Genomic DNA, 55734 nt, shown 5'->3' with positions numbered 1-55734 from the left:
CCCGTGCCACCACCCCGTCGGCGGTACCGAAGGGCGCCAGCGTCAACAGCTCCCCGTGCGCGACGGCCGCCAGCACGAAGGCCGGCACATTGGTTCCGCCGGTGACCAACTCGGCCAGCATCTCCAGCCGCGGTCCCACCTCGGGCGCCGACCGCGGCCGTCCCAGGTGCTCGTCGTCGACCAGATCCGCGGCGGCCAGCGCGTGCAGCCGCGCCAGCGCCTGCAGCGGTGCGCGTTGCCAGACACCGGTCAGCGCGGTGGCCCCACCCTCCAGGGCTTCGGACACCCGCAACGCACCGGCCAGCACCGGGTCGGGTTGGCCGTCCTCGGACAGGTTCAGGGATCCACCGTCGAGCACCGAGGACGCCCGCGCCGCCCGCAGCGAGGCTTCGGCCGCGGTGGCCGGCCAGCCGCGCAGGTTGGTGCGGTGCCGGTGGGCCCGACCGAGCTCCTCGCGGGCCTCCTCTCCGGCGGCCGCGACCCCCTCGAGGGCAACCAGCGGGGCGAGTGGATCGGTCATTTCGACCACGCTAGTCGACCGCTGGGCTCGCAATCTCCGACGCTCGGCGCAGCACGCGCGCCGCCCGCAGGGCTTTCTGTGACGACCCAACGCCGGTGCAACCCCCGGTGACTAGAGTCACAGCCATGAGCAACTCCGCGTACCCGCCGCCCGCCGACTTCGCGGCCAACGCCAACGCCACCGCCGCCCTTTACGAGGATGCCGAGCGCGATCGGCTGGCCTTCTGGGCCGAGCAGGCCAACCGGCTGTCCTGGCAGACCCCGTTCGTCGAGGTGCTGGACTGGTCGAACGCGCCGTTCGCGAAGTGGTTTGTCGGCGGCAAGCTCAATGTCGCCTACAACTGCGTGGACCGCCACGTCGAGGCCGGCAACGGCGACCGGGTAGCCATCCACTGGGAGGGTGAGCCGGTCGGCGATGCCCGCTCCATCACCTACGCCCAGCTCCAGGACGAGGTGAACCAGGCCGCCAACACCCTGGCCGAACTCGGTCTGCAAGCCGGCGACCGGGTCGCCATCTACATGCCGATGGTGCCGGAGGCGATCGTTGCCATGCTGGCCTGCGCGCGCCTGGGTGCCATGCACAGCGTCGTCTTCGCCGGCTTCTCGGCGAGTGCGCTCAAGGCACGTATCGAGGATGCTTCGGCCAAGATCGTCATCACCTCCGACGGCCAGTTCCGCCGCGGTAAGGCCGCCCCGCTGAAGGCCGGTGTCGACGAGGCCCTCGACGGCCTCGGCGATGCCAGCCCGGTGCAGCACGTTCTGGTGGTGCGCCGCACCGGAATCGAGGTGCCCTGGACCGACGGCCGCGATCTGTGGTGGGACCAGACCGTGCCCAAGGCCTCCACCGAGCACACGCCGGAGGCCTTCGATTCCGAGCAGCCGCTGTTCCTGCTCTACACCTCGGGCACCACCGGCAAGCCCAAGGGCATCGTGCACACCTCCGGTGGCTACCTGACCCAGGCCTCCTACACCCATCACAACGTCTTCGACCTGAAACCGGAGACCGATGTCTATTGGTGCACAGCCGATATCGGCTGGGTGACCGGACACACCTACATCGTCTACGGCCCGCTGTCCAACGGTGCCACCCAGGTGGTCTACGAGGGCACCCCGGCCAGCCCGGATGAGCACCGCCACTTCCAGATCATCGAAAAGTACGGTGTCACCATCTATTACACCGCGCCGACGGTGGTCCGCACGTTCATGAAGTGGGGCCGCGAGCTGGCCTTCGAACACGACCTGTCCAGCATCCGGCTGCTCGGCTCGGTCGGCGAGCCGATCAACCCGGAGGCCTGGCGCTGGTACCGCCTGGTGTTCGGCGCCGACACCGCCCCGATCGTGGACACCTGGTGGCAGACCGAGACCGGCGCGGTGATGATCTCACCCCTGCCGGGCGTGACCTCCTGCAAGCCCGGTTCGGCGATGACCCCGCTGCCCGGCATCTCGGCCAAGATCGTCGACGACGAGGGCAAGGATCTGCAGCCCGCCGCCGACGGCGACGAGCCGACCACCGGCTACCTCGTGTTGGACAAGCCCTGGCCGGCGATGCTGCGCGGCATCTGGGGCGACGACGAGCGGTTCAAGGAGACCTACTGGTCCCGGTTCGCCGAGCAGGGCTGGTACTTCGCCGGCGACGGCGCCCGTTACGGCAGTGACGGCGAGATCTGGGTGCTCGGCCGCATCGACGACGTGATGAACGTGTCCGGGCACCGGATCTCCACCGCCGAGGTCGAATCCGCTCTCGTCGGGCACGCCGGGGTGGCCGAGGCCGCCGTCGTCGGCGCCACCGACGAGCAGACCGGCCAGGGCATCTGCGCCTTCGTCATCCTGAAGAGCCACGCTGCCGAGATGAGCCACGAGCAGATGGTCGACGAGCTGCGCGCCGAGGTGTCCAAGGAGATCTCCCCGATCGCCAAACCCCGTGAGATCCATGTGGTTCCGGAGCTGCCCAAGACCCGCAGCGGCAAGATCATGCGACGGCTACTGCGCGATGTGGCCGAGGGCCGCGAACTCGGTGACACCTCAACCCTGGTCGACCCCAGCGTGTTCGAGGCGATCCGCGCCAGCAAGTAGCCGAAACCGGAACTAGGCCACCGGCACGAATCCCGTGCCGGGCCGGTTCTTGGCGGTGATGTCGGCCAGCACCGAGTTGATCGACATGGTGACCGCCGGCGTGTGCAGCGGAACGTACTTGACCACACAGGTCGGCAGTTCCTCGGTGAAGGCGCCGTGGATCATGCCGACGAGCCGGTTGTTCACGGTCACCGGGGCACCCGAGTCGCCGGGCTGCCCGCACACCTGATTGAGGATGGTGCCCGGGTCCTGTCCCGGTCCCCAGGTGACGCCGCAGGAGTATCCGGTGGTGCGGCCGAGCTTGCAGGCGACCTGACCGAACGACGGGTCCGGGGCGAGCCCGTCGATGCGGAACCCCTTGACGGTGTTCACCGGGCGCACCCGCTGCGCATCGAATTCGATGACGGCGTAGTCGAGGCTGTCGTTACCGGCGACCATGACGCCCAGGGTCCCGGCCGACGGCACCCCCTCGGCGGCGACCACGGCTCCGGGCCCTCCGCAGTGCGCCGAGGTGAAGCCGATGAGCTTGCCGCGGGCGTCGTGCCCGATCGCGGTCAGCGTGCAGAAGGCGTGACCGTCGATCACGATCCCGGATCCCCCACCGAGTTCCACCGGCCCGTCGGCCTGCGCCGCCGGAGCGGCCAGCAGGGCTGCACCGGCCAGCAGTGAAAACAAACGCGCCACGTACTGCCAGCGGTGCCTCAAGATCTCCCCGTTCAGTCGGTTCCGGCCATTCTATGTCGGCTGTAACGGACGACCCGGGGTCGGCAACTTTCCCCGTCGCTTCGCTCGCCCCAGGATCATGGCAACATAGCCCGCATGAGTAATGGGGACCGCAAGAACGGCGTACCAGCCACCGTGACGTCGATTCCGCTCGTCGATCCACACGCTCCCAAGGTCGACCCGTCCATCGGCGACCTGGTCAAGGACGCCACCGCACAGGTCTCGACGCTGGTGCGCGCCGAGGTGGAATTGGCCAAGGCCGAGATCACCCGCGACGTCAAGAAGGGCCTGACCGGCAGCATCTTCTTCATCGCGGCGCTGGTGGTGCTGTTCTACTCCACCTTCTTCCTGTTCTTCTTCATCGCCGAACTGCTCGATACCTGGCTGTGGCGCTGGGCGGCGTTCCTGATCGTGTTCGGCATCATGGTGCTGACCACGATCGCGTTGGCCCTCTTCGGTTATCTCAAGGTGCGCCGGATCCGCGGCCCGCGGCAGACCATCGAGTCGGTGAAGGAGACCAAGGAGGCGCTGACCCCGGGCCACGACCGGCCCGCGGAGGCACCGCGTCCCGCACTGACCACCGACCCGTCGGGCTGGTAGCCGACGCGTCATGCACGCCCGTCCGGATCCGTCGGTTGTGCGCATAGACGGACCGTGGCGGCACCTGCAGGTCCACGCCAACGGCATCCGCTTCCATGTGGTCGAATCCGCCGTGGCGGGCGACGCCCCGGCGCCCGACCGTCCCCTGGTGATCCTGCTGCACGGCTTCGGATCCTTCTGGTGGTCGTGGCGCCACCAGCTGCGCGGGCTGAGCGACGCGACGACAGGAGAGATCAGACCCCGGGTGGTGGCCGTCGACCTGCGCGGCTACGGCGGCAGCGACAAACCCCCACGCGGCTACGACGGGTGGACGCTGGCCGGTGACACCGCCGGCCTGGTGCGGGCTTTGGGCCACAGTTCGGCGACCCTGGTCGGCCACGCCGACGGTGGTCTGGTGTGCTGGGCCACCGCCCTGCTGCACCCGCGGGCCGTCGACGCCGTCGCGTTGGTGAGCTCACCGCATCCCGCCGCGCTGCGCGAATCGGTTCTCGCCGACTCCGCTCAGCGCCGGGCGCTGCTGCCCTGGCTGCTGCGTTACCAACTGCCCATCTGGCCGGAACGCAAACTGATGCGGCACAACGCGATCGAGGTCGAACGCGTGGTGCGCAGCCGCGCCGGGGACGCCTGGAAGGGCACCGAGGATTTCGCGGCGACGATCCGCCACCTGCGGGAGGCGATCCAGATCCCGGGTGCGGCGCACTCGACTCTGGAGTACCAACGCTGGGCGGTGCGCAGCCAGTTACGCGCCGAAGGGCGCCGCTTCATGCACTCGATGAAGAGACCGCTCACCGTTCCGCTGCTGCACCTACGCGGCCTGAGCGACCCCTACGTGCTGGCCGACCCGGTGCGCCGCACGCAGCTCATCGTGCCCAGCGGTCGATTCGTATCCATCGAGGGCGCCGGTCATTTCGCGCACGAGGAGACCCCGGGGCGGGTCAACGACGAGCTGACCGGGTTCCTCGGCGAGCTCTATTCCGGCTGACCGATGCAGGTGCCGGTCGGCACCGGCGTGGTGTTGCCGACCTTGAGCCGCTGCGGCAACACTTCCTGGGCGGTCAGCACGAACCCGGTGTCCGCGTCGTCGACGGCGGCACCGAACACCACGCCGAGCACCTTGCCGTCCTTGTCGATCATCGGACCGCCGGAATTGCCTTGTTTGACAGTCCCTCTGATGGTGTAGACGGTGCGGTTGACGGTCGTGGAGTTGTAGATGTCGGGACCGTTGAGCTCGATGGTCTCGCGCACCCGGGCCGGTGTCGCGGTGAAATCCCCGCCGCCCGGGTAGCCCATCACGATCGCATCGGTGGTCGGCTTGGCCTCGTAATCATCGAAAAGCAATGGCACCGAGGGCAGGTCCGGGACGGCCAGGATCGAGATGTCCTGGTTCGGATCGTAGGACACCACGCTGGCCTCATAGGACTCGCCGTTGACCTCGACGGTGACCGTCTCCGCCCCCGCCACCACGTGTGCGTTGGACATCACCCGGTTCGGTGCGATGACGAAACCGCTGCCCTCCAGCACCTTCTGGCAGCTCGGCGCAACCCCGCGGATCTTCACGACGCTGCCGCGGGTCGCCTCCACCACCGGCGACGCCGCCAGGCCCGCATCGGGTGCGTCCACCGCGACGACCGGAGTGCGGCTGAAGGGCTCCAGCACCGCGGGCAGCCCGGAGGTGTCCAGCAGGTTCGCCAGCCGGGTCGGCACCTTCTTCAGCCATTCCGGCGCGACCGCGTCGACCTCGCTGAGCACCTTCGATCCGCGGACCGCACCGGCCAGGGTCGGCTGGCTGGTCAGCGGGGTGGCCAGCAGCCAGGCCGCCACCAGCACCGTGACCAGTTGCAGCGCCGAACCGATCAGGGAGTCCACCGCCCGCAGCGCCGGATTGCGGATGGCGCTGCGCACCGCGCGCCCCAGCACGACACCGGCGATCTCGCCGATCACCACCAGAGCCAGGATGAGGAACAGCGTCGCGAACAGTTTGGTGCGGGGGCCGTCGATGCCGCCGACCACGTGCGGGGCCAACAGCACACCGGCGACCGCGCCGAGCACCACACCGACGAAGGACAGCAGCGAGCCGAGCGCACCCGAGCGCCATCCGGAGACCGCGGCCACGAAGGCGACGGCGAGGATGGCGAGGTCGAGCCACTGGGACGATGTCATTGTTGGGCCTCACCGTACTGGCTGGCGCCGCCAACCAGCGCCATTGCCTCGTCCAACTCGCGCACGTCGTCGGTATCCCAAGGTTGCGCCCACCCGGCGACGTCCAGCATCGCCGAGATCACCTGCCCGGTGAACCCCCACACCAGCATCTGGTTGAGCAGGAACGCCGGGCCGGCGAACCGGCTGGTGTTCGCCTCGCGGTACACCATCAACCGGTTTTCCGGATTGATGAAGGCGCGCAGCGGAACCCGCGCAACGATGGCCGCCTCGGCCGGGTCGACGACGCGGACCGGTCCGGGATCGGGCGAGTAGGCCAACACCGGCACCACATGAAATCCGGTCGGCGGGATGAACATCCGGTCCAGCACCGCCAGCGGTGCCAGCCGGTCGGTGTCCACGCCGGTCTCCTCACGGGCCTCGCGCAGGGCGGTGGACACCGGGCCGTCGTCCTCCGGATCCGACACCCCACCCGGGAATGCCGCCTGGCCCGAGTGGTTTCGCAGCGTGGACGCACGCACCGTGACAAGCAGGTCGGTCTCCGGTGGCGGACCGCCCGCGGGGGCATCGGCGGGGCCGGAGAACAACACCAGCACCGCGGCGTCGCGTTTGGTGCCCGCTCGGGTGGCGGATTCGTTGGCGGCGCTGATCGATGCCAGCACGTCGGCGGGCACCCGGCGGCGGTAGGCGTCCGGCACCGAGGTCACGTTGTCGACCAGGGGACGCAGCCAGGCAGGCGCAGCCTCCGGCGTGAGCAAGTTACCCAACCGGCACTCCTATCGAAGAATTCACCGCCGCAGCGATCTCGTCGGCGTCGGTGAACGGTCGCGGCAGGATTTCGGCCACGCTACCGTCCGCTGCCAGAACGACCGTCGCAGGCATCACGTTCGGAACCTTGAGTGCGGCGGCGACCAGGCGGCGCCCGTCCTGCAGGGTGGGCAGTCGCACGCCCAGCTCGGCGAGCCGCAGCAGGCCCGCCGTTTCGTTCTCGTCCTGGTGCACGGTCAGCACGGTGACCCGGTCGCCCATCCGCCGCTGGTACTCGGCCAGCGCCGGGAGTTCGTCCGCGCACGGTCCGCACCAGTAGGCCCACAGGTTGAGCACCACCGGACGTCCGGCCAGCGCCGGCGCCAGATCCACCGTGGTGCCATCCCCCGCGCATTCCAGGCTGATCCCGCGCAACGACTGCGGGCCGGGCGCCGCGCCGGCCGCCGGGCAGGGCGCCAGGTCGGCGCGCGCGCGGGGTTCGGCGAGGGCCTGTGGGGTGTCGGCGTCCCGGTGGTCCCGGGCGGCCGGCGCCCGGGCATCGTCTGATTGCGGGGTGCCGGTGTCGAGCTCACGCCACAACGCGTAGCCGAGCGCCACCAGGATGATCAGTACTGCCGCGGTCCAGCGGGCCGAACGGCTCACAGCCCGGCCAGCGCCAGCAGGTGCTCGGTCTCCGGACCTTTCACCAGGGCTGCCGCGGTCAGTTTGTCGGTGGGACCCGCCCCGAAGGACGGGCAGTCCTTGGCCAGCACGCACACCCCGCAGGCCGGGCGGCGGGCGTGGCAGACGCGGCGGCCGTGGAAGATCACGCGATGACTCAGCAGGGTCCATTCGCGGCGTTCGATCAGCTCGCCGACGATGTGCTCGACCTTCACCGGATCCTCTTCATCGGTCCACTGCCAGCGCCGGACCAGCCGGCCGAAGTGGGTGTCGACGGTGATGCCGGGGATGCCGAACGCGTTACCCAACACCACGTTGGCGGTCTTGCGGCCGATCCCGGGCAGCGTCACCAGGTCCTCGAGCTTGGCGGGCACCTCACCGTCGAATCGGGCCTCCAACTGCTGGCCCAAGTTGATCAGCGAGTTGGCCTTGTTTCGGTAGAAGCCGGTGGGCCGGATCAGCTCCTCGAGTTCGGTGCGGTCGGCCTGGGCGTAGGCCAGCGCGGTGGGGTACTTCCGAAACAGTGCCGGGGTGGTCAGGTTGACCCGCTTGTCCGTGCACTGGGCCGACAGGATGGTCGCCACCGTCAGCTCCAGCGGGGTGGTGAAGTCCAGTTCGCAGTAGACGTGCGGAAAGGCCTTCGCCAGGGTGCGATTCATCCGCCGGGCGCGCCGGACCAGCCCCAGCCTGGTCTCGGTCTTCGCGCTCACCCGGATCAGCGTACTGAAATGCTTGCCCGGACCCGGTGCCGACCGGTGACAAAACGTGATCCCGTTGAGACCTTGCCCGTGTTTACTTTGCGGTGTGTCTTGGTTGCTGGTCGCCTTCATTCCCGGGTTGCTGATGTTGGCGACCCTCGGGCTCGAGCGCCTGGAAGCCGGTCTGGAGAGGGAGGACACCACTACCCTGCGCCGGAACGTCGGGACCGATTTGCTGGAACGCAGGCGTCCGGCTCCCCGCGATCAGTTCGCGTCGACCGGCCCACCGACCCGGCCGACGGCGTCTCTGGGGAGCAATCCGCAGTTTCCGGCGACCCGCCAACCCAATCGTGTGTAGCGTTGGCTCGTCGCGAGCGGCTTCTGCCGACCGCGTCGAAGCGGCCAACCTCTAGAATGATTTCGCTAACCAGCTGTGCTGTTGGCCACGACATGTCAAAACGAGCGTGTCATATCACCGAAGAGCTTAAAGAGGGGCAACGTGGACGAGATCCTGGCCAGGGCCGGAATCTTCCAAGGGGTAGAACCCACCGCGGTCGCTGCGCTGACCAAACAGCTGCAGCCCGTCGATTTTCCGCGCGGGCACACGGTGTTCGCCGAGGGCGAGCCCGGTGATCGGCTCTACATCATCACGTCCGGCAAGGTGAAGATCGGCCGACGTTCCCCGGACGGCCGGGAAAACCTGTTGACGATCATGGGGCCGTCGGACATGTTCGGCGAGCTGTCGATCTTCGACCCGGGACCGCGGACGTCCAGCGCCACCACCATCACCGAGGTGCGCGCCGTGTCGATGGACCGTGAGGCACTGCGCGCCTGGATCGCCGACCGCCCGGAGATTGCCGAGCAGCTGCTGCGCGTGCTGGCGCGTCGCCTGCGCCGCACCAACAACAACCTGGCAGACCTGATCTTCACCGACGTGCCCGGCCGGGTGGCCAAGCAGTTGCTGCAGTTGGCCCAGCGCTTCGGCACCCAGGAGGGCGGCGCGCTGCGCGTCACCCACGACCTGACCCAGGAAGAGATCGCCCAGCTCGTCGGCGCCTCCCGGGAGACCGTGAACAAGGCGCTCGCCGACTTCGCGCACCGCGGCTGGATCCGGCTGGAGGGCAAGAGCGTCCTGATCAGCGACTCCGAGCGACTGGCGCGCCGCGCGAGGTGACCCGACTTTCGATTTGTGGGGTCTCAACCGTGATGACCACCGTGATGACCACGGGTGAGACTCCACAAATCACTGTCTGAGGTAATCCAGCTGGGCCTGCGTCGACTTCTCCGCCGCCGGCCACAGCTTCTTGTCCACATCGGTGTAGACGTGTTCGACGACCTGTCGCGCGGTCGCGTCCTCGCCGAGTACCCGCAGCGCCGCACGCACCTGGTCCAGTCGTTCCTCGCGGTGCGCCAGGTACTTGGCCGCGATATCCGACAGATCCTCCAGATCGGGGCCGTGCCCGGGCAGCACCGTGCGCCGGCCCAGTCCCTGTAGCCGGCGCAGCGAGTCCAGGTAGGCAGCCAGGCTGCCGTCCTCGTCGTCGATGACGGTGGTGCCGCGGCCCAGCACGGTATCGGCGGTCAGCACCGCATCGTCGAGCACGAACGACAGCGAGTCGGCGGTGTGTCCAGGGGTGGCCATCACCGTGATGCGCAACCCCGCCGCATCGATCACCTCGCCGTCAGTGAGCGGCCCGCCCAGACCACGCAGGAATCCGCTGCCCACCGCCCGCACCACCGCGCCGGTGCGTTCCACCAGCATGTCGATGCCGTCGGTGTGGTCGCCGTGCTTGTGACTGATCAGCACCAGCGGGATCCGGCCCAATGCGGCGATACGGTCGATGTGTTCGACATCGTCGGGGCCGGGGTCGACGATCACCATCTCGTCGCTGCCCGGTCCGCGCAGCACCCAGGTGTTGGTGCCGTCCAGCGTCATCATCCCGGGGTTGTCGCAGAGCAAGACGGACACCGTCGCGGTGTCTGTTTCCAGGACGGGCCTCAGCACGCCGTACGCGGGATGGGTCATGAGGTCACGCGATCTCCCTGACACGCTCGATCGCTCACGCGATCTCGACGATGATCTCCACCTCGACCGGCGCATTGCGCGGCAGTTCGGACACGCCGACCGCCGAGCGGGCGTGCGCGCCCTGCTCGCCGAAGATCTCGCCGAACAGTTCGGAGGCTCCGTTGATGACGCCGGGTTGCCCGTCGAAGCCGGGCGCGGACGCCACGAAACCGACCACCTTGACCACCTTGACGACGGCGTCGACGCCGACCAGGGCGTGCACGGCGGCCAGCGCGTTGAGTGCGCACTGGCGGGCCAGTTCCTTGGCCTGCTCGGCGGTCACCTCGGCGCCGACCTTGCCGGTGGCCAGCAGCTCACCCCCGGCGATGGGCAACTGCCCCGCGGTGTAGACCAGGTTGCCGGTGCGCACCGCGGGCACATAGGCGGCCAGCGGGGCCACCGCGTCGGGCAGTTCGATGCCCAGCTCGGCGAGCCGGGCCGACCAGCCCTGGCTCACTGCTTGGGCCGCTTCAGGTAGGCGACGTGCTGCTCACCGGTGGGGCCCGGCAGCACCGACACCAGCTCCCAGCCGTCCGATCCCCACTGATCCAGGATCTGCTTGGTCGCATGCGTCAGCAACGGAACGGTGGCGTACTCCCAACGGCTCACTTCACTCATGAGGGCGAGCTTATCCGCCGACGGCATCCGCATGGTTAGCATGCAGGCGTGGAACACGAATCCAACGACCGCAAGCCGGTCGGCTGGCCGTCCCGCCTCACCAAGGCACGGCTGCATTTCGTCACCGGCAAAGGTGGCACCGGAAAGTCGACGATCGCAGCGGCGCTGGCGCTGACGCTGGCCGCCGGCGGACGCAAGGTGCTGCTGGTCGAGGTCGAGGGCCGGCAGGGCATCGCCCAGCTCTTCGACGTCCCGCCGCTGCCCTACAAAGAGGTGAAGATCGCGACCGCCGACGGTGGCGGCCAGGTCAATGCGCTGGCCATCGACACCGAGGCGGCGTTCCTGGAATACCTCGACATGTTCTACAACCTCGGCATCGCCGGGCGCGCCATGCGCCGGATCGGCGCGGTCGAGTTCGCCACCACGATTGCGCCGGGTCTGCGGGACGTCCTGCTCACCGGCAAGATCAAGGAGATCGTGGTGCGCTCGGACAATCCGGCGAAGACGGCCAAGCTCAACCAGACCGCCTACGACGCGATCGTCGTCGACGCCCCGCCGACCGGGCGGATCTCGCGCTTCCTCGACGTCACCAAGGCGGTGTCCGAGTTGGCCAAGGGCGGCCCCGTGCATTCCCAGGCCGACGGGGTGGTCAAGATCCTGCATTCGGATCTGACCGCGATCCACCTGGTGACGCTGCTGGAGGCCCTGCCGGTGCAGGAGACCATCGAGGCGATCAGCGAACTGCGGGACCTGGGCCTGCCCATCGGCAGCGTCATCGTCAACCGCAACATCCCGTCCTATCTACCGCCCGCGGACCTGGTCAAGGCCGCCGAAGGCGACATCGACGCCGACGCCGTCCGGACCGACCTGGAATCTGTCGGAATCACGTTGTCGGACAGCGATTTCGCCGGGTTGCTCACCGAGTCCATCCAGCACGCCACCCGGATCGCGGCACGCACCGAAAGTGCGGAAATGCTCGAGGATCTGGAAGTGGCCCGCCTGGAGCTGCCCGCGATCGCCGACGGCGTCGACCTCGGCAGCCTGTACGAACTCGCCGAAGCACTCGCCGCTCAAGGAGTGAGGTAACCCCGTCATGAGCACCACTCCTGCCGCCCTGGATCTGGGCGCCATCCTGTCCGACACCTCCAACCGGGTGATCGTGTGTTGCGGGGCCGGCGGTGTCGGCAAGACGACCACCGCCGCGGCGATGGCGTTGCGCGCCGCCGAGATCGGCCGCACCGTCGTGGTGCTGACCATCGACCCGGCCAAGCGGTTGGCGCAGTCGCTGGGCATCGAGAGCCTCGGCAACAACCCGCAGCGGGTCCCGTTGGCCCCCGAGGTCACCGGTGAGTTGCACGCCATGATGCTCGATATGCGCCGCACCTTCGACGAGATGGTGCTGCAGTACTCCGGGCCCGGGGTCGCCGAATCGATTCTGGAGAACCAGTTCTACCAAACCGTGGCGACCTCACTGGCCGGCACGCAGGAGTACATGGCCATGGAGAAGCTGGGTCAGCTGCTGGCCGAGGACAAGTGGGATCTGGTGGTGGTGGACACCCCGCCGTCGCGTAACGCCCTGGACTTCCTGGACGCCCCGAAACGGCTGGGCAGCTTCATGGACAGCCGGCTGTGGCGCATGTTGCTCGCCCCCGGGCGCGGCATCGGTCGCATCGTGACCGGCGCCGTGGGACTGGCCATGAAGGGCATGTCCACCGTGCTGGGATCCCAGATGTTGTCCGACGCAGCGGGTTTCGTGCAGTCCCTGGATGCGACCTTCGGCGGTTTCCGGGAGAAGGCCGATCGCACCTACGAGTTGCTCAAGCGTCGCGGCACCCAGTTCGTGGTGGTCTCGGCCGCCGAACCGGACGCGCTGCGGGAGGCGTCGTTCTTCGTCGACCGGCTCTCCAGCGAGAACATGCCGCTGGCGGGCCTGATCCTCAACCGCACCCATCCGACGCTGTGCCAGCTTCCGGGCGAGCACGCCGAAGAGGCGGCCGATCGACTGGACGAGACCCGCGGCGAAGGCGGGCTGGCGGCGGCGGTGCTGCGGATCCACGCCGCCCGGGCCACCACCGCCAAGCGCGAGGTGCGGCTGCTGTCCCGGTTCACCGGCGCCAACCCGCATGTGGCGATCGTCGGGGTGCCGTCGCTTCCGTTCGATGTGTCGGACCTGGAAGCGCTGCGCGCGATCGGTGATCAGCTCACCGGCGCGGGTGCCGCCTAGGCGGCGCTAGACGGCGCTGCGGTGCTTGCGCTGGGCGGCGAAGAAATCCGCCCAGGACACCACCTCGGGGTGCTGCTTGAGCAGGGCACGGCGCTGACGTTCGGTCATCCCGCCCCAGACACCGAACTCCACCCGGTTGTCCAGCGCGTCGGCGCCGCATTCGGCGATGACGGGGCAGTGCCGGCAGATTACGGCCGCCTTGCGCTGGGCGGCACCGCGCACGAACAGCTCATCGGGGTCCGCCTGGCGGCAGCGTGCCTGCGAAACCCACGCGATCCGGGCTTCCGCCTCGGCGCCCGGAACGACAGAGTGGTGTTGGGCGCCTGCACCGATCTTGTGCGTGGCGGATGTTGTAACTGACACCAGCAATCCCTTCGTCCGGACTACATACCATGCAGATGTAATCTGCGCCACATTGCGTCAAGAGTGTTACCTGAATCGCATTGTGTGTCCAAGCTAGGTGGTCACTGGCCTTTTACGCAACAGTCAGATCACGATTTTTTGGGACGGCCGTGCCGTCGGCCCCGCAAACTCGGCATTCGCACCGCTCGCAGGCCCCGATTGGACCCGCTGGCTACTCTGTAACTCATGCCTGAGCAGCCCTCGACGCCCCCGCCGGTCGCGGTGACGGTCATCAAACTGATGTGGTGCTGCCTGCTGGCCGCGGTCATCGCCGCCGCGCTGATGTTCCCCGTCGTCGGCGGCATCGGCCTGATGAGCAACCGGGCCTCCGATGTGGTGGCCAACGGGTCGGCCCAACTCGTGGAGGGGGACATCCCCGCGGTCTCGACGATGACCGACGTGCGCGGCAACCCGATCGCCTGGCTCTACAGCCAACGCCGCTTCGAGGTGCCCATCGATCAGATCGCCAACACCATGAAGCTGGCGATCGTCTCCATCGAGGACAAGCGGTTCGCCGAGCACAACGGGGTGGACGTGCAGGGCACCCTGACCGGTCTGTCCGGCTACCTGTCCGGCAAGACCGACACCCGCGGCGGGTCCACCATCGAGCAGCAGTACGTGAAGAACTACCAGCTGCTGGTGGTCGCCCAGACCGACGCGGAGAAGCGCGCGGCGATCGAGACCACCCCGGCCCGCAAGCTGCGCGAGATCCGGATGGCGCTGACGCTGGACAAGACGCTGACCAAACCGGAGATCCTGACCCGTTACCTGAACCTGGTGTCCTTCGGCAACGGCGCGTTCGGCGTCCAGGACGCCGCCCAGACCTATTTCGGCATCAATGCCTCCGAATTGAACTGGCAGCAGGCCGCATTGCTGGCCGGCATGGTCCAGTCCACCAGCGTGCTGAACCCCTACACCAATCCGGAAGGGGCACTTGCCCGCCGGAACCTGGTGCTGGACACCATGATCGAGAACGTGCCGCAGGAGGCCGAGGCGCTGCGGGCCGCCAAGCAGGAGCCGCTGGGCGTGCTGCCCCAGCCCAACGAACTGCCGCGCGGGTGCATCGCCGCCGGGGACCGCGCCTTCTTCTGCGACTACGCGCTGGAGTACCTGGCCCGGGCCGGGATCAGCAAGGAGCAGATCGCCAAGGGCGGATACCTGATCCGCACCACGCTGGATCCCGATGTGCAGGCCAACGTCAAGTCCGCGATCAACCAGTACGCGCCCAGCGACGTCACCGGCGTGGCCAGTGTGATGAGCGTGATCCGGCCCGGCAAGGAAGCCCATCCGGTGGTGGCGATGGCCAGCAACCGCACCTACGGCCTGAACACCGACGCCGGGGAGACCATGCAACCGCAGCCCTTCTCGCTGGCCGGTAACGGCGCCGGATCGGTGTTCAAGATCTTCACCGTCGCGGCGGGCATGGAGATGGGCATGGGCATCGACACCCAACTGCCGGTGCCGCCGGCGTTCCAGGCCAAGGGCCTGGGCAGCAGCAGCTCCCCGGGGTGCCCGCCGGCCACCTGGTGTGTGCGCAACGCGGGCAGCTACCGGGATTCGATGAACATCACCGATGCGCTGGCCACCTCCCCGAACACCGCGTTCGCCAAACTGATCTCCCAGGTCGGGGTGCCGAAGGCCGTGGACATGGCAGTCCGGCTGGGGTTGCGGTCCTACGCGCTGCCCGGCACCGCCCGTGACTACGACCCGAACAGCACCGAAAGCCTCGCCGATTTCGTGAAGCGGCAGAACATCGGTTCGTTCACGCTGGGCCCCATCGAGGTGAACGGTCTGGAGCTGTCCAACGTCGCCGCGACCATCGCCTCCGGCGGGACGTGGTGCCCGCCCAACCCGATCGACAAGGTGTATGACCGCCATGGCACCGAGGTCGCGGTGACCACCGAGACCTGCGAGCAGGTGGTGCCCGAAGGGCTGGCCAACACGCTGGCCAATGCGTTGAGCAAGGACGACACCGGCGCCGGTACCGCGGCCGGGGCGGCCGGCTCGGTGGGCTGGAATCTACCGATGTCGGGCAAGACCGGCACGACCGAATCGAACCGCTCCTCGGCGTTCCTCGGATTCACCAGTGCGTTCGCCGCGGCCAACTACATCTACGACGACTCCACCACCCCGAGTGAGCTGTGCTCGTTCCCGCTGCGCCAGTGTGGATCCGGAAACCTGTTCGGCGGTAACGAGCCGGCCCGCACCTGGTTCAGCGCGATGAAGCCGATCACGCCGGAGAACGTGACGTTGCCGCCGACCGATCCGCGCTACGTGGAGGGCGGCCCGGGCTCCCGGGTGCCCAGCGTGGGCGGCATGAACCTGGACCTGGCACGCCAGCGGCTCAAGGAGGCCGGCTTCCAGGTGGCCGACCAGCCGTCCTCGGTCAACAGCAACTCCCCGGCCGGTGCGGTGGTGGGCACCTCCCCGTCCGGGCAGACCATTCCCGGGTCGATCATCACCATCCTGACCAGCAACGGCATCGCACCGGCTCCCCCGCCGCCGCCGGTGGGTCTGCCGCCGATCCCGGGGCTGCCCGCCCCGGTCGGGGAGACGGTCATCCAGATCCCCGGCCTGCCGCCCATCACGGTGCCCGTACTCGGGCCCCCACCACCTCCGCCGCCGCCCCCACCGGTGCCGTGATCTGGCAGTAAGCTGCTGACATGTCGCACCTGAAGAACACCGCCGCGATCGCCGCGGGCACCCTGGCCGCCGGCATCGGCTACGCGTCGCTCATCGAGCGCAATGCGTTTGCGCTTCGGGAAGTGACGATGCCGGTACTGACCCCGGGCTCCGCCCCGCTGCGGGTGTTGCACCTGTCGGACCTGCACATGCTGCCGCGTCAGCGACGCAAGCAGGACTGGCTGCGGGAGTTGGCGTCGTTGCAGCCCGACTTCGTCGTCAACACCGGGGACAACCTGTCGCATCAGAAGGCGGTGCCCGCCGTGGTGCAGGCGCTCGGCGATCTGCTGTCGGTGCCCGGAGTGTTCGTGTTCGGCAGCAATGACTACTTCGCGCCGAGGCCGAAGAACCCGGCGAACTACCTGTTCAACAAGAAGCGCCGGATCCACGGCGACCCGCTGCCCTGGCAGGATCTGCGCGCGGCGTTCACCGAGCGCGGCTGGCTGGACATGACGCACACCCGCCGCGAGTTCGATGTGGCCGGGCTGCGGATCGCCGCCGCCGGGGTCGACGACCCGCATCTCAAGCGCGACCGCTACGAGACGATCGCCGGCCCAGCCAGCCCGACCGCGAACCTGAACCTGGGTGTCACGCACTCCCCCGAACCGTGGGTGCTGGACCGCTTCGCCGCCGACGGCTACCAGCTGGTGATGGCCGGCCATACCCATGGCGGCCAGCTGTGCCTGCCGTTCTACGGGGCGCTTGCGACCAACTGCGACCTGGACCGCTCCCGTGCGAAGGGCCCGTCGCAGTGGGGTGCGGACATGAAGCTGCACGTGTCGGCGGGCGTCGGCACCTCGCCGTACGCGCCGGTGCGGTTCTGCTGCCGTCCGGAGGCCACCCTGCTCACCCTGGTGGCCAGCCCCACCAAGGGCTCGGCGGTGGACACCCATACCGGACAGGCACATCCGACCGTATCGGCACGGTGAGCGCCGTAGGCGATATCGCCTGCGGCGGGCCCCGGGACTGGGTGGACAACGCCGTCCGGTTGATCGAGGCCGATGCCCGGCGCAGCGCCGACACCCATCTGCTGCGCTACCCGTTGCCCTCGGCGTGGGCGGGCCGCCACGATGTGGCGCTGTATCTCAAGGACGAGACCACGCACGTCACCGGCAGCCTGAAGCACCGGTTGGCGCGCTCGCTGTTCCTCTACGGTCTGTGCAACGGCTGGATCGGTGAGGGCACCACCGTCATCGAGGCGTCGTCGGGGTCCACCGCGGTGTCCGAGGCCTATTTCGCCGCACTGCTGGGGCTGCCGTTCATCGCGGTGATGCCCCGCTCGACCAGCGCTGCCAAAATTGCACTGATCGAATCACAGGGCGGCCGTTGCCATTTCGTCTCCTCGTCCGGCGAGGTGTACGCGGAGGCCGAACGGCTGGCGGTGCAGACCGGCGGGCACTACCTGGATCAGTTCACCAACGCCGAACGGGCCACCGACTGGCGCGGGAACAACAACATCGCCGAATCGATCTTCGAGCAGATGGGCGAGGAAACCCATCCGGTGCCCGACTGGATCGTGGTAGGGGCCGGTACCGGCGGGACCAGCGCCACCATCGGCCGCTATCTGCGCTATCGGCGATACCCGACCCGGCTGTGCGTGGTCGACCCGGAGAACTCGGCGTTCTACCCGTCCTACGCGCACGGTGACCCGGATGTCGAGACGGGCGCGTCCTCCCGCATCGAGGGGATCGGCCGGCCGCGGGTGGAGCCGTCGTTTCAGCCCGGTGTGGTGGACCGCATGATCACGGTGCCCGACGCCGCGTCGGTGGCCGCGGCCCAGCACGTCAGCCGGGTCCTGGGCCGCCGGGTCGGCCCGTCGACGGGCACCAACGTGTGGGGCGCGTTCAAGCTGCTGGCCGAGATGATCGCCCAGCGGCGCAGCGGATCGGTGGTCACCCTGCTGGCCGACAGCGGCGATCGGTACACCGACACCTACTTCGACGCCGAGTGGCTGACCAGCCAGGGGTTGAACCCCTCCGAGCCCGCCGAGACGCTGCGCAGGTTCGAATCCTCGGCAGTGTGGGCCTGATCCTCGCGTCGGCCGCTCAGGTACAGCCACAGCGCCGCCAGTGCGAAGAAACCGATGTAGATCGCGGCTCCCAACGCGGTCATAGTTGCCTCATTTCGCGGTCGCGGACCGCTCCCCCGAGCGGCGCCTGTGCCGTCTACAACACCATCGGGGTCCGACATTCTTCCCGCTACGGAGCCGTTTGGCGTTCCGGCCGTCCGGTGCGATACGCTGTCGTGGCTTCACTCGGGGTGTGGCGCAGCTTGGTAGCGTGCTTCGTTCGGGACGAAGAGGTCGTGGGTTCAAATCCCGCCACCCCGACACTGTGAAGGGGCCCTGATCCGGTAATCCGGTTCAGGGCCTTTTGCTTTCGACGATCCCCCACCACGAGCCCCAACCAAGTGGTTGGTACGGTCCGGGGATGATCACCAAGAGCTGGATCGCCGGCCTGCTCGACTTCGACCGCGACGGCGACGTGTTCATCGCACCGCAGTGGAGCGCGCCGGGCTCGCGACTGTTCGGCGGCCTGATCGCCGCACAGGCACTCGGGGCGGCCGGCGCCACGGTCGGCCCGGGCAAGCTGCCGCAGTCGCTGCACGCCTACTTCGTGCGCGGTGGTCGGTACGGGGTGGACGTCGAGCTGGAGGTCGAACGCACCCGCGACGGCCGGTCCTTCGACACCCGCCGGGTGACCGCACGCCAGCAGGGCAAGGTCATCCTGGAGATGATCGCCTCGTTCCAGGTCGCCGAGGACGGCCCGGACTGGCACCCGCCGCGCGCCGCCACCCTTGCGTTCGACGCCGCCATCCCGAAGGCCCCGGCCCTGGAATCCGCCGAGTTCTTCGAACTGCGGGCCAACCCCGCCGACGAGTCACCGTGGGCGATCCCGCCGTACTGGGTGCGCACCCGGGACGCCATCGAGGACGACCCGCTCGTGCGGGCCTGCACGCTCACCTACATCTCCGACATCGGCCCGGTGCCGGCCGCCCGGCCGCCGGGCACCCCGGCGAACGAGGAAGTCGGGTTCGCCGCCAGCCTGGACCACTCGGTGTGGTTTCACCGGCCGTTCCTGCCCGATGAATGGCACTGCTACGAGGTCGATTCGCTGGGCAACAGTCACTCCCGCGGGCTGGTCGTCGGCGGACTCTACGACCGCAGCGGAGCGCTGATCGCCAGCACCAGCCAGCAGGCGCTCTGGCGGCTGTGACGTCTGTGAGCAAAGACTCGCCGCGGAAATTTGACCGGAAAGTCGACTGTCAACAATGATCGCCAGCGTGCTCAAGGTAGACGAAGGCGAACAGATTGCGAACGTCGAAGATCGCCTTACGAAACGTTTCACAGAGGTGCCGGCAGAGCAGGTGGGTGCCGTCGTCGCGGCCGCACACAAGCACTTCATCGCCAGCACCGTCCGCGACTACATCGCACTGCTCGTCGAACGCCGCGCACGCGCAGAGCTACAGGCGGGCCTTCACCGCCGCGGATAGCCGGGCACCGTCGGCCTTGCCGGCCGCGATGGCGGTGGCCGCCTTCATCACCTGTCCCATCTGCCGGACACTCGGCCGCTCGCCGAGTTCCTCGGCGACCTGAGCCAGGGCGGTGTCGACCACGTCGGCCAGTTCGGCGTCGGTCAGCGGGGTGGGCAGGTACTCGTCGATGACCCGCGCCTCGGCGTGCTCGTTGGCCGCGAGTTCACCGCGGCCGTTCTGGGTGTAGATCTCGGCTGCCTCGCCGCGTTTCTTCGCCTCCCGGGCCAGTACCTTGAGGACGTCCTCATCGGACAGTTCGCGGGCCTGCTTCCCCGAAACCTCTTCGGCCTGGACCGATGCCAACAACATGCGCAGTGTCGCGGTGCGCAACTTGTCCTGAGCCTTCATCGCCGCCGTCAGGTCGGCACGCAACCTGTCCTTCAATTCCGACATGGCTGTGACGCTACGCCAGTGACAGGATGGAGCCATGAGTGCCGACGCCGGCGGGTACCGCTACCCGTACGCAGCACCCGGCATCATCCCGTTGCGCCCGCTGAACCTCTCGGAGATCTTCAACGGTGCGTTCGCCTACATCCGGGCCAACCCGAAGACCACGCTAGGCGTGGCGACCGTCGTGGTGGTCATCGCGCAGTTGCTCGCCATGCTGCTGCAATTCGGCCCGCTGGCCACCGGTGGGGCTCTGGCACCGCCGGATCTGACCGGCCCCGACCCGGACATCACCGTGCTGATGGGCTCCGCGGCCGGGGCGATGGCCGGAGCGGTGGCCATCTGGCTGTCGTCGATCCTGCTCAGCGGCCTGCTCACGGTCATCGTCGGCCGCGCGGTGTTCGGCTCCGCCATCACCATCGGCGAGGCCTGGCAACGGGTTCGCGGACGCCTGCTCGCGCTGCTGGCCTACGCGGCCCTGGAAACCCTCGGCGCCGCGCTGGTGCTGGCGGCGGTCGCCGGGGTCATCACGATGGTCGCGTTCGTGCTCAACGGCTGGGCCGCGTTCGCCCTCGGCGTGCCGTTGGTGTTCGCAGCGGTCGTGGCGCTGGTCTACCTGTTCACCAAGCTCAGCTTCGCACCGACTCTGATCGTGCTGGAACGACTGCCGGTGGTGGCCGCGATCGAGCGCTCATTTGCGTTGGTCCGCAGGGACTTCTGGCGGGTGTTCGGCATCCGCGTGCTGGCGATGCTGGTGGCGGCACTGATCTCCACGGCGGTGGGGATGCCGTTCAGCATCGGCTCGCAGGTACTGATCCTGATGGGTGATTCAGCCGGGACGGCACTGGCCGGGATGGCGTTGGCGTCGGTGGGCGCGGCCATCGGTCAGATCGTGACGGCGCCGTTCACGGCTGGGGTGGTGGTACTGCTGTACACCGACCGCAGGATCCGGGCGGAGGCCTTCGATCTGGTCCTGCACACCGGCGCCGGCGGCGGCCCCGCCGATTCCACCGACCACCTCTGGCTGACCCGCCGGCCCTGAACGTGACCGGACTCGACATCGACGGCGACGCCGCGCACGACGCCGCCCAGCGCGAGCTCAGCAAGCCCATCTACCCGCGGCCGTCACTGACCGATCAGTTCACGGCGTGGCTGGACCGCGCGCTGTACCGGATCTTCACCGACGGCTCCTGGCTGCCCGGCGGCTGGATCACCGCCGCGTTGCTCGGGACAGTTCTGGCCGCGGCGCTCATCGTGGCGATCCGGGTGGCCCGACGGACCATGCGCACCGACCGGCAGTCCGCCGGCGCGCTGTTCGCGGGCCGGGATCTTGGCGCCGAGCAGCACCGCGCTGAAGCTGAAGCGTATGCGGCACAGGGTGATTGGGCATTGGCCATCCGGCATCGGTTACGTGCGGTAGCCCGACAGCTGGAGGAGTCCGGGGTGCTGGATGCGGTGCCCGGACGTACCGCGACCGAACTGGCCCGTGATGCCGGTGTACCGGTGCCCGATCTGCGCGCCGAGTTCGGGCAGGCTGCCGAGACCTTCAACGGGGTCACCTACGGTGCGCAGCCCGGCACCGAGTCCGGGTACCGCCAGATCGCCGAACTGGACCGCCGTCTGCCCCGGACGGTGACCGGATGACCGGCCGCCGCTGGATCGTGGTGGCGCTCATGGCGATCGTGCTGGTCTCCGTTCTCGGCGCCTACCTGACCTCGCCGCGCACCGGCGGGCTGATGGAGGCCGGGTCGACATCGCCGGACGGGGCGCACGCACTGGTCACCCTGTTGCGGGAGCACGGGGTGGAGGTGGTCGTCGCCGAGGATGTGGCGGCGGTTGCGGCGGCGGCACGTCCGGATACCTTGGTCCTCATCGCCCAGACGTTCTTCCTGCTCGATGATGACGGGCTGGACCGGCTTGCCGGTCTGCCCGGTGATCGACTGCTGGTCGCCCCGTCGGCCCGCACCCGGGAAGCCCTGGCCCCGACGGTGCAGCTGGACGGTTCGATCCAGTTCGGCGGACGACCGGATTGTGAACTGCGGGAGGCGATCACGTCCGGGGACGTCCAGTTCGGCGTCAGTGACAGTTTTCGGCGTGCCGATGATCTGCCCGCCGCCCGCTGCTATGACGGTGCGTTGTTGCGCTATGGCGATGCCGGCCGCACCATCACGGTGGTCGGCAGTTCGGACTTCATGACAAACTCCGGCCTGCTCGGACCGGGCAGCGCGGCGCTGGCGATGAATCTCGCCGGTACCCGCGATCGGGTGATCTGGTACGCACCGCAGCGCCTCGAGGGTGAATCCGGCAGCGAGGCTTCGCTGTTGGATATGGCTCCGGCTCAGGTCGGGTGGGTGGTCCTGCAGCTGTGCGTGGTGGTGGGTGTGCTGGCCTGGTGGCGCGGGCGGCGTCTGGGGCCGCTGGTGGCCGAGTCGCTGCCGGTGGTGGTGCGGGCCTCGGAGACGGTGGAGGGCCGGGCCCGGTTGTACCGCTCCCATCGCGCCCGTGACCGTGCCGCCGACGCGCTGCGCGCCGCCACGCTCACCCGGCTGGCCCCCCGGCTCGGGCTCGCGCCCAGCGCCGCACCGTCGGCGGTGGCCCAGGCCGTCGCCCGACGCACCGGAAGAGACTGCGGTGCCGTGTTGTTCGGGCCCGCCCCCGGTACCGATGCCGAACTTCTCGCCCTCTCACACCAACTCGACGAACTCGAAAGGCAGGTCGCCCAGTCGTGACGACACCTCCACACCCGCGGGATGCCCTGCTCGCACTGCGCGCGGAGATCTCCAAGGCCGTCGTGGGACAGGACGCCGTGGTGAGCGGTCTGGTCATCGCGTTGCTCTGCCGCGGCCATGTGCTGCTGGAGGGCGTGCCCGGAGTCGCCAAGACGTTGTTGGTGCGCAGCCTGGCCGCCACCTTGGCACTGGATTTCAAGCGGGTGCAGTTCACCCCGGACCTGATGCCCGGCGATGTCACCGGGTCGCTCGTCTACGACGCCCGCACCGCGGAATTCGAGTTCCGGGCCGGGCCGGTGTTCACCAATCTCCTGCTGGCCGACGAGATCAACCGCACCCCACCGAAGACCCAGGCCGCGCTGCTGGAAGCCATGGAGGAACGTCAGGTCACCGTGGACGGCGCGGCCCGGCCACTGCCCGACCCGTTCATCGTCGCGGCCACCCAGAATCCCATCGAGTACGAGGGCACCTACCAGCTGCCGGAGGCGCAACTGGACCGGTTCCTGCTCAAACTGAATGTGGAACTGCCGCCCCGGGATCAGGAGATCGCCATCCTGGGCAGGCACGCGGGCGGATTCGACCCACGCGACCTGTCCGAGCTGACCGAGGTGGCCGGACCATCCGAGCTGGCCGCCGGACGTGAAGCGGTCCGGCACGTCCGGGTGGCCCCGGAGGTCCTCGGTTACCTGGTCGACATCGCGACCGCCACAAGGACTTCCCCGTCCATCCAGCTCGGCGTGTCCCCGCGCGGCAGCACGGCCCTGCTGGCCACCGCCCGCGCGTGGGCCTGGCTGTCCGGTCGCGACTACGTCACCCCCGACGATGTGAAGGCGATGGCCGGCCCGACCCTGCGGCACCGCATCGCGCTGCGCCCGGAAGCCGAGCTGGAAGGCGCCGATGCCGACGGGGTGCTGGCCGGGATCCTGGCCTCGGTCCCGGTGCCGAGGTAATGACCCTCACTGGCCGGGCCGGCCTGGTGGCGTTGATCGGCGTCCTGCCGATCGTGGTGTCCCCCTTGCCTGCAACGGCTTTCGCCATCGTGCTGGGGGCGCTCGTCATCGCGTTCGGCACCGATGCCGCGTTGGCGGCCAGTCCCCGACGGCTGGTGGTGCAGCGCTCCGGTGACACCTCGGCGCGGCTGGGTCAGACCGTGGACAGCGTCGTCGAGATCCATAATCCCGGCCGCCGCCGGTTGCGGGGCGAGGTCCGGGACGCCTGGGCGCCCAGTGCCCGCCCCTCCCCGCGCGCCCGGCCGCTGGACATCCCGGCCGGCGGGCGGGCGCGGCTGGTCACCACACTGGCCCCGTCGCGGCGTGGCGATCAGTGCGCGGCACAGGTCACCGTGCGTACCATCGGCCCGCTCGGACTGGCGGGCCGGCAGCGCTCCCACGACGTGTCCCACCGGGTGCGGATCCTGCCGCCGTTCCTGTCCCGTAAGCACCTGCCGTCGCGATTGGCCAGACTGCGCGAACTCGACGGTATGGTGCCGGTGCTGGTCCGCGGACAGGGCACCGAATTCGATTCGCTGCGTGAGTATGTGGTCGGTGACGACGTCCGTTCCATCGATTGGCGAGCGACCGCGCGCCGCGCCGACGTGGTGGTGCGAACCTGGCGACCCGAACGGGACCGGCGGATCGTCGTCGTGCTGGACACCGGCCGGACGTCGGCCAGCCGGATCGGGGTGGATCCCACCTCCGCCGATCCCGCCGGGTGGCCGCGCCTGGACTGGTCGATGGATGCCGCGCTGCTGCTGGCAGCCCTGGCATCCCGGGCCGGGGATCACGTGGATTTCATTGCCCACGACCCGGTTTCCCGGGCTGCCGTGTTCAATGCCGCCCGCGGTCAGCTGCTCGCCTCGCTGGTGGCGGCGATGGCGCCGCTGCAGCCGGCGCTGGTGGAGTCCGACACCGCCGCGATGGTCGCCGCGATCGCACGCCGGGTCCGCCGCCGCGCGTTGGTGGTGTTGCTCACCGATCTGAACGCCTCCGCACTGGACGAGGGCTTGATGTCGGTACTGCCCCAGCTGGCCGGCCGGCATCAGGTGCTGCTGGCCGCGGTCGCCGACCCGCGGGTGGACGCGCTGTCCGCGGGCCGGGCAGATGCCGCCCAGGTCTACGACGCCGCGGCAGCCGAGCGGCTGCGCAACGACCGGCACGCCATCGCCGCGCGGCTGCGCAATCACGGTGTCGACGTCATCGACGCGTTGCCCGACCAGCTGGCGCCGGCACTCGCCGACCGGTACCTGGCGATGAAGGCCACCGGGCGGCTCTAGTCAGCCGGTGGGTACCACGTCGGGTGCGTCATCGAGGTCGCCGGTCTCCCCGGCTCGGGCGGCCTTGGCACCGAAGTGCAGAACGTAGGCCAGGAAGGCGATCTCGGCCGTCACCCCGATGGCGATCCGCGCCCAGGTCGGCAGCGGGGACGGAGTCACCAGCGCCTCGATCAGCCCGGAGATCGCCAACACCACCACCAGCCCGCCGGCCACCGACATGACGGCGCGGCCGCGCTCGGCGAGCACCTGGCCGCGGGGCCGGTCTCCCGGCGAGACGACCGACCAGCCCAGCCGCATACCCGCGGCAGCGGCCAGGAACACCGCCGTGAGTTCCAGCAGACCGTGCGGGGTCAGCAGCCCGAGGAACACATCCCCCTTGCCGGCCCCGAACATCAGCCCCCCGGACACCCCCACGTTGGCGGCGTTCTGGAACAGCACCCACGGGATCGGCAGACCCAAAAGGATCGCGAAGATGATGCACTGCGCGGCCACCCATGCGTTGTTGACCCACACCCGCAGGGCGAACGAACCGGCCGGGTTCTCGCTGTAGTACGCGGCGAAGTCGTGGTTGATCAGCTGTTCCAGTTCGGCGGGCGTCCCGACCGCGGCCCGCACGTCCGGATTTCCGGCCACCCAGAATCCGACGAGCAGAGCAACGAACAGGAAGCCCAAGGCCGAGCCGAGCCACCAGCGGCGGCAGTCGTAGGCGACCACCGGGAACGAGACGGTCCAGAACCGGACGAACTCACTGCCCAGTGGGGCGCGTTCCCCGGTGACCGCGGCGCGCGCCCGCGCGACGAGGCCGGAGAGCCGACCGACCAGGACCGCGTCGGTGGTGGCGCTGCGGACCATCGAGAGGTGGGTGGAGACCCGTTGGTAGAGGTCGACCAGTTCGTCGATCTCGGCGCCGGTCAGGCTGCGCGGGCGTTTGGTCAGTTCCTCCAGGCGGTTCCATGCCGGGGTGTGGGCGAGCACGAACGCGTCGACATCCACGGGTGCGATCCTAGTAGCGTCGCGAGCATGGCCTTTCAGCCCGAACCTCTGGTGACCGGCGACGCCGTGCAGCTCGACGTGTCGATCGCCCAGCTGCCGGTTCGCGCGCTGGCGGCGCTGATCGACGTCACGGTGATGGCCGCCGCGTACGCGGTGCTGACCGTGCTCTGGGCGCTGACCCTGCGCGAGTTCGACCCGGCGCTGTCGGCGGCGGTACTGATCATCTTCATGGTGTTGGTGCTGGTCGGGTACCCGGTGGTGTTCGAGACCGCGACACGCGGCCGGTCGCTGGGCAAAATGGCCCTGGGATTGCGCGTGGTGTCCGACGATGGTGGCCCGGAACGGTTGCGGCAAGCGGCTTTTCGCGCTCTGTCCAGTGTCGTCGAGATATGGATGCTGACCGGCGGACCGGCGGTCATCTGCAGCATGATCTCACCGCGGGGCAAACGGATCGGCGACGTGTTCGCCGGCACCATGGTGATCAGTGAGCGCGCGCCGAAACTGAATCCGCCGCCACCGATGCCCCCGGACTTGGCCTGGTGGGCGGCCACCCTGCAGTTGTCGGGGCTGGGGCCCGAGCAGGCCGAGATGGCCCGCCAGTTCCTGTCCCGGGCTGCCCAATTGGAACCCGGGCTGCGGCAGCAGATGGGCCACCGGATCGCCGGCGAGGTGGCCACCCGGATCTCGCCGCCGCCGCCACCGGGCGCGCCACCCGAGCCGGTACTGGCCGCGGTGCTCGCCGAACGGCACCGCCGGGAGCTGGCGCGACTGCAGGCCCGTTCACCCAGCTGACGCAAATGAGACAGCGATGTCCCATTTTGGGGCTTCACTGCTACAGTATGCTCCATGAGTGTCCCCGACTTGACCGAGACCGGTGTGCGTGGCCGCACCCGGCGCGCGATCGTGGATGCGGCCATCTCGGTGCTCATCGACAACCCGGCGGCCAGCCTGAGTGACATTGCCGGCGTCGCGGGCGTCGGGCGCAGCACCCTGCACCGGTACTTTCCCGAGCGCAGCGACCTGCTCCGCGCGGTCGGTGTCCAGGTGCACGAGGCGAGCACCGCCGCCATCGCCGCGGCCGATCCGACCTGCGGCCCGGTACTCGAGGCGTTGCGCCGGGTGGTGGAAAGCCAGCTCGACCTGGGCCCGATCGTGCTCTACATCTACACCGAACCGACACTGCTCGCCGATCCCGAACTCGCGGCCTACTTCGAGACCGGGGATGAGGCGATCGCCGAGATCCTGGCCCGGGCCAGTGCGGACCGGCCAGGGTTTCCGCCCGGGTGGGCGCGGCGGGTGTTCTGGTTTCTGCTGCTGGCCGGCTACGAGGCCATCAAGCTGGACCGCACCCCGCGCCACCAGGTCGTCGACGCCATCATGCACAGCCTCACCAAGGGAACCATCACATGACCAGTGGGTCGCTCACTTCACCGTCGACGACCACACCGCGGCGCTCCTGGGTCGCCCTCGCCGTCCTCGCGCTACCGGTTCTGCTGATCGCCATCGACAACACCGTGCTGGCCTTCGCGCTGCCGGTGATCGCCGAAGACTTCCGTCCGCCGGCTTCCACCCAGCTGTGGATCGTCGACGTCTACTCCCTGGTGCTGGCCGCCCTCCTCGTCACGATGGGCAGCCTCGGGGATCGGCTCGGCCGGCGCCGGTTGCTGATGATCGGCGGGACCGGATTCATGGTGGTGTCCGTCGCGGCGGCGTTCGCGCCCAGCGCCGAGATGCTGGTCCTCGCGCGCGCTGTCCTCGGCTTCTTCGGCGCCATGTTGATGCCGTCCACGCTGTCGTTGATCCGCAACATCTTCACCGATGCGTCCGCCCGCCGGTTGGCGATCGCCATCTGGGCGTCCTGCTTCACCGCGGGTTCGACCCTGGGACCGATCGTCGGCGGCGCGCTGTTGCAGCATTTCCATTGGGGCTCGGTCTTTTTGATCGCGGTGCCGATCCTGCTGCCGCTGCTCGTCCTGGGCCCGAAGCTGATCCCGGAGTCCCGCGACCCGAATCCGGGACCGATGGATCCGGTGAGCGTGGTGCTGTCGTTCGTGGCGATGCTGCCGCTGGTGTGGGCGATCAAGACCGGCGCGCACGACGGTCTGTCCTTCCTGGTGCTGGCCGCCGCGGGGGTCGGCCTTGCCGCGGGCGCCTTGTTCGTGCGGCGGCAGAACCGGCGCGACATCCCGATGCTCGACATGAAGTTGTTCCGCTTCGCCCCGTTCACGTCCTCGGTGCTGGCCAACTTCCTGTCCATCGTCGGCCTGATCGGGTTCATCTTCTTCGTGTCCCAGCACCTTCAGCTGGTGCTCGGGTTGAGCCCGCTGGAGGCGGGCCTGGTCACGCTTCCCGGCGCGGTGGTGTCGATGGTCGCCGGTATCTCGGTGGTCAAGGCGGCCAAGCGGTTCAGCCCGCAGGCCCTGATGGTGACCGGCCTGGTGTTCGTCGCCGCGGGCTTCATCATGATCCTGCTGTTCCGGCATGATCTGTCGGTCGCGGCGATCATCGTGTCGTTCGTGGTGCTGGAGTTCGGTGTCGGTGTCTCGCAGACGATTTCCAACGACACCATCGTGGCCTCGGTGCCGCCGGAGAAGGCCGGTGCCGCATCGGCGGTGTCCGAAACCGCCTACGAGTTGGGCGCGGTGGTCGGCGCGGCCACCCTGGGCACCATCTTCACCGCGTTCTACCGTGCGAACGTCGTGGTGCCGGCGGGGCTGTCCCCCACCCAGGCCGGTGATGCCGCCGAGAGTATCGGTGGCGCGACAGCGGTGGCCCGCGAGTTGCCGGCACCGGTCGCCGACAAGCTGCTCGAGTCGGCCCATACCGCGTTCGATTCGGGGATCGCCCCGACCGCGATCATCGCGGCGACGCTGGTGCTCGCCGCCGCGATGATCGTCATCGTCGCCTTCCGGCGCGTCTGATCAGGCTGCCGCCCGCGGGTTTCCGGCCCGCTTCGGCGAACTCTTGCCCGACGCGGCCTTCTTGAGGCTGGGCCGGGGGGCGGCCGGCTCAGCCGTTTCGGGCTCCTCGATCTCCGCCTCTTCGACCGGCTCGGCCAGGACGTCGGCCTCTTCGGCCGGCACCTCGGCCGGGGCCTCTGCCGCAGGGGCTTCCGCCGCAGGTGCCTCGGCTGCAGGCGCCTGGACCGGGGTGTCGGTATTGCTCACCGGCGCCACCTCCGATGCGCCACCGTCGGCCTCGGCACCGGGGAGGGAGATCGTCACGGTCTGCGCGGCCGCCGTCGGGACGGTCGCCACCGCGGCGGTCACGTCGGCAGTCCGGTTGAGCCCGGCCGGCTGACCGGCCTTGAGCGCGTTGACGATCACGCCACGGATGTAGGGCACCGACTGGGTCATGAAGTCGCTCAGATGGGTCACCGCGTTCATCAGAACATCGGCCACACCGTTCTGGACGGCGTTGATGATGTTGATCGGATTCAGTGTGCCGATCGACTTGAGCAGCGTCTCGGTGACGGTGACCAGGTTCTGCAGAACCGGGGTGGTGCCCACCGGGAATCCGATGCCGATGAACGTCTGCGCCAGGGCCACCGTGAGCGCCAGTCCCGACTCGAAGGCGGCTCCGACCAACGCTTCACCGACGGCGAACGGACGCTGCAACGCCGCCTGCAAGGGCACCGTCACTCCGGTGATGAAGTTGAGGATCGGGTTCAGACCGCTGGCCACCAGGCTGTCGATCGCGCCGTTGACGTCACCGGTCCGCAGGATGGCGCCGGCGGCGCTGAGCGCGGCAGGCAGACCGGCGACGAGTTCGCCGAGCGCGGCACCGCCACCGTTGATGGCCTCCAGCAGCTTCTCGACGGTGAATCGCTGATTGGCGAAGATCTGGCGCAGGATGGGGAACGGATCGGCGAACTCGGCCTGCAGCGTTTCCCTGATGAGGTCGCCCGCGGCATTGACCACCGGCTTGAAGACCGTGATCGGGTTATCGATGGATGCCGTCAGGTTGACCGCCGGCATGTGCAGTTCCGCCCGCGGAGCGATCGGGGCCACGGCGATGACGCTGGCCCCGACGAGTGCGACACCGACGGTCACATACGGCTTCATCGACAATTGCATGGACATTGTGTTTGCCATCCCTTCACACGGTTCCCCCGGACCGGACAAAACTTACTCATCAGTAAGTTGACGTCAAGCGAGATTTGTAAAGTGACAAGGGCTGCCATCTGCGTTCTGACGCACATTGCGATTTGATGACGTTGCTGATGAGAGGTGTTATGCGGCACCCAAGGCCCGCCGGCAAACGTGATCGTGTGCGAATTCAATAGTTGTGAATGCAAACCGAATCATGAGGCTTGCAAGCGCCGCTCCAGGTTTGCTGGCGGTAAGTTACCACCCGGTACGACCTGCGTGATTCATCACACAGTATGGCCGTGAGGTGGTTTGCGCCACTCCATGGCGCGGGCAGCTGGAACCCGCCCCCCGAAGTCGCCGCACCGGGACCGGTGACCCGGTCGCAGCAACTGGCCGGCACCGGCGTGCCGTCGGTTGCCGACACCGCCGGTACCGCGAAACCGGTGCGGTTTACCGCGTCCACATCGTGAGACGGCGGCGCCTACGCGCCGATCCAGTTGCCGTGAAAACCGAACGGCACCCGTTGTGGGAGCCCGATGGTCGCCACCGGCGCACCCGAGAAGTCGGACGCGTCGAGGATGACGAGATCGCTGCCGTCGCGCTCCGGGTTGTAGACGAAACTGAGGTACCAGCCGCTGCTCTCATCGGCCTCGCCCGCGTCGGGCACGAACACCGCTTCACCGGAGACCCCCGGCCCGAAGGAATGCGTCTGTGCCGCACCGGTGGACAGATCGTGGCGCACCAGGTCCCTCTCGCCCACCGAGACCGCGTACCGCGCGGGCAGCCCGGCCAGTCGATCGTCGATCCGGGGGAACTCGACGGCGAGATCGTCGAGTTGGCGCTCACCGACGGCGCCGGTGCCCAGATCGATCCGCCACTCCCACAGTACGGCCTGCTGATCGAAACCTCCGTTGTCCCGCCAGAGCTCCGGGTATCGAGCCGCTTGCAGCACAATCGAATTCGCATCGTCAAAGGCGTTTGCGACATGGAAGATGTAGCAGGGGTCGATCTCGAACCAACGAATCTCACCGAACGGGTCGTCGCGGCGCAGCACCCCGAACCGGGCACCGTGGCTCTCGCTCCAGCGGTAGGGCATGTCGCCGGGCTGACTGATTGCGACGTTCAGGTCGAACACCACGGGCAGGTCCATGAAGATGACGTGCCCGGCGGTCATCGCGAAATCGTGCATCATGGTGTGCGCCTTGACATCCACCGGACGGTTGATCGTCAGCTCGCCCTGTGCATTCACCCGGTGGTAGCCGACAAAGGGCTCCACGATGCTGCCGTAGCCGAAGAAGTGCATCTCCCCGGTGGTGGGGCAGATCTTCGGATGCGCGGTCATCGAGTTGGCCAGCTTGCCCCCGAAGTCGTAGGCGCCCAACGTCTCCAGCTCATTGCTGATCTCGTAGGGAAACGAGGATTCGACCAGCGCGAGTGTTCTGCCGGCGTGGTTGACGACGTGCGTGTTCGATGTCGCGGCCCGCAGGTTACGTGTCCCGTCACGGTTGTAGAGCGGGAAGTCTTCGATGAAGCTGTCGGTGCGCACCCACCGGTTGCGGTACCACTTGGCCGCGCCGCCCTGGATACGGACACCGTGGATCATGCCGTCGCCCATGAACCAGTGCGCGGTCGGCTGCCGCGGGTTCGGTCCGTTGCGCAGATACCAGCCGTCGATCCCCGGCGGGATGACGCCCTGTACCGGCAGGTCGTACTCGGTGAGTTCATCGGCAACGGGTGCGTAGTTCCCGCGCAGGAAGAAGTCTCCGGTAGTGGGCAGGGCCGACTCGGTGGTGGACATCACACCACGATCCCATGGGTGTCCAGCATCGCGAGCTATTGCATCGCGATAGTTCTCGATATATCGTCGACGCATCAGAACGTATCGCAACAGAAAGAATGATCATGAACACTCCCACTCCTCCATTCGGTTTCGGTTCCGGCTTCGACCGGCGGCATGCCCGCCGCGAGTTCCGCGGGCACATCCGCGCACAGGCGGGCGGGCCGCAGGGCCCGTTCGGTCCCGGCTTCGGCCCGGGGCCCGGCTTCGGTCCCGGCTTCGGGTTCGGCTTCGGCCCCGGCGGCGGCCCACGCGGTCGTGGCGGGCGGGGCCGTGGCCGTCGCGGTGACGTGCGCGCCGCGATCCTGACCCTGCTCGCCGAACGCCCGATGCACGGCTACGAGATGACCCAGGAGATCTCGGCCCGCAGCAACGGCCTGTGGAAGCCGAGCCCCGGTTCGGTGTATCCGACCCTGCAATTGCTGGTCGACGAGGGTTTGATCGCCCCCGCCGAAAGCGAGGGCAGCAAGAAGACCTTCGAGCTCTCCGACGAGGGACGCGTGGCCGCCGGAAAGATCGAGACCCCGCCGTGGGACGAGATCGCCGGGGACGCCGATCCCAACGCGGTGAACCTGCGAGCGGCACTCGGCCAACTCTTCGGCGCCGTCGGCCAGTCCGCGCACGCGGCAACCGACGAACAGCAGCAGCGCATCCTGGACATCGTCAACACCGCCCGTCGGGACATCTACCAGATTCTCGGCGAGGAGTGACTCGATAACATCGGGTCACCATGGACTCCGACACCCTGACCACCTATCTGGTGCCTGCGCTCGTCGCGCTCCTGACCGCGGCCGGCGGCCTCATCGGCGTCTCGGTCCGCGACGCGGACGCCTACGAGCGCAGGCGGGTGCTGTGGCTGGGCATGCTCGTGGTCGCCACCGCGATCGTCACGATGGCGGCCGTGAACTCGGCCACCGGTGTCGGGCGCCCCATCGCCGCCATCGGTCTGACGGTATCGGCCTGCGCGGCCGCGATCGGCACCCACTTCCTGTGGCGCCGCGTCGTCCCCGACGCGGAACCGCGCAGCGTGCTGCTGTCGCGGGTGTCGATCGGCCTCGCGGTCGCGGTCATCATCGCCTCGGTGTCGATGACCTACGTCGCGGGCGCCGGTTGCCGGCAGGCCGAACCACTGATGCGGACCGCATGGGTCGAATCGAATTACGCCCAGCCCGGGATCCCGGGTCAGGGACCCACCCCGGGTGAGGTCGCGGACTGGGCGAAGCGTCTGCGCGAGCAGGCGGATCAGGTCAGTGCGGGCAGCGTGGCGCCCCGTGCCCAGCGTCTCGCCGGTCTCGCCGCCGAGATCACCGCCGCGGCCTCCGACCGCGATTTCGCCAGGCAGGCGGTGATCAGCGCGGAGTACTACGACGTGCTCGGCACGATGATCAGGGAATGCCACCCGCAATAACCCCAGCTTTTATTCACGCTGGTCGCAAACCTCGCGTGGCAGGTGCGCCACGGCCAAAATTCGGTCAGTGACCGTCACCGACAGTCTGCCCGTACAGACCGCAGACCAACGCTCCACAGTCCGGACTGCGCTGCTGGCCAGCCTGGTCGGCACCACGATCGAGTGGTACGACTTCTTCCTCTACGCCACCGCAGCCAGCCTGGTTTTCAACACCGCCTTCTTCCCGGACCAGAGTTCGTTCGTCGGCACCCTGCTGGCTTTCGCCACGTTCGCCGTCGGATTCGTGGTGCGCCCCATCGGCGGCTTCGTGTTCGGGCACATCGGCGACCGCATCGGACGCAAGCGCACGCTGGCGCTCACCATGTTCCTGATGGGCGGTGCGACCGCGCTGATGGGTCTGCTTCCCACCGCCGCCCAGATCGGGGTCATCGCCCCGATCCTGCTGTTGCTGCTGCGCATCGTGCAGGGTTTCGCACTCGGCGGGGAATGGGCCGGCGCGGTGCTGCTCGCCGTGGAGCACAGCACTCCGCAGCGGCGCGGCTTCGCTGGCAGCGTCCCCCAGGTCGGTCTCGCGCTGGGCCTGGCGCTGGGCACCGGTGTCTTCGCGCTGTTGCAGACGACCATGTCGGCCGAGGCCTTCCTGTCTTATGGCTGGCGCATCGCGTTCCTGTTCAGCGTCGTGCTCGTCGTCTTCGGGATCGTGGTGCGGCTGAAGGCCTCCGAGACGCCGGCCTTCGAGAAGGTCCGTCAGGACGACGACGTCGCGGCGACACCGCTGAAGGAACTGTTCCGCGGGTCGTCGCTGCGCCCGACGGTGCTCGGCATGCTCAGCCGTTGGGGCGAGGGTGCGGCCTTCAACACCTGGGGCGTGTTCGCCATCGCCTACGCCACCACCACGCTGCACCACGGCAAGGTCGACGTGCTTCTCGTGGTCACCGGGGCCGCGCTGCTGATGGCCGCCCTGCTGCCGGTGTCCGGGCTGCTGGCCGACCGGTTCGGGCCCAAGCGCGTCTACGCCACCGGTATCGCCGCCTATGTGGTGGCGGTGTTCCCGGTGTTCGCCCTGTTCAACACCGGCAGCCTGATCGCCTTCACGGTCGGCATCGTCATCGTGTTCGGTGTCATCCACGCCTGGTTCTATGGCGCCCAGGGCACGCTGTACGCCTCGCTGTTCCCGACCCGGATCCGCTACACGGGGCTGTCCACCGTCTATCAGCTGTCCGGGGTGTACTCCTCGGGCCTGACCCCGCTCATCCTGACCACACTGATCGCCGCGGCCGGCAACGCGCCGTGGCTGGCCTGCGGCTACCTGGTGGTGACCGGCGTGATCAGCATCGTGGCCACATTGCTGCTCAAGCCGATGGATCTCGCCGACTTGTAGCGTGAACTGCGTGACCGACCTCGATCGCATGCCGCGCGGCGGCCCCGACGCGTCATGCCTGGACCGGTTGCTGCAGACCGACCGGTCCGAGTACCTGGACCGAGATGACGTCGCACCCGCGGTGAAGCGCAGTGTGGTCGACGCACTGGAGTGGACCGGCCGGGTGCTCGGTAACCACGAGACCAATGCCCGCCTCGCTCTCGACGAGGTCGCCGAGGTGCCCGACCCCCGGATCCTCGAGCTGGGAGCAGGCCACGGCGCGCTGTCGACACGGCTGCTGGAGAGCCACCCCACCGCACAGGTCACGGTGACCGACCTCGAGGCGGACTCCGTTGCCGCGATGGCCGCCGGGGATCTGGGCAGCCACCCGCGCGCTCGGGTGCGGCAGATGGATGCCACCGCGATCGACGCGCCGGATGGCCACTTCGCGCTGGCGGTGTTCGCCCTGTCATTTCACCACCTGCCGCCGGCGACGGCCGCGGCCGCGCTCGCCGAGGGCACCCGGGTCGCGGACAAGCTGCTGATCATCGATCTGCCCCGCCCGCCCGCGCCGCTGCACGTGCTGCGGCTGGCGACCATGTTGCCGCTGGCCCCGTTCATCCCCTTCGTGCACGACGGTGTGATCAGCTCACTGCGCAGCTACAGCCCCTCGGCGCTGCGAGCGCTGGCCGAACATGCCGGCGTCGCGATCGAGCTTCGCGGCGGACTCATCAGTCCGCAGATCGCGGTGGCCTCCCGCAGCTAGAGTGTGTGACTGTGGGCGAAGAGGTTTCACGCACGCAGTTCAGCCGCGCTCAGCGCCGCGAGTATCGACGCAAGGTCCAGCTGTGCCTGGACGTGTTCGAGACCATGCTGGCCCAGTCGAGTTTCGAATTCGACCGGCCGCTGACCGGTATGGAAATCGAATGCAATCTGGTCGACGACGATTACCAGCCGGCGCTGCGCAATCAGGAGGTCCTGGCCTCCATCGCCGACCCCGCGTACCAAACCGAACTGGGCGCCTACAACATCGAATTCAACGTCCCGCCCCGCCCGCTGCCCGGCCAGTCCGCGCTCGAGTTGGAGGCCGAGGTACGCGCCAGCCTCAATGCCGCCGAGGCCAAGGCCGCCGAGGACGACGCCCACATCGTGATGATCGGGATCCTGCCCACCCTCATGCCCGAGCATCTGAAGACGGGGTGGATGAGCGAATCCACGCGTTACCAGGCGCTCAACGACTCGATCTTCACCGCCCGCGGCGAGGACATCGACATCGACATCGCCGGCCCGGAGCGGCTGTCCTTGCAGTCGGCCGACATCGCGCCCGAATCAGCCTGCACGAGTATGCAATTGCATCTTCAGGTGTCCCCCGCCGAGTTCGCGCAGAACTGGAACGCCGCGCAGGTGTTGGCCGGTCCGCAACTCGCACTCGGCGCCAACTCGCCCTATTTCTTCGGCCACGAACTGTGGGCGGAAACCCGCATCGAACTGTTCAGCCAGGCCACCGACACGCGGGCCGACGAACTCAAGACCCAGGGGGTGCGTCCACGGGTCTGGTTCGGCGAGCGCTGGATCACTTCCATTTTCGATCTGTTCGAGGAAAACGTCCGGTACTTCCCGTCGCTGCTACCGGAGATCTCCGACGAGGATCCGGCGGCCACCCTCGCCGAGGGCCGCACCCCGCAGCTCGCGGAGCTGCGTCTGCACAACGGCACCATCTACCGGTGGAACCGGCCCGTCTACGACGTGGTGAACGGCAAGCCGCACCTGCGGGTGGAGAACCGGGTGCTGCCGGCCGGTCCGACGGTGATCGACATGCTGGCCAACTCGGCGTTCTACTACGGCACCCTGCGCGCGTTGACCGACGAGGACCGGCCGCTGTGGACGAAGATGAGTTTCGCTGCGGCAGAACACAATTTCTTCGCCGCGGCGCGGCACGGCATGGACGCCCGGCAGTACTGGCCGGGGCTCGGCGAGGTGACCGCCGACGAACTGGTGCTGCGCGAACTGCTACCGCTGGCGCACGAGGGGTTGCGGCGCTGGGGTGTGGCCGCCGAGGTGCGCGACCGCTATCTCGGGGTCATCGAGGGACGCGCCAAGTCGGGGCGCAACGGTGCGGCCTGGCAGACGGCCACCGTGCGCGCGTTGCAGGAGCGTGGTCTGGCGCGTCCCGCGGCACTGGCCGAGATGCTGCGGATGTACTGCGAACACATGCATTCCAACGCACCTGTCCACACGTGGGAGACACCCACCCGCTGACCCGGCGTACGTTGGATGTCATGGCATCTGAGGTTTTGGACTGGGACAGCGCATACCGCCAGGACGGCGAGTTCCAGGGCCCGCCCCCATGGAACATCGGCGAACCGCAACCCGAACTCGCAGCCCTGATCGCGGCCGGGAAGGTCCGCAGCGACGTCCTGGATGCCAGCTGCGGGCACGCCGAGTTGTCCCTGTCGCTGGCCGCCGACGGCTACACGGTGGTGGGCCTGGATATTTCGCCCACGGCGATCGCCGCGGCCAATCGGGCAGCGCAGGAACGTAATCTGCGGACCGCCAGCTTTGCTCAAGCCGACATCACCTCGTTCACCGGTTATGACGGCCGGTTCAGCACGGTCATCGATTCCACGCTGTTTCATTCGTTGCCGGTGGATGCCCGGCACAACTACCTGCATGCCGTCCAGCGCGCCGCGGCCCCCGGGGCCACGTTCTACGTTCTGGTCTTCGCCAAGGGTGCGTTCCCGGCCGAGCTGGAGACCAAGCCCAACGAGGTAGACGAGCGCGAGTTACGCGACGTGGTGGCGGCGCACTGGACCGTCGACGACGTCCGTCCGGCGTTCATCCATGCCAACATGCCGTCCGGGCCCGGCGCGCCGTTCGAACTGCCGCCGCACGATCTCGACGAGAAGGGCCGGATGAAGCTGCCCGCCTACCTGCTCACCGCGCACAAGTAGCGCTCAGAGGCCGCCGCGGGACACCAACTGGGCGGCGATGACGTTGCGCTGGATCTCGTTGGTGCCCTCGCCGACGATCATCAGCGGAGCGTCCCGGAAGTAGCGTTCGACGTCGTACTCGGTGGAGTAGCCGTAGCCGCCGTGGATGCGCACCGCGTTCAGTGCGATCTCCATGGCGACCTCGGAGGCGAACAGTTTGGCCATGCCGGCCTCCATATCGCAGCGCTGCCCGCTGTCGTAGCGCTCCGCGGCGTACCAGGTGAGTTGGCGTGCCGCGGTCAGCTTGGTGGCCATATCGGCCAGGTAGTTACCGATTGACTGGTGTTTCCAGATCGGCCGCCCGAAGCTTTCGCGCTGCTGGGCGTAGGCCAGCGAGTCCTCCAGGGCGGCGGTGGCCACGCCCAGCGCACGGGAGGCGACCTGGATGCGGCCGGTCTCCAGGCCCTTCATCATCTGCGCGAAGCCCTTGCCCGGGGTGGCGCCCAGGATCGCGGTGGCCGGGATGCGATAGCCGTCGAACGCCAACTCACAGGACTCCACACCCTTGTAGCCCAGCTTGGGCAGGTCACGCGAGACCGTCAGGCCCGGTCCGTGTTCGACCAGCACGATGGAGATGCCCTTGTGTTTCGGTTCTGCGCTCGGGTCCGTCTTGCACAGCAGCGCGATCAGGTCGGATCGCCGAGCGTTGGAGATCCAGGTCTTGGCGCCGGAGATCACCAGATCGTCGCCGTCGGTGCGGGCGACGGTGGTCATCGCCTGCAGATCCGAGCCGCCCCCGGGTTCGGTCAGCGCCATCGTGGCGCGGACCTCGCCGGTGGCCATCTTCGGCAGGTAGGTCTGCTTCTGCTCGTCGGTGCCGAACAGGGTGAGTAGCTTGGCGACCACGGTGTGTCCGCCCATGGCGCCGGCCAGGCTCATCCATCCGCGGGCCAGTTCCTGGGTGACCTGGGCGTAGCAGGGCATCGATACCGGGGACCCGCCGAACTCCTCGCCGACGGCGAGCCCGTAGATGCCGATCTGCTTCATCTGCTCGATCCAGCGCTCGGGGTATTCGTTCGCGTGCTCGACCTCCTGAACGCTCGGCTTCACCTCCCGGTCGATGAAGTCGCGCACCGTCTGGATCAGGAAGGACTCTTCATCGCTTAGCTGGGTCACGAGATCACAGTAGAAGCTCGGTGGGAAGCGCTCGTGTCAGACGCCGCAGTGCGCCCGGGCCGCGGTACCGAGCGCCCGGTCACCGCGCCGGTAGAGCAGCCGTCCCACGATCAGCAGCACCACGCTGAACAGCAGGAAACCGATGTCCCAGACCAGCGGGGCGCCGAGGTCGTCGCGGACGTGATGGACCTGCAGGATGTGGTGGTCGATCACCCCTTCGACCAGGTTGAAGGTCGCCCACCCCATCAGCAACAGACCAAAATGAAACGACCAGTTCGGTGCGAGACGGCCCTGCCGCCAACTGATGACGGTCATGATGGTGCCGGCCCACACCAGCAGCCAGGTCGCCACGTGGAAGATGCCGTCGGCGAGCACGTTGACTTCCAGTCCGGCCAGCGTGTCGGTCGGATAGTCCTCCACATGGCTGACCATGTGGTGCCATTGCAGAATCTCGTGCAGCACAATGCCGTCGATGAACCCGCCGAAGCCGAGGCCCAGCAGTAGCGCGGGCAGCACGCTGGGCTTCTGCAGCGGCGCGGATCGCTCACTCGTCTCACCGGCCATGCCAGGGGGCTACCCGCCCACCGGCCGACGAAACGAAGCGTAACGACGTCAGCCCACCGCGACCAACGCCTGGGCCAGCCGCTGCACGTCCTCCACCCCGCCGTCCACATGCGGGGACACCCGCAGCACGGCTCCGTCCATCTCACCGGGGGCACGCTCCACCTCGCATGCGGTGGTGACGATCTGATGCTCGGCGATCAGCTTGGCGCGCACGGCTGTCGGGCCGGCCCCGTTGGTCGGCCGCAACGTGGTGAGCGCGCTGGGCTCGTCGAGCGGCTCGATCACCTGCCAGCCCGGCACCTCGGCCAGCACCGTCCGGGTCAACCGCCCCACCTCGGCCAGTCGCGCCCGCACCTCGGCCGGACCGGCGGCAAGGTGTTCACCGAGTGCCAGCGAAAATCCCAGCCGGGCACTGATATTGGCCTCGCGCATCTCCAGCGGTGCCCATCGCGGCTCCAGCCGGCCGTACACCTCGGGACGCACCGCCAGCGCGCCGACACCTCGCGGACCGGCCAGCCACTTCCGCGACGAGGTGTACAGCACGTCGGCTCCCACCGCACAGTCCACATGCCCCAGGCCCTGCGCCGCGTCCACCACCAGCGGCAGACCGAGCGCACGGCACACCGGCGCGAACTCCGTCAACGGCTGCACGATCCCCCGGTGGCTGGCCAGCACGGTCAGATGCACCAATGCCGGCGGATCGGCCTCCAGTACCGCGGTGGCCTCCGCCACCCGCAGCCGGCCCATCTCGTCCGCCGGCAGCGTCCGCACCTGGAAACCGTTGGCCGCCAGCATCATCAGATTGGGCCCGTACTCCCCGGGCAGACACGCCACCGTGCGCGGACCCGTCCAGCTGTTCAGGAGCAGATCCAGCGCATGGTTGGAGCCCGTGGTGTACACGACCTCGGCGTCCGGCATCCCGGCCAGTGCCCGCACCGCGGCCCGGCCGGCATCCAACGCCGGTGCCGCCGCCTCGCCGGCGACATAGCCACCGACCTCGGCCTCATGCCGGGCGTGCTGAGCACCCGCCTCGATCACCGCAGTGCTCTGCCGCGAACACGCCGCACTATCCAGGTGCACACCGGCCACCGGAACCCGCGCCGCTCGCCACTGCTCGGCGAGGCTCATTTCACCGCCAGCGAGAGACCGAAATCGTTTGCGTCATCGCACCACCAGTGGGTCCTGCGCAAACCGGCGGCCGCCAATTCCGCGGCCACGCCCTCGGGGCGGAACTTGCAGGACACTTCGGTCAGCATTTCCTCCCCCGCCGCGAAGTCCACCGTGAGGCCGAGACCGCCGATCCGGACCCGCTGGTCTGCAGTGGATCTCAGCCACATCTCGATGCGCTCCTCGGCTGCATTCCACCGCGCGACATGGTCGAACTTCTCCAGGTCGAACGTGGCACCGAGCTCGCGGTTCACCACCGACAAAACGTTGCGGTTGAAGGCTGCGGTCACCCCGGCACTGTCGTCGTACGCCCGGACCAGCCGGTCGACGTCCTTGACCAGGTCGGTGCCCAACAGCAGTGAATCTCCAGGCTGCATGGACCGAGCCAGCGCAGCAAGGAATTCCGCGCGCGGACCGGGTGTCAGGTTGCCGATGGTGGAGCCCAGGAAGACCACCATGCGGCGGCCGAGCTTGGGAATGGTGCCGAGATCATGCTCGAAGTCGCCGCACACCACCTCGATCTGCACGCCCGGATACTCCGCGTGCAGCGCGGCCGCTGCGTCGCGCAGCACGCTCGGATCGACGTCGAACGGGATGAACCGCCGCAGCGCTCCACTGTCCCTCATGGCGTCCAACAGCAGGCGGGTCTTCTCCGACGTGCCGCTGCCCAACTCGACGAGAGTGTCGGCGCCGGAGGCGGCCACGATGTCAGCGGCCCGCTCACGCAGGATGGACGCCTCGGTGCGGGTCGGGTAGTACTCGGGAAGCCGGGTGATCTGATCGAACAGGTCGCTACCGGTGGCGTCGTAGAACCACTTGGGCGGCAGCATCTTCGGAGTCTGCTGCAGGCCGTGCAGCACGTCACTACGCAGTGCTTGGGCCAGGTCCGATGCCGTACCGGTGGTCATCATGGTCCTTCCAGTGGAGTGAGCGTGAGATCCGCACCGGAGACCTCGACGAGATGCCGATCGGGGATGTCACGCCAGGACGGGTCGTCGTCGTACGGTTCGCTGGCCAGCACGATGCCGTCAGCTCGCTGCAGCGCGAACAGGGTGTCGCCCCATGTGGTCGCGAGCAGCCGGGAGCCGTTGCCGGCCAGGATGTTCAGTCGGGCACCGGGATCGCGCGCCCCGACCTCGACGATGGTCTCGCCGAGTGCGTCCAGTCCGCGCTCGAATATGTGCGCGGCGAGCACGGCGCTGTCGACCGTCGATTCGGCGCCGACCGCGGGTGCCAGGATGGCACGGTCGACGATTCCGTTGTGGGACAGCAACCATGTCCCGTCGCAAAACGGTGCCGATGCCGTGGGTTCGATGGGCATGCCGATGGTCGCCGACCGCACCGCGGCGACGACGCATCCACTGCGCAGTGCCGGTGCCACCGAGGCGAACGAGGCATCACCCCACAGCGGTTTGTCGCTGCGCCAGCGCCGAGGCCCGTCGGCCTTCTCCCCCGAGTCGCTGCGCTCCAGCGCCCAGGTGTCGAAGAACCCGACGCCCCATCCGTCGGCGTTGATGGTGCCGTGTTTCTGCCGGCGTGGGGAATACGACTGCACCAGAAGACCACTGGGCGGATCCAGCACCAGTGAAGACACGGTCACCGGCGCACCCAGCCAGCCCAGATGTCTACACATCCCAGGCCAACCGGACGCCGGAGAAGATCTGCCTGCGGATGGGGTGGTCCCAGTTACGGAAGCTCGGCCGCAGGATATCGCCGGCCACCGCCCAGGATCCGCCGCGTAGCACCCGGTAGTCCCCGGACCCGGCGCCGTCGAAGAACGGTTCGCTGTACCGGTCGTAGATCATCGGGGTGAACCCGGGCCAGGGTCGCAGCACCGATGTCGTCCATTCCCACACATCGCCCAGCATCTGCTCCACCCCGTAGGCCGAGGCCCCGGCCGGGTACGCGCCCACCGGCGCCGGGCGCAGCGCGTCACCGCCGAGATTGGCCCGTTCCCGGGTCGGTTGTTCTTCGCCCCAGGGGAATCGGCGACGGGTTGCGGTCACCGGGTCCCATGCGCACGCTTTCTCCCACTCGATCTCGGTGGGCAGCCGGGCACCGGACCAGGCGGCGAAGGCCTCGGCTTCGAAGTAGGTGACGTGCTGGACGGGCTCGTCGTCCGGGATGGCTTCGCGGTGACCGAAGCGGGTGCGACTGCCGTCGGCGTTCCAGAATGCCGGGGCGACCAGCCCGGCCTGTTCCCGGTGCGCCCAGCCCTGCTCCGACCACCACCGTGGCGTCCGGTAGCCACCGTCGGCGATGAACTCACGCCACTGCGCATTGGTGACCGGGACCCGCCCGATCCGGAACCCCTCGACGTGCACGGTGTGCGCGGGCCGTTCGTTGTCCAGCGAATAGGGCTCCTCGGAAGCGTTGACCCCCAACGTGAACGGACCGGCGGGAATCAGCACCGATGTACCGGCGACACCGGCCCGGCCGCCGGGAAGCGCGGTTCCCGCGCTGAGCAGCGGGGGGCCTGCCCGCAGGTTGAGTGCCTGCAGCATGGTCTCGTCGTGCTGATGCTCATGGGAGATCACCAAACCGAAGCGGAACAACGCCTCGTCACCGTCCGTACGATCCAGTACCTCGAGAGCTTTGTCCCGCACGGTCCGGCAGTAGATCCGGGCGTCGGCCGGCGGGAGCAACGGTAGGTCGACGCGACTTGCCCGGGAATGGACGAACGCGTCGTAGAGAGAGTCGATCTCGGGGGTGAGCAACCCGGGGGTAGTCGGATCGCCGTCGCGCAGCAGCCAGAATTCCTCCTGCTGGCCGATATGCGCGAGGTCCCACACCAGCGGGCTCATCAGCGGGTCGTACTGGCGGTGCAGTTCGGCGTCGTCGAAGTCGACGAGCGCCAGCGTGCGCTCCCGGGCACGGGTCAGTTCGGTGGCCAGCGCCTCCGGTGACGTCATCACTCGCCCTTCGCCAGCTGGGTCAGTGCCGCCGGTATGCCGTGTTCGACAACACGGTCGGTGAAGTCATCGCCCGGACAGCGTCCGGCCGCCACATCGGCGAGCAGCCGGTCCATCGCATCGGCGAGTTCGGGGGGAGCCTGCTCGGCCGCCGCGGATACGCATTGCACCGCGGCGGCACGCAGCCGCGGATCGGCGAGCCCGGCCCGCGCCGCGAGATCCCATTCGCCGGCCACCGGGGCCGTGGCCGCCGCGGCAATCTGCGCGGCTTCGGGCTGGTCCAGCAGGGTGACCAAGGTGAATGCCACCGCCGGCCAGATGGTGTCGGGCACGCTGTCGAGGTAGCGGATCTCCAGCCACCGACGCGGCCGTACCGGCGGGAACAGCGTGGTCAGGTGGTATTCGAGGTCGTCGTCGGTGGGCACCCGGCCACCCAACGGTGTGCGGCCCTCGGCCCAGTCCGCGAACGAGACCCACTGCGTCACGGGTACCGCCTCGGTACCGTTCACCAGCATCACCGGCGCCCGCAGCGCGTAATGCGCCCAGTCCGCGCCCGGATCGTCGCCGTCATCGCCCAGCACCGGGCCGCACCGGGCCGCATCGAGTTGGCCCCACACCCGCTGCCGCGAGCTGCGCCAGCCGGTGAAGTGTCCGCCCAGCAGCGGCGAATTCGCCGACAGGGCGATCATGGTCGGGCCCAGCGCATGTGCCAGACGTACCCGGTCGGCCCAGCCCGCGCGTGGGCCGGCCTCGATGTTGATCTGGATCGAGGCCGTGGAGGTCATCATGGCCGCGCCGGCCTCGGCACTGCCGGTGGCCGCGAAGAAGCGTTCCATCGCCCGGTAGCGGGCGCCGGGATTGACCCGCTGGGCGGGCCGCAGCGGGTCCGCCCCGAGCAGGACCAGACCGAGTCCGGATTGGAGGAAGTGTGCCTGCAGGACGGCCCGGTCGGCAGCCATCCCGCTGATCGCGGCGCCGGGCCCGTCCGCCGGTGGGCCGGAGAGTTCCACGGCGCCGCCGGGTTCGACGGTGATGACGCTGCCCCCGGGCAGGTCGGGCGCTGTGCAGATCACCTCGCGGAGTTCGTCCCAGCTCGGGCGGCGCTGCGGGTCGGCGATGTCGAAACAGTGCGCCTCGATTTCCAGGCCCACCTTGCCGACGGGCCCGTCACGTAGGCAGTTCGCTGCAACCCGCGCGGCGGCCTGGCCGGACGCGCACGTCACGTCCCATGTGGCGGTGGTGGTCATGCAAACCACTCCTCCCCGGCTCTGGACGCCACGAGCTCTCGGTATTCAATCTTCCAGACAGGTCCGACATATTCCCAAGGGTTTTGCGCGCCGTTATTGCCCGAGGGTGTTCTGCATGGCCCCGGCCAGTACGTTGACCGCGGGTCCGCCGTTGCCCGGTTGGCAGACTTTCGCTTGGAGCAGAACGTTTTCCCGCAACCGGGTCTGCGTGAAACACCGCCGGTCGGTGCCGCCCTCCTGTTTGACCCAGACGGCGTCGGTGGGGGTGGCGGCGCCGCCCGAGAACGTCCACACCTGGTTCACGAAATTGTCCAGATGCATGGTGGTGGTTTGGCCGGCGCATCCGCCGGTCCGGTCGGTCAAGCGGTGATAGGCCCGGGTCGCGGCGTCGTTCGTGGCGAAGACGCCGACGGCCTGTTTGACCAGGCGGGTGGAGTCGGTGGCCGAGGTCTGCGCCACCGCACCGTTGAAGGACGCCAGATCGGGGTCGGCGTACACATCGGGGAGTCCGATGTCGGCCCAGTTGTTGCAGGCCGGATTGTCCACGTAGAACCCTTGGACCGGGTTGGTGAACTGGGCCTCCCAGCGCAGCGGGCTCCCGACGATATTGCTGACCGAACCCTTGGGCAGCACCGCGTAATTGACGACACCGGGATCGGACGGGCGGGCCGAGGCCGGAGCGGCGAGGGTCAATACCACCCCTGAGGCCACCCCTACCCCGACGGCGAGTGCTGTCAGCCGCATGGCATCGATCATGCCAAAGCGGGCAAGCCCTCAGAACAGCGTCTGCGTGCAGTATGTACGGGCCGGCGCCGGATACGGCCAGGCGTAGGCGCCGCTGGCGGACGGACAGGCGGACTGGTCCCTGATCTCCAGGCGCTGGGTGATCTGCACCAGAACGCCCTCGTCGCGTTTGCCGCAGTCGGCCTTCTCCACCAGGCCGATCGGCATCTCCATCAGGTAGCAGTGGTTGGCCACCAGATTGGGCACCAGGCACAACCGTGCGGTCGACGGTTCGGCGTAGGCGGTGGGCAGATGCTGGTACTCGTTGGTCGGGCAGTCGCCGGTGGCATTCGTGGTGGACCCGACGGTGTAGCTGGGGTCCTGGGTGCAGGCCACCTCGACGGCGTGCGCCGGGTCCTGGGGCTGCGCATCACCCGCGTCGATGCCCCCTTCGATCTGCACGCAGTCGCCGACGGCGAACACGGCCCCCGCGGCCACGTCGGGTTGTGCACTGCGCAGTGCACAACCCGACAACGCCGCCATTACCACGAGTACTACGACAGACGCGGCAATGGTCGGCGCTCGGCGTGTCATGGTTAGCGACACTCTCACGAATGAGGTCAGAGTGCCAAGAGTTACGGCTGATTCAGGGGCGTGCGGGTGTGGTCGGCGGCTGCTGCGGCGCCTCCGGACCGCCGGGACCACCCTGGCCGGCCTGGCCGCCGAAGCCACCGGGGCCGCCCGGCCCACCCGGGAAGAAGGCGTGCGGCGGGCCCATCATGGGCGGGCCGCCACGGTGGAACATGGTGTTCGAACGGTCCGGGCCTCCGCGGTGGTGGCCGCCGCCGTCGGAGCTCTTGCCCAGGATGAAACCCGAGAAGAAGATCACGGCGACGATGAAGATCACGCCCGCAACGATGCCCACCCAGGCCGCGGCCTGGGTGACCCGGTTCGGGCGGGTGGGTTCGGGTGCTGCAGCAACGGCCACCGGTGTGGTGGTCGTGGTCGAGATGTCGGTCGGTTCGCTCATGTACTCATGATGCAGAGGTGCGGCAAGGTGGCAGCTAGCTACCGATTATGAATCAGCTGTGAATGGCCGCACCGCGTACTGGATCACCCGGTACGGCGTCCCGCCGCGCGGCGTGGTGTTCCACTGGCTGACGAAGACCCGCAGTTCCTCCAGCGTGGATGCCGGGGAGATGTAGCCGCCGTACGGCTGCGCCAGCCGGTTGTCGTGCGGCGCAGGCAGATCACTCGGGCGGTCGGGCCACGGGGCGCCCACCACCACCGTCGTCACCGGCGCCGAGCCGAGCTGGGTGGGGTCGTTGGCCACCCGCACCTCCATGTTGAGCGTGCTGGCGTTGAAGTACGACAGCACCGTCTTCCCGTCGATCTGGCGCACGCTCATCTCGCCCACCCGGTCCGCCCACAGCGGTGTCGGCCGGTGCCCCCACCCGTCCTGCGCCGACCAGCCCTGCCAGGCACCACGGTCCGGGAAGTCTTGCGGCGCCACTCGATACAGCGTGACAGACGCGGTGCGGTCGAAGCTGTCGGCCACGAGGTACACCCAGCCTCGCTCGGATTCCGGCGTGGGGACCGGGTCGTAGTAGCCGCTGATCTGGGACTGCCCGCCACCGGCGAAGTCGGCCGGCCGTTCCGATCCGGGCACGGTCAACCAATTGTCCTTTGCGGCATCGGCTTTCACCAATCGCGAGGAGGCCGGTTCCAGGTTGAACGTGGTGGTGACCAGCATGTAGTTCTCGCGGTTGATCGACACGACACCGGCTGGGAGCTGGGATGCGCCGGCCGGTGCGGGGTCGGCCAACAGTGGCGCTCGGGTACCCGAGACTCCGGTGACGCGGACACCGTCGGGCGCGGTGATCGAGTCGGGGTCCACGTGCAGCGCAACCGGCGAATACCAGCCTCCGTAGCCGACGCCCTGCCCGGCGAAGCTGTCTCCACACACCTGCAGCAGCCGGCTCGGGAACTCCATGAACTCGCAGAGGTCCGTCGCACCGATTCCGTAATCACCAGTCGCGGTGCCCGTTCCGGCTACCGGACCGAGCATGACGACCTGGCCCGGCGACAGGATCAGGTCCGCGTGGGCGGGATGGGCAGCCATCACCAACCCCGAGATCGACGAAATGGCGCACGCCACTCGCACTCTTGCGCCCAAACGTACGTTTCGGCGCACTGTCTTCAGAGTTGGGCGGCCAGCAGTTCGGCGATCTGAATGGTGTTCAGCGCGGCACCTTTTCGCAGGTTGTCGCCGGAGACGAACAGGGCCAGGCCGCGCCCACCGGGCACTCCCTCGTCCTGACGGATCCGGCCGACCAGCGAGTCGTCGGCCCCGGCGGCCGCCAGCGGCGTCGGGACATCCACCAGCGACACACCCGCGGCGCCGGCCAGGATCTCCTTGGCACGAGCGACCGAAAGCGGCTGGGAGAATTCGGCATTGATCGACAGCGAGTGCCCGGTGAACACCGGCACCCGCACGCAGGTGCCGCTCACCGCGAGCTCCGGGATACCCAGGATCTTGCGGCTTTCGTTGCGCAGCTTCTGGTCTTCGTCGGTCTCGCCGGAGCCGTCCTCGACCAGCGAACCGGCCAACGGCACCACATTGAAGGCGATGGGCGCGACGTACTTGACCGGCGCCGGGTAGTCCAGCGCCGAACCGTTGTGCACCAGTTGCTCGGCCTCGTCGATGACGGCGCGGGCCTGGGTGGCCAGCTCCTCGACGCCGGCCAGTCCGGTGCCGGACACGGCCTGGTAGCTCGAGACGATCAGGCGGGTCAGCCCGGCCTCGTCGTGCAGCGGCTTGAGCACCGGCATGGCGGCCATGGTGGTGCAGTTCGGGTTGGCGATGATGCCCTTCTTCAGCTGGACACCGCGCACGTCCCGGTCGAAGTTCACCTCGCTGACCACCAGCGGGACCTCGGGGTCCTTGCGCCAGGCCGAGGAGTTGTCCACGACGACGGCACCGGCAGCGGCGAACCGCGGCGCCTGCACCCGCGACATGGTCGCACCGGCGGAGAACAGGGCGATGTCCAGCCCGGTCGGGTCGGCGGTCTCGGCGTTCTCGACCTCGATCTCCTGGCCGCGGAAGGTCAGCTTCTTGCCCTCCGAGCGCGGGGAGGCGAAGAACCGCACCGAGCTCGCCGGGAAGTTCCGCTCTTCGAGCAGGGTCCGCATGACCTGGCCGACCTGGCCGGTCGCGCCGACGACACCGATCACAACCATTTACTTCCCCCGTCGCTTCGCTCGCCCCACGATCTAGATCCCGCTTCCGGCGTAGACGACGGCCTCTTCCTCGCCACCCAGCCCGAAGGCCTCGTGCAGCGCGGAGACCGCCACGTCCAGATCGGTGTCCTTGACCAGCACCGAAATCCGGATCTCCGAGGTGGAGATCAGGTCGATGTTGACACCGGCCTCGGCCAGCGTCTCGCAGAACTTGGCGGTGACGCCGGGGTGGCTGCGCATGCCGGCACCCACCAGCGACACCTTGCCGATGTGATCGTCGTAGAGCACCTGGGTGAAGCCGATGTCGCTCTGCAACGAGGACAGTTTCTGCACGGCGCTCGGGCCGTTCTCCCGGGAGCAGGTGAAGGTGATGTCGGTCTTGCCGTCCTCCACCTTGGAGATGTTCTGCAGCACCATGTCGATGTTCACGTCGGCGTCGGCGACCGCGCGGAACACCTTGGCGGCGTACCCGGGTACGTCGGGCAGGCCGACGACGGTGACCTTCGCCTCGCTGCGATCGTGCGCAACTCCGGTCAGAATGGCGTCTTCCATGGGGATGTCCTCGATCGATCCGTTGACGATGGTGCCGGGCTTGTCCGAGTACGACGAGCGGACGTGTATCGGAACGTTGTACCGGCGGGCGTATTCCACGCAGCGCAGCATCAGCACTTTCGCGCCGCAGGCGGCCATCTCCAGCATCTCCTCGAAGGAGACGTGGTCCAGGTGGCGGGCGTTGGGCACGATGCGCGGGTCGGCGGTGAAGATGCCGTCGACATCGGTGTAGATCTCGCAGACGTCGGCGTTCAGCGCAGCGGCCAGGGCGACGGCGGTGGTATCCGAGCCGCCGCGGCCCATGGTGGTGACGTCCCTGCTGTCCTGGCTGACGCCCTGGAAACCGGCGACCAGCACGATGACGCCTTCGTCCAGCGCATCGCGCAGGCGGCCCGGGGTGACATCGATGATCTTGGCGTTGCCGTGCGTGCCGGTGGTGACGATGCCGGCCTGCGACCCGGTGAACGACCGGGCCTGGGCGCCCATCGACTCGATGGCCATCGCCACGAGCGCGTTGGAGATGCGCTCACCGGCGGTCAGCAGCATGTCCATCTCGCGGGCCGGCGGAGCCGGGGACACCTGGCGGGCCAGATCCAGCAGGTCGTCGGTGGTATCACCCATCGCCGAACAGACCACCACGACGTCATTGCCGGTTTTTTTGGTTTCCACGATGCGCTCGGCGACGCGTCGGATCCGGTCGGCGTCCGCCACCGAAGATCCGCCGTATTTCTGCACGACGAGCGCCACTGTAAACCTCTCAACCAGCCGGGGATGTCCCGACAAGGATACGGGGTGGGCGCATCCCGTTATTACCCACGCAGTCCGGGCTGGCCTTTACGAGACCGAAACAACACGAAGCGTTCACGTAACAGAAACACCGTTTACTACCAGTAATCACAGAGACGACCCCGTGTGGCTGATGAAGTTTCATAACGTGATACATTGATTCCCATTAGGAGACAGGATGACGACCGACCTCGCGACCCTGGCTGAACAATCAGGTACCAAGTTCATCCTCGCCCTGTTCGTCGATCTGCGCGGAAAGCCCTGCGCCAAACTCGTTCCCGTCGAAGCCGTCGACCAGCTCGCCACCGAGGGCGTCGGTTTCGCCGGCTACGCGGTCGGCGCCATGGGGCAGCAACCCAAGGATCCCGACCTCATCGCCATCCCAGATCCCGCGTCGTTCACCCCGATCCCGTTCCTCAAGGAGGGGCTCGCGCTGGTGCATTGCGATCCGCATGTGGAGGGCAAGCCGTGGCCATTCGCGCCGCGGGTCATCCTCAAGAACCTGATCCAGCAGGCGGCCGATGCCGGATTCGAGCCGTGGGTCGGGGCCGAGGTGGAGTACTTCCTGCTGCGCCGGGCGGCCGACGGCAGCCTCGTCACCGCCGACGCGGACGACACCGCCAGCCAGCCCTGCTACGACGCCCGCGGCGTCACCCGGATGTATGAACACCTGACCGCCATATCCACGGCGATGAACGCCCTCGGTTGGTCCAACTACGCCAACGACCACGAGGACGGCAACGGCCAGTTCGAGCAGAACTTCCAATTCGCCGAGGCGCTGGTCACCGCCGACCGGGTGATCACCCTGCGCTACCTGCTGTCCATGATCGCCGCCGAACGCAATATGGTCGCCACCTTCATGCCCAAGCCGTTCGCCGACCGGACCGGCAACGGCTTGCACTTCCACCTGTCGCTGACCAGCGGCGGCACCCCGGTGTTCCCGTCCGATTCCGATGACCGCGGCCTCGGGCTGTCCGAGACCGCGTACGCGTTCATCGGCGGCGTCCTCGAACACGCCTGTGCGCTGCAGGCCGTCATCGCGCCAACGGTGAACTCCTACAAGCGGACCGGTGCCATCAGCACCGCATCGGGTGCGTCCTGGGCACCCCGCAAGCCGAGCTACGGCGGCAACGACCGCACGCATTACATCCGGGTGCCCGACGACCAGCGCATCGAACTCCGCGGCGGCGACGGCTCCGCCAACCCCTATCTGGCCATCGCCGCGGCGCTCGGCGCCGGGCTGGACGGAGTCAAGCGCAGCGCCGATCCCGGAGCCGTCGGCAGCCAGGGTGACTCAACTCTGCCGCCCACGTTGCTGCATGCGATCGACGAGTTGGAGTCCGACACCGTGGTGCGCGGCGTGCTGGACGCGGCCGGTGAAGGCGTTGCCGACTACTTCGCCGGACTCAAGCGCGACGAGTTCTTCGCCTACCACGGCACCGTCGCGCCGTGGGAAGTCGACTCCTACCTGACGGCTTTCTAGAGAAAGGGCAACCACAAATATGTGCGGAATCGTGGGGTTACACCTACGCACGGAGCAGCTGTATCCCCGGCTGGGTGAGCTGCTCACCGGCATGCTGTGCGAGATGTCGGACCGCGGCGCCGACTCGGCGGGAATCGCGGTCTACGGGGATCCGACATGGTCACCGTCCGGACGCGGGTGCGTATCGGTCACCGACATCGCGAAGGCACCGGACCTCGGACCGGATGTCTCTGTGGTGCAGGTGGATTCGACCTATCTGCTGTCCGCGGACGAGCCGTCCGAGGATCTGCTGCAGCGTGTGCGAGCAGCGTACCCCGAGGCCTTGATCGCCGGGTTCGGTGCCGACCTCGCCGTCCTGAAGGGCGTCGGGCACCCTCGCGATCTCAGCGATGCCTGGGGACTGGCCAAGGCCCAGGGGTGGCAGGGGGTCGGTCACACCCGGATGGCCACCGAGTCCGCGGTGACGCCGTCGGGCTGCCACCCCTACACCGTGGGCCCCCAACAATGCCTGGTGCACAACGGATCCTTCTCCAACCATGCGACCATCCGCCGTGACCTGCGGCGCGACGGTGTGAGCTTCGACAGCGAGAACGACACCGAGGTGGGCGCCCGGTTCGTGGCCCGACAACTGGCCGCAGGCCGCGATGTGGAGACGGCTTTGAAGGAACTCTGCGCGACGTTTGACGGCTTCTACACGCTGCTGGTGTCCAACCACGACTCCTTCGCCGTGGTCCGCGACGCCATCGCGTGCAAGCCGGCGGTGATCGCCGAAACCACCGACTGGGTGGCGATGGCGAGCGAGTACCGCGCGCTCGCCGGACTGCCCGGCGTCGAATCCGCCAAGATCTGGGAACCCGAACCGGAGGTCGTTTACGCATGGACACGCTGAAGCGGCGGGCTGGAGCGCAGCGACCCGGGGATGTCACTGTGTGGGACCTGCGCAGCACTGCCCTGCGTGAGGTGAATACCGCTCTGCACCAAGCCGATCTGGGTGGGGACTTCGTCATCGAACATCCCGACGGCGCCCACAATGTGGCCGTCGGGGTGAACGCGCCCGTGCGGGTGCGGGTCGAGGGCCATGTCGGGTACTACGCGGCCGGGATGAACCAGCAGGCCGACATCGTGATCGACGGCAATGCCGGCACCGGTGTCGCCGAGAACATGATGAGCGGCACGGTGCGTGTCACCGGCAATGCCTCGCAGTCCGCGGGAGCCACCGCCCACGGCGGGCTGCTCGTCATCGAAGGCGATGCCGCGGCACGCTGCGGTATCTCGATGAAGGGTGTCGACATCGTGGTCGGCGGCAGCATCGGCCATATGAGCGCATTCATGGCCCAAGCCGGCCGTCTGGTGGTGCGTGGCGATGCCGGTGAGGCACTGGGCGACTCGATCTATGAGGCGCGCATCTACGTGCGCGGTGCGGTGAGCTCGCTGGGCGCCGACTGCGTCAAGAAGGACATGCGGGCCGAGCATCACGCGGAGTTGGCCGAACTCCTCTCTGCAGCAGGGTATTCCGACGACACCACGGAGTACACCCGATACGGATCGGCCCGCAGCCTCTACCACTTCCACGTCGACAACTCCGGGAGTTACTGATGACCTCGACTGATGACCGGGCCCGGCTGGGCCTGCGCGAATCGGCGACCTTCGACCGGACCACCATCGCCGCCATCCAGCGAGCAGCCGAAACCGGTATCTACGACATCCGCGGCTGGGGCGCCAAGCGGGCCCTTCCCCACTTCGATGACCTGCTGTTCCTCGGCGCATCGATGTCGCGGTACCCGCTGGAGGGATACCGCGAACGCTGCGGCACCGACGTGATCCTCGGCGGACGCAACGCCAAACACCCTCTGCACCTGGATATCCCGGTCACCATCGCCGGCATGAGCTTCGGCGCACTGTCCGGCCCGGCCAAGGAGGCACTCGGACGCGGAGCGAGCGAGGCCGGCACCTCGACCACCACCGGAGACGGTGGGATGACGCCCGAGGAACGCGGCCAGAGCAAGCACCTGGTCTACCAGTACCTTCCCTCCCGGTACGGCATGAATCCCGATGACCTGCGCAAAGCCGATGCCATCGAGATCGTGCTCGGACAGGGCGCCAAGCCAGGTGGCGGCGGAATGCTGCTGGGGCAGAAGATCTCTGCGCGGGTCGCCGGGATGCGCACGCTGCCCGAGGGTATCGATCAGCGCAGTGCGTGCCGCCATCCGGACTGGACCGGACCCGATGATCTGACCATCAAGATCAACGAGTTGCGGGAGATCACCGACTGGGAGAAGCCGATCTACGTCAAGGTCGGCGCCACCCGCACCTACTACGACGTGAAGTTGGCCGTGCACGCCGGCGCCGACGTGGTGGTGGTCGACGGCATGCAGGGCGGCACCGCTGCCACCCAGGAGGTGTTCATCGAACACGTCGGCATTCCGACCCTGGCCGCCATCCCGCAGGCGGTGCAGGCACTGCAGGAACTCGGCGTGCACCGCGCCGGGGCGAGCACAGCGACGGGTAAAAGCAAGGGGGTGCAGCTCATCGTGTCCGGCGGTATCCGTAACGGTGCCGACGTCGCCAAGGCACTGGCACTGGGCGCCGATGCTGTCGCGATCGGCACGGCCGCGTTGATCGCGTTGGGCGACAACCATCCTCGCTACGAGGCCGAATACCAGAAGCTGGGTAGCGCGGCCGGGTTCTACGACGACTTCCAGGACGGCCGTGATCCCTCCGGGATCAGCACCCAGGATCCGGAACTGTCGTCGCGCTTCGACCCGATCGAGGGTGGCCGGCGGCTGGCCAACTTCCTGCGGGTGCTGACCATGGAGGCCCAGACCATCGCTCGGGCATGCGGGAAGGCTCACGTCACCCATTTGGAGCCCGAGGACCTGGTCGCCATCACCATCGAGGCGGCCGCCATGGCGCGGGTTCCGCTGGCCGGCACGAGTTGGATCCCGGGCCAGTGAGCGAGACCGCGGACGTCGTCATCGTCGGCGGCGGGCTGGAAGGCACCGCCACGGCGTGGGCGCTGAGCCAGCGTGGCATCACCGATGTCTTTGTGGCCGAACGCAGTACCGTCGGATCCGGGATGACCGGTAAGTCCAGCGGGATCGTGCGCTGCCACTACGGGGTCAGCTCGCTGGCCGCCATGGCGACCTCTAGCCTCGACGTCTTCGAGAAGCCGGAGCAGTTCCTCGGCGAACACGCCACCGATATCGGTTTCCGCCAGACCGGCTACGTGGTCGGGGTGGGGGAACCCAACGTGGGAGCACTGCGCAACAGCCTGGCCGCACAACGCGAGGTCGGTGTGCAGACCGAGGAGATCGGTGTCGACGAGGTCGCGAAGATGTGGCCGCATGCCGACCTAACCCCGTTCGCGGCGTTCGGTTGGGAAGCCCGCGGTGGATACGGCGATGCTTATCAGACCGCGCAGGCCTTCGCCATCTCGGCCCGGAATGCCGGTGTGCGGGTGCGTCAAAGCTGCGATGTCACAGACCTGGTCGTCACCGGCGACAGGGTGACCGGCGTTCGACTGGTCGACGGCACCGAGGTGTCGGCGGAGACGGTCGTCGTCGCCACCGGTGTCTGGACCCAACCGTTTCTGGCTCGGTACGGCATCGACGTGCCCGTGTCGGTGCACCGCGAGCAGATCGTGATGCTCTCGCCCGGACTCGAACTCGGACCGGTGCCGGTGTTCTCCGACCTGGTGTCACTGCAGTATGTACGCCCGGATGTGAATTCCGAGATCCTGTTCGGCAACTCCGATCTCGCCGAGTTGGAGATCGCCGACCCTGATCACTACCTCAACCGTGCCGACGAGGCATTCATCGATCTGACGGTGGACAAGATCAGCACCCGGTTCCCGGGCTTCACCGATGCGGCGATCACGACGAGCTACGCGGGCTGTTACGACGTCACGCCGGACTGGAACCCGGTGATCTCGCAGACCGGCATGGAGGGCCTCGTCGTGGCGGCGGGTTTCAGCGGGCACGGATTCAAGATCGCCCCGGCGGTGGGCAGACTGGTCGCCGACCTGGTGATCGAGGGCCGAAGCTCCGACCCGCGGATACCCGAGTCGGACTTCCGGTTGTCCCGGTTTGCCGAGGGCGACCTGCTCAAGAGCCCCTTCCCTTATGTCGGGGCCGGCGAGATGCGCTGACCTGGGC

Annotated in this window: 58 protein-coding genes and 1 tRNA gene (1 of these 59 cut by a window edge); 32 read left to right on the top strand and 27 right to left on the bottom strand. The window is 68.3% G+C overall.

The annotated features are described in order from the left end of the window. Window positions 1-520, bottom strand: the 5' portion of a protein-coding gene (locus tag V4U86_RS01965; protein WP_395309627.1) for an oxidoreductase. The gene continues 218 nt to the left of window position 1, outside the view; only the first 520 of its 738 coding nucleotides appear in the window; its start codon is at window positions 518-520; its stop codon lies off the left edge, out of view. Between the two features lie 125 nt (window positions 521-645). Here V4U86_RS01965 and acs point away from each other — a divergent pair, with 125 nt between their 5' ends. Continuing rightward, complete coding sequence (acs, locus tag V4U86_RS01960) at window positions 646-2592, top strand: acetate--CoA ligase (RefSeq protein ID WP_395309626.1); 1947 nt, start codon at window positions 646-648, stop codon at window positions 2590-2592. Window positions 2593-2604: 12 nt separating this feature from the next. On the opposite strand, the gene V4U86_RS01955 is transcribed toward acs, so the two are convergent. Further along, window positions 2605-3276 carry a S1 family peptidase gene (locus tag V4U86_RS01955; RefSeq protein WP_395309625.1) on the bottom strand — a complete coding sequence of 224 codons (672 nt, stop codon included), beginning with the start codon at window positions 3274-3276 and terminating at the stop codon, window positions 2605-2607. A gap of 135 nt (window positions 3277-3411) precedes the next feature. On the opposite strand from V4U86_RS01955, the gene V4U86_RS01950 reads away from it, so the two are divergent. Then, window positions 3412-3915: a phage holin family protein gene (locus V4U86_RS01950; RefSeq protein WP_395309624.1), complete on the top strand. Its 504-nt coding sequence runs from the start codon at window positions 3412-3414 to the stop codon at window positions 3913-3915. A gap of 10 nt (window positions 3916-3925) precedes the next feature. Then, window positions 3926-4897, top strand: a complete 972-nt coding sequence (locus tag V4U86_RS01945) for an alpha/beta fold hydrolase (protein ID WP_395309623.1) — start codon at window positions 3926-3928, stop codon at window positions 4895-4897. On the opposite strand, the gene marP is transcribed toward V4U86_RS01945, so the two are convergent. From marP to nth, 4 genes are read right to left on the bottom strand one after another with little or no spacing between them, the layout of a single operon-like run. Then, window positions 4885-6075 carry an acid resistance serine protease MarP gene (gene marP / locus V4U86_RS01940; protein ID WP_395309622.1) on the bottom strand — a complete coding sequence of 397 codons (1191 nt, stop codon included), beginning with the start codon at window positions 6073-6075 and terminating at the stop codon, window positions 4885-4887. The two genes, V4U86_RS01945 and marP, sit on opposite strands and share 13 nt — an antisense overlap. Next, window positions 6072-6839, bottom strand: a complete 768-nt coding sequence (locus V4U86_RS01935; RefSeq protein ID WP_395309621.1) for an NUDIX hydrolase — start codon at window positions 6837-6839, stop codon at window positions 6072-6074. Before V4U86_RS01935 ends, marP begins: the two co-directional genes overlap by 4 nt. Next, window positions 6832-7482 carry a TlpA family protein disulfide reductase gene (locus tag V4U86_RS01930; RefSeq protein ID WP_395309620.1) on the bottom strand — a complete coding sequence of 217 codons (651 nt, stop codon included), beginning with the start codon at window positions 7480-7482 and terminating at the stop codon, window positions 6832-6834. The genes V4U86_RS01935 and V4U86_RS01930 overlap by 8 nt, the downstream gene beginning before the upstream one ends. Continuing rightward, window positions 7479-8159, bottom strand: a complete 681-nt coding sequence (gene nth, locus V4U86_RS01925) for an endonuclease III (RefSeq protein WP_395311881.1) — start codon at window positions 8157-8159, stop codon at window positions 7479-7481. The genes V4U86_RS01930 and nth overlap by 4 nt, the downstream gene beginning before the upstream one ends. Before the next feature lie 184 nt (window positions 8160-8343). Between nth and V4U86_RS01920 the strand changes: the two genes are divergently transcribed. Both V4U86_RS01920 and crp read left to right on the top strand, forming a co-directional pair. Beyond that, window positions 8344-8556, top strand: coding sequence for a hypothetical protein (locus tag V4U86_RS01920; RefSeq protein WP_395311880.1), 213 nt, complete (start codon window positions 8344-8346; stop codon window positions 8554-8556). Between the two features lie 141 nt (window positions 8557-8697). Then, entirely contained in the window at window positions 8698-9372 is a 675-nt protein-coding gene (gene crp / locus V4U86_RS01915; RefSeq protein ID WP_019510750.1) for a cAMP-activated global transcriptional regulator CRP, read from the top strand. 69 nt (window positions 9373-9441) lie between these two features. Here the strand turns inward: crp and V4U86_RS01910 are convergent, their stop codons facing one another. The 3 genes from V4U86_RS01910 to V4U86_RS01900 are packed head-to-tail and all read right to left on the bottom strand — an operon-like array spanning window position 9442 to window position 10881. Then, window positions 9442-10224 carry an MBL fold metallo-hydrolase gene (locus tag V4U86_RS01910; RefSeq protein WP_395309619.1) on the bottom strand — a complete coding sequence of 261 codons (783 nt, stop codon included), beginning with the start codon at window positions 10222-10224 and terminating at the stop codon, window positions 9442-9444. Between the two features lie 34 nt (window positions 10225-10258). Further along, complete coding sequence (locus V4U86_RS01905; protein ID WP_395309618.1) at window positions 10259-10720, bottom strand: RidA family protein; 462 nt, start codon at window positions 10718-10720, stop codon at window positions 10259-10261. Next, window positions 10717-10881, bottom strand: a complete 165-nt coding sequence (locus V4U86_RS01900) for a hypothetical protein (protein WP_395309617.1) — start codon at window positions 10879-10881, stop codon at window positions 10717-10719. The genes V4U86_RS01905 and V4U86_RS01900 overlap by 4 nt, the downstream gene beginning before the upstream one ends. Before the next feature lie 48 nt (window positions 10882-10929). Between V4U86_RS01900 and V4U86_RS01895 the strand changes: the two genes are divergently transcribed. Both V4U86_RS01895 and V4U86_RS01890 read left to right on the top strand, forming a co-directional pair. Beyond that, window positions 10930-11967 carry an ArsA-related P-loop ATPase gene (locus V4U86_RS01895; protein ID WP_395309616.1) on the top strand — a complete coding sequence of 346 codons (1038 nt, stop codon included), beginning with the start codon at window positions 10930-10932 and terminating at the stop codon, window positions 11965-11967. Between the two features lie 7 nt (window positions 11968-11974). Continuing rightward, on the top strand, window positions 11975-13105 hold the full coding sequence (locus tag V4U86_RS01890; RefSeq protein WP_395309615.1) for an ArsA family ATPase: 1131 nt from the start codon (window positions 11975-11977) through the stop codon (window positions 13103-13105). 6 nt (window positions 13106-13111) lie between these two features. Here the strand turns inward: V4U86_RS01890 and V4U86_RS01885 are convergent, their stop codons facing one another. Continuing rightward, entirely contained in the window at window positions 13112-13468 is a 357-nt protein-coding gene (locus V4U86_RS01885; RefSeq protein WP_395309614.1) for a WhiB family transcriptional regulator, read from the bottom strand. Between the two features lie 225 nt (window positions 13469-13693). Here V4U86_RS01885 and ponA2 point away from each other — a divergent pair, with 225 nt between their 5' ends. The 6 genes from ponA2 (at window position 13694) to V4U86_RS01855 (ending at window position 19681) form a co-directional block, all read left to right on the top strand. Next, window positions 13694-16150, top strand: coding sequence for a transglycosylase/D,D-transpeptidase PonA2 (ponA2, locus tag V4U86_RS01880; RefSeq protein ID WP_395309613.1), 2457 nt, complete (start codon window positions 13694-13696; stop codon window positions 16148-16150). A gap of 20 nt (window positions 16151-16170) precedes the next feature. Next, window positions 16171-17118, top strand: a complete 948-nt coding sequence (locus V4U86_RS01875; protein ID WP_395309612.1) for a metallophosphoesterase — start codon at window positions 16171-16173, stop codon at window positions 17116-17118. Further along, entirely contained in the window at window positions 17115-18218 is a 1104-nt protein-coding gene (locus tag V4U86_RS01870) for a PLP-dependent cysteine synthase family protein (RefSeq protein WP_395309611.1), read from the top strand. The genes V4U86_RS01875 and V4U86_RS01870 overlap by 4 nt, the downstream gene beginning before the upstream one ends. Window positions 18219-18444: 226 nt before the next feature. Further along, window positions 18445-18518: transfer RNA gene (locus tag V4U86_RS01865), tRNA-Pro, on the top strand. Between the two features lie 100 nt (window positions 18519-18618). Next, the gene (locus tag V4U86_RS01860; RefSeq protein WP_395309610.1) at window positions 18619-19404 is read left to right on the top strand and encodes an acyl-CoA thioesterase; all 786 of its coding nucleotides are present in this window, start codon (window positions 18619-18621) and stop codon (window positions 19402-19404) included. Window positions 19405-19459: 55 nt separating this feature from the next. Beyond that, a complete protein-coding gene (locus V4U86_RS01855) occupies window positions 19460-19681 on the top strand; it encodes a three-helix bundle dimerization domain-containing protein (RefSeq protein ID WP_395309609.1) in 222 nt (73 codons plus the stop codon). On the opposite strand, the gene V4U86_RS01850 is transcribed toward V4U86_RS01855, so the two are convergent. Beyond that, a complete protein-coding gene (locus V4U86_RS01850) occupies window positions 19652-20116 on the bottom strand; it encodes a GatB/YqeY domain-containing protein (protein WP_395309608.1) in 465 nt (154 codons plus the stop codon). The two genes, V4U86_RS01855 and V4U86_RS01850, sit on opposite strands and share 30 nt — an antisense overlap. A gap of 34 nt (window positions 20117-20150) precedes the next feature. On the opposite strand from V4U86_RS01850, the gene V4U86_RS01845 reads away from it, so the two are divergent. Genes V4U86_RS01845 through V4U86_RS01825 form a run of 5 tightly spaced genes read left to right on the top strand, consistent with a single transcriptional unit; the run spans window position 20151 to window position 25111 of the window. Continuing rightward, window positions 20151-21152 carry a hypothetical protein gene (locus V4U86_RS01845; RefSeq protein WP_395309607.1) on the top strand — a complete coding sequence of 334 codons (1002 nt, stop codon included), beginning with the start codon at window positions 20151-20153 and terminating at the stop codon, window positions 21150-21152. Between the two features lie 2 nt (window positions 21153-21154). Continuing rightward, a complete protein-coding gene (locus V4U86_RS01840; protein ID WP_395309606.1) occupies window positions 21155-21754 on the top strand; it encodes a DUF4129 domain-containing protein in 600 nt (199 codons plus the stop codon). Then, window positions 21751-22839, top strand: coding sequence for a DUF4350 domain-containing protein (locus V4U86_RS01835; protein WP_395309605.1), 1089 nt, complete (start codon window positions 21751-21753; stop codon window positions 22837-22839). Before V4U86_RS01840 ends, V4U86_RS01835 begins: the two co-directional genes overlap by 4 nt. After that, window positions 22836-23789, top strand: a complete 954-nt coding sequence (locus V4U86_RS01830; protein ID WP_395309604.1) for an AAA family ATPase — start codon at window positions 22836-22838, stop codon at window positions 23787-23789. The genes V4U86_RS01835 and V4U86_RS01830 overlap by 4 nt, the downstream gene beginning before the upstream one ends. After that, window positions 23789-25111 (top strand): DUF58 domain-containing protein, encoded by a 1323-nt coding sequence (locus V4U86_RS01825; protein WP_395309603.1) that lies wholly within the window; start codon window positions 23789-23791, stop codon window positions 25109-25111. The genes V4U86_RS01830 and V4U86_RS01825 overlap by 1 nt, the downstream gene beginning before the upstream one ends. Here the strand turns inward: V4U86_RS01825 and V4U86_RS01820 are convergent, their stop codons facing one another. Next, window positions 25112-26104, bottom strand: coding sequence for a stage II sporulation protein M (locus V4U86_RS01820; RefSeq protein WP_395309602.1), 993 nt, complete (start codon window positions 26102-26104; stop codon window positions 25112-25114). It lies immediately after the preceding gene. 27 nt (window positions 26105-26131) lie between these two features. On the opposite strand from V4U86_RS01820, the gene V4U86_RS01815 reads away from it, so the two are divergent. Genes V4U86_RS01815 through lfrA form a run of 3 tightly spaced genes read left to right on the top strand, consistent with a single transcriptional unit; the run spans window position 26132 to window position 29025 of the window. Beyond that, complete coding sequence (locus tag V4U86_RS01815) at window positions 26132-26896, top strand: RDD family protein (RefSeq protein WP_395309601.1); 765 nt, start codon at window positions 26132-26134, stop codon at window positions 26894-26896. Between the two features lie 54 nt (window positions 26897-26950). After that, complete coding sequence (locus V4U86_RS01810; RefSeq protein ID WP_395309600.1) at window positions 26951-27514, top strand: TetR/AcrR family transcriptional regulator; 564 nt, start codon at window positions 26951-26953, stop codon at window positions 27512-27514. Next, window positions 27511-29025, top strand: coding sequence for an efflux MFS transporter LfrA (gene lfrA / locus V4U86_RS01805; protein ID WP_395309599.1), 1515 nt, complete (start codon window positions 27511-27513; stop codon window positions 29023-29025). The genes V4U86_RS01810 and lfrA overlap by 4 nt, the downstream gene beginning before the upstream one ends. Here the strand turns inward: lfrA and V4U86_RS01800 are convergent, their stop codons facing one another. After that, window positions 29026-30186, bottom strand: coding sequence for a hypothetical protein (locus V4U86_RS01800; protein ID WP_395309598.1), 1161 nt, complete (start codon window positions 30184-30186; stop codon window positions 29026-29028). A gap of 490 nt (window positions 30187-30676) precedes the next feature. Then, window positions 30677-31993 (bottom strand): carotenoid oxygenase family protein, encoded by a 1317-nt coding sequence (locus V4U86_RS01795; RefSeq protein WP_395309597.1) that lies wholly within the window; start codon window positions 31991-31993, stop codon window positions 30677-30679. Between the two features lie 104 nt (window positions 31994-32097). Here V4U86_RS01795 and V4U86_RS01790 point away from each other — a divergent pair, with 104 nt between their 5' ends. The 6 genes from V4U86_RS01790 to V4U86_RS01765 all read left to right on the top strand — a co-directional run bounded on the left by V4U86_RS01790 (window position 32098) and on the right by V4U86_RS01765 (window position 37751). Beyond that, on the top strand, window positions 32098-32742 hold the full coding sequence (locus V4U86_RS01790) for a PadR family transcriptional regulator (RefSeq protein WP_395309596.1): 645 nt from the start codon (window positions 32098-32100) through the stop codon (window positions 32740-32742). A gap of 20 nt (window positions 32743-32762) precedes the next feature. After that, window positions 32763-33440, top strand: coding sequence for a hypothetical protein (locus V4U86_RS01785; RefSeq protein WP_395309595.1), 678 nt, complete (start codon window positions 32763-32765; stop codon window positions 33438-33440). 67 nt (window positions 33441-33507) lie between these two features. Then, window positions 33508-34821 carry an MFS transporter gene (locus tag V4U86_RS01780; RefSeq protein ID WP_395309594.1) on the top strand — a complete coding sequence of 438 codons (1314 nt, stop codon included), beginning with the start codon at window positions 33508-33510 and terminating at the stop codon, window positions 34819-34821. 28 nt (window positions 34822-34849) lie between these two features. Further along, window positions 34850-35566 carry a class I SAM-dependent methyltransferase gene (locus V4U86_RS01775; protein ID WP_395311879.1) on the top strand — a complete coding sequence of 239 codons (717 nt, stop codon included), beginning with the start codon at window positions 34850-34852 and terminating at the stop codon, window positions 35564-35566. A gap of 11 nt (window positions 35567-35577) precedes the next feature. Continuing rightward, entirely contained in the window at window positions 35578-37059 is a 1482-nt protein-coding gene (locus V4U86_RS01770) for a glutamate--cysteine ligase (protein WP_395309593.1), read from the top strand. A 20-nt stretch (window positions 37060-37079) separates the two neighbouring features. Continuing rightward, complete coding sequence (locus V4U86_RS01765) at window positions 37080-37751, top strand: class I SAM-dependent methyltransferase (RefSeq protein WP_395309592.1); 672 nt, start codon at window positions 37080-37082, stop codon at window positions 37749-37751. A gap of 3 nt (window positions 37752-37754) precedes the next feature. On the opposite strand, the gene V4U86_RS01760 is transcribed toward V4U86_RS01765, so the two are convergent. The 13 genes from V4U86_RS01760 to V4U86_RS01700 form a co-directional block, all read right to left on the bottom strand. Next, window positions 37755-38906 carry an acyl-CoA dehydrogenase family protein gene (locus V4U86_RS01760; RefSeq protein WP_395309591.1) on the bottom strand — a complete coding sequence of 384 codons (1152 nt, stop codon included), beginning with the start codon at window positions 38904-38906 and terminating at the stop codon, window positions 37755-37757. 36 nt (window positions 38907-38942) lie between these two features. Continuing rightward, on the bottom strand, window positions 38943-39470 hold the full coding sequence (locus V4U86_RS01755; protein WP_395309590.1) for a DUF2243 domain-containing protein: 528 nt from the start codon (window positions 39468-39470) through the stop codon (window positions 38943-38945). 48 nt (window positions 39471-39518) lie between these two features. Continuing rightward, window positions 39519-40598, bottom strand: a complete 1080-nt coding sequence (egtE, locus tag V4U86_RS01750; RefSeq protein ID WP_395309589.1) for an ergothioneine biosynthesis PLP-dependent enzyme EgtE — start codon at window positions 40596-40598, stop codon at window positions 39519-39521. Further along, a complete protein-coding gene (gene egtD, locus V4U86_RS01745) occupies window positions 40595-41545 on the bottom strand; it encodes an L-histidine N(alpha)-methyltransferase (protein WP_395309588.1) in 951 nt (316 codons plus the stop codon). The genes egtE and egtD overlap by 4 nt, the downstream gene beginning before the upstream one ends. Next, on the bottom strand, window positions 41545-42270 hold the full coding sequence (egtC, locus tag V4U86_RS01740; RefSeq protein WP_395309587.1) for an ergothioneine biosynthesis protein EgtC: 726 nt from the start codon (window positions 42268-42270) through the stop codon (window positions 41545-41547). Before egtC ends, egtD begins: the two co-directional genes overlap by 1 nt. After that, a complete protein-coding gene (gene egtB / locus V4U86_RS01735; RefSeq protein ID WP_395309586.1) occupies window positions 42263-43549 on the bottom strand; it encodes an ergothioneine biosynthesis protein EgtB in 1287 nt (428 codons plus the stop codon). Before egtB ends, egtC begins: the two co-directional genes overlap by 8 nt. Continuing rightward, entirely contained in the window at window positions 43549-44796 is a 1248-nt protein-coding gene (gene egtA / locus V4U86_RS01730) for an ergothioneine biosynthesis glutamate--cysteine ligase EgtA (protein ID WP_395309585.1), read from the bottom strand. The genes egtB and egtA overlap by 1 nt, the downstream gene beginning before the upstream one ends. A 93-nt stretch (window positions 44797-44889) precedes the next feature. After that, complete coding sequence (locus V4U86_RS01725; protein WP_395309584.1) at window positions 44890-45540, bottom strand: sensor domain-containing protein; 651 nt, start codon at window positions 45538-45540, stop codon at window positions 44890-44892. Between the two features lie 30 nt (window positions 45541-45570). Next, window positions 45571-46062, bottom strand: coding sequence for a hypothetical protein (locus tag V4U86_RS01720; protein ID WP_395309583.1), 492 nt, complete (start codon window positions 46060-46062; stop codon window positions 45571-45573). A gap of 103 nt (window positions 46063-46165) precedes the next feature. Beyond that, window positions 46166-46549, bottom strand: a complete 384-nt coding sequence (locus tag V4U86_RS01715; protein ID WP_395309582.1) for a hypothetical protein — start codon at window positions 46547-46549, stop codon at window positions 46166-46168. Between the two features lie 45 nt (window positions 46550-46594). Then, window positions 46595-47641 (bottom strand): DUF4185 domain-containing protein, encoded by a 1047-nt coding sequence (locus tag V4U86_RS01710; protein WP_395309581.1) that lies wholly within the window; start codon window positions 47639-47641, stop codon window positions 46595-46597. Window positions 47642-47718: 77 nt separating this feature from the next. Next, window positions 47719-48759 carry an aspartate-semialdehyde dehydrogenase gene (locus tag V4U86_RS01705; RefSeq protein ID WP_395309580.1) on the bottom strand — a complete coding sequence of 347 codons (1041 nt, stop codon included), beginning with the start codon at window positions 48757-48759 and terminating at the stop codon, window positions 47719-47721. A 33-nt stretch (window positions 48760-48792) separates the two neighbouring features. Then, complete coding sequence (locus V4U86_RS01700; protein WP_395309579.1) at window positions 48793-50058, bottom strand: aspartate kinase; 1266 nt, start codon at window positions 50056-50058, stop codon at window positions 48793-48795. Between the two features lie 217 nt (window positions 50059-50275). Here V4U86_RS01700 and glnT point away from each other — a divergent pair, with 217 nt between their 5' ends. From glnT to V4U86_RS01675, 5 genes are read left to right on the top strand one after another with little or no spacing between them, the layout of a single operon-like run. After that, on the top strand, window positions 50276-51580 hold the full coding sequence (gene glnT, locus V4U86_RS01695; protein ID WP_395309578.1) for a type III glutamate--ammonia ligase: 1305 nt from the start codon (window positions 50276-50278) through the stop codon (window positions 51578-51580). Window positions 51581-51599: 19 nt separating this feature from the next. Beyond that, window positions 51600-52469, top strand: coding sequence for a glutamine amidotransferase (locus tag V4U86_RS01690; RefSeq protein ID WP_395309577.1), 870 nt, complete (start codon window positions 51600-51602; stop codon window positions 52467-52469). Then, window positions 52457-53176 (top strand): protein glxC, encoded by a 720-nt coding sequence (locus V4U86_RS01685; protein ID WP_395309576.1) that lies wholly within the window; start codon window positions 52457-52459, stop codon window positions 53174-53176. Before V4U86_RS01690 ends, V4U86_RS01685 begins: the two co-directional genes overlap by 13 nt. Next, on the top strand, window positions 53176-54534 hold the full coding sequence (locus V4U86_RS01680) for an FMN-binding glutamate synthase family protein (RefSeq protein WP_395309575.1): 1359 nt from the start codon (window positions 53176-53178) through the stop codon (window positions 54532-54534). Before V4U86_RS01685 ends, V4U86_RS01680 begins: the two co-directional genes overlap by 1 nt. Continuing rightward, window positions 54531-55727 (top strand): NAD(P)/FAD-dependent oxidoreductase, encoded by a 1197-nt coding sequence (locus V4U86_RS01675; protein WP_395309574.1) that lies wholly within the window; start codon window positions 54531-54533, stop codon window positions 55725-55727. The genes V4U86_RS01680 and V4U86_RS01675 overlap by 4 nt, the downstream gene beginning before the upstream one ends. Window positions 55728-55734: the final 7 nt, after the last annotated feature.

Origin of the sequence: Mycobacterium sp. AMU20-3851, assembly GCF_043974665.1 — a bacterium.
In the GTDB taxonomy this organism is placed as follows: domain Bacteria; phylum Actinomycetota; class Actinomycetes; order Mycobacteriales; family Mycobacteriaceae; genus Mycobacterium.
Note: the sequence above shows the minus strand (reverse complement) of the source record. Positions and strands in the feature narration are given on the sequence as shown.

Excerpts from the sequence above, each read along its gene's own strand:
- V4U86_RS01795 (WP_395309597.1), bottom strand. The coding sequence starts at position 31,993 with ATGTCCACCACCGAGTCGGCCCTGCCCACTACCGGAGACTTCTTCCTG.
- V4U86_RS01815 (WP_395309601.1), top strand. The coding sequence starts at position 26,132 with ATGGCCTTTCAGCCCGAACCTCTGGTGACCGGCGACGCCGTGCAGCTC.
- V4U86_RS01800 (WP_395309598.1), bottom strand. The coding sequence starts at position 30,186 with ATGTCCATGCAATTGTCGATGAAGCCGTATGTGACCGTCGGTGTCGCA.
- V4U86_RS01850 (WP_395309608.1), bottom strand. The coding sequence starts at position 20,116 with ATGTCGGAATTGAAGGACAGGTTGCGTGCCGACCTGACGGCGGCGATG.
- V4U86_RS01765 (WP_395309592.1), top strand. The coding sequence starts at position 37,080 with ATGGCATCTGAGGTTTTGGACTGGGACAGCGCATACCGCCAGGACGGC.
- V4U86_RS01920 (WP_395311880.1), top strand. The coding sequence starts at position 8,344 with ATGTTGGCGACCCTCGGGCTCGAGCGCCTGGAAGCCGGTCTGGAGAGG.
- V4U86_RS01875 (WP_395309612.1), top strand. The coding sequence starts at position 16,171 with ATGTCGCACCTGAAGAACACCGCCGCGATCGCCGCGGGCACCCTGGCC.
- nth (WP_395311881.1), bottom strand. The coding sequence starts at position 8,159 with ATGAATCGCACCCTGGCGAAGGCCTTTCCGCACGTCTACTGCGAACTG.
- V4U86_RS01715 (WP_395309582.1), bottom strand. The coding sequence starts at position 46,549 with ATGAGCGAACCGACCGACATCTCGACCACGACCACCACACCGGTGGCC.
- V4U86_RS01710 (WP_395309581.1), bottom strand. The coding sequence starts at position 47,641 with ATGGCTGCCCATCCCGCCCACGCGGACCTGATCCTGTCGCCGGGCCAG.
- V4U86_RS01950 (WP_395309624.1), top strand. The coding sequence starts at position 3,412 with ATGAGTAATGGGGACCGCAAGAACGGCGTACCAGCCACCGTGACGTCG.
- lfrA (WP_395309599.1), top strand. The coding sequence starts at position 27,511 with ATGACCAGTGGGTCGCTCACTTCACCGTCGACGACCACACCGCGGCGC.
- V4U86_RS01680 (WP_395309575.1), top strand. The coding sequence starts at position 53,176 with ATGACCTCGACTGATGACCGGGCCCGGCTGGGCCTGCGCGAATCGGCG.
- egtC (WP_395309587.1), bottom strand. The coding sequence starts at position 42,270 with ATGTGTAGACATCTGGGCTGGCTGGGTGCGCCGGTGACCGTGTCTTCA.
- V4U86_RS01860 (WP_395309610.1), top strand. The coding sequence starts at position 18,619 with ATGATCACCAAGAGCTGGATCGCCGGCCTGCTCGACTTCGACCGCGAC.
- glnT (WP_395309578.1), top strand. The coding sequence starts at position 50,276 with ATGACGACCGACCTCGCGACCCTGGCTGAACAATCAGGTACCAAGTTC.
- V4U86_RS01825 (WP_395309603.1), top strand. The coding sequence starts at position 23,789 with ATGACCCTCACTGGCCGGGCCGGCCTGGTGGCGTTGATCGGCGTCCTG.
- V4U86_RS01810 (WP_395309600.1), top strand. The coding sequence starts at position 26,951 with ATGAGTGTCCCCGACTTGACCGAGACCGGTGTGCGTGGCCGCACCCGG.
- egtE (WP_395309589.1), bottom strand. The coding sequence starts at position 40,598 with ATGAGCCTCGCCGAGCAGTGGCGAGCGGCGCGGGTTCCGGTGGCCGGT.
- V4U86_RS01775 (WP_395311879.1), top strand. The coding sequence starts at position 34,850 with ATGCCGCGCGGCGGCCCCGACGCGTCATGCCTGGACCGGTTGCTGCAG.
- V4U86_RS01900 (WP_395309617.1), bottom strand. The coding sequence starts at position 10,881 with ATGAGTGAAGTGAGCCGTTGGGAGTACGCCACCGTTCCGTTGCTGACG.
- V4U86_RS01945 (WP_395309623.1), top strand. The coding sequence starts at position 3,926 with ATGCACGCCCGTCCGGATCCGTCGGTTGTGCGCATAGACGGACCGTGG.
- V4U86_RS01705 (WP_395309580.1), bottom strand. The coding sequence starts at position 48,759 with ATGGTTGTGATCGGTGTCGTCGGCGCGACCGGCCAGGTCGGCCAGGTC.
- V4U86_RS01855 (WP_395309609.1), top strand. The coding sequence starts at position 19,460 with ATGATCGCCAGCGTGCTCAAGGTAGACGAAGGCGAACAGATTGCGAAC.
- marP (WP_395309622.1), bottom strand. The coding sequence starts at position 6,075 with ATGACATCGTCCCAGTGGCTCGACCTCGCCATCCTCGCCGTCGCCTTC.
- egtB (WP_395309586.1), bottom strand. The coding sequence starts at position 43,549 with ATGACGTCACCGGAGGCGCTGGCCACCGAACTGACCCGTGCCCGGGAG.
- V4U86_RS01690 (WP_395309577.1), top strand. The coding sequence starts at position 51,600 with ATGTGCGGAATCGTGGGGTTACACCTACGCACGGAGCAGCTGTATCCC.
- V4U86_RS01845 (WP_395309607.1), top strand. The coding sequence starts at position 20,151 with ATGAGTGCCGACGCCGGCGGGTACCGCTACCCGTACGCAGCACCCGGC.
- V4U86_RS01755 (WP_395309590.1), bottom strand. The coding sequence starts at position 39,470 with ATGGCCGGTGAGACGAGTGAGCGATCCGCGCCGCTGCAGAAGCCCAGC.
- V4U86_RS01835 (WP_395309605.1), top strand. The coding sequence starts at position 21,751 with ATGACCGGCCGCCGCTGGATCGTGGTGGCGCTCATGGCGATCGTGCTG.
- V4U86_RS01890 (WP_395309615.1), top strand. The coding sequence starts at position 11,975 with ATGAGCACCACTCCTGCCGCCCTGGATCTGGGCGCCATCCTGTCCGAC.
- V4U86_RS01725 (WP_395309584.1), bottom strand. The coding sequence starts at position 45,540 with ATGCGGCTGACAGCACTCGCCGTCGGGGTAGGGGTGGCCTCAGGGGTG.
- V4U86_RS01790 (WP_395309596.1), top strand. The coding sequence starts at position 32,098 with ATGAACACTCCCACTCCTCCATTCGGTTTCGGTTCCGGCTTCGACCGG.
- egtD (WP_395309588.1), bottom strand. The coding sequence starts at position 41,545 with ATGACCACCGGTACGGCATCGGACCTGGCCCAAGCACTGCGTAGTGAC.
- V4U86_RS01685 (WP_395309576.1), top strand. The coding sequence starts at position 52,457 with ATGGACACGCTGAAGCGGCGGGCTGGAGCGCAGCGACCCGGGGATGTC.
- ponA2 (WP_395309613.1), top strand. The coding sequence starts at position 13,694 with ATGCCTGAGCAGCCCTCGACGCCCCCGCCGGTCGCGGTGACGGTCATC.
- egtA (WP_395309585.1), bottom strand. The coding sequence starts at position 44,796 with ATGACCACCACCGCCACATGGGACGTGACGTGCGCGTCCGGCCAGGCC.
- V4U86_RS01785 (WP_395309595.1), top strand. The coding sequence starts at position 32,763 with ATGGACTCCGACACCCTGACCACCTATCTGGTGCCTGCGCTCGTCGCG.
- acs (WP_395309626.1), top strand. The coding sequence starts at position 646 with ATGAGCAACTCCGCGTACCCGCCGCCCGCCGACTTCGCGGCCAACGCC.
- V4U86_RS01720 (WP_395309583.1), bottom strand. The coding sequence starts at position 46,062 with ATGGCGGCGTTGTCGGGTTGTGCACTGCGCAGTGCACAACCCGACGTG.
- V4U86_RS01910 (WP_395309619.1), bottom strand. The coding sequence starts at position 10,224 with ATGACCCATCCCGCGTACGGCGTGCTGAGGCCCGTCCTGGAAACAGAC.